This is a genomic window from Mycobacterium persicum (assembly GCF_002086915.1).
Classification (GTDB): domain Bacteria; phylum Actinomycetota; class Actinomycetes; order Mycobacteriales; family Mycobacteriaceae; genus Mycobacterium; species Mycobacterium persicum.
This window is the reverse complement of record NZ_MWQA01000001.1, coordinates 5,368,186-5,414,552: the sequence shown is the minus strand read 5'-3', so window position 1 is coordinate 5,414,552 and position 46,367 is coordinate 5,368,186. Positions and strand designations below refer to the sequence as shown.

Sequence of the window (46,367 nt, the reverse complement as noted above, 5' to 3'; positions counted from 1 at the left end):
CGGCATACTGCCGGGCGAGGCGCCCGGACGCGGTGCCCCAGGTCGCGGCGCCCCGGGGCGCGGAGCCGGCGGACGCGGGATGGGCCGTTCGGCCGGTTGCGCCGAGGAGAACGGGTTGTTGCCGACACGCGGGGCCCGGACGCCGGGCTTGGGAGCCGGTCCGGGACGCGCGCCGGGAGCCATGCCGGGGTGGGGCGCCGGGGAGCTGGGCTGTCCCGGCGGCGGCGTCACCGGTTGTCCGGGTTGCGGCGCCTTCGGAGGCGCGGGAGTCGCGGTGGCAGCCGGCGGGCGGGGCGTGGCTCGGGTGGGCGAAGTTGCTGTGTTGCCCGAGTCGGCGGCCCTATCGGGTGTGACGGCCGTCGGCGCGCCGTTGCCGGCCGCCTTGGCAATCGCCTTGTCGAGGGCTTGGTCAAGGGACTGGTCTGCGGCTTTGCCACCATCTGTGCCCGGTCCGGCCACGGGGGCCTTGGCGACAGCCCGATCGGGGCCTTTCTCCGGGCCCTTGGCGGGGGCCTTTTCGGGGGCCGGCTTGGCGCCACCGAACGATTCACGCAGCCGGCGGGCGACCGGCGCTTCTACTGTCGACGATGCGGATTTGACGAATTCGCCCTGTTCACTCAGTCGGGCGAGCACTTCCTTGCTGGTAACACCGAGTTCCTTGGCCAACTCGTGTACGCGGGCCTTACCTGCCACTACATCTCCTGTCTATGAGGCGACGACAGTTGTAGGCCGCGCCTCGGGTTTAGCTATGACACATTGTCATCGGGACTTCACGGTGTGCTCATGTTCGTTGCTGCCTGTTCTGTTGCTCAGTGGGAAATCCACTGATGTGTTCGACCACCGCTGAGATATCCGGCGCACCGGTGATGCGCAGCGCTCTGGTGAAAGCCCTCCGCCGAATTGCTTGTTGTAGGCACTGCGGTTCGGGATGCAGCCATGCACCCCGCCCCGGCAGCCTTCTGCTTAGGTCAACGATCACGGCGTAGTTGCCGTTCCCCGTTGACTCAGCCACCACTCGAAGCAGTTCGACGGCCAACTCTCGCTTCCGGCACCCGACGCACGTCCGCACCGGTCCGCTGGGACGGTCGGAACATCTGTGCGCCGCCACCGAAGGCTCGCGCTGGATCACGGCTAAGTCTAGCGTCACCGAACCGGCCGCCAGAACCACCCGGGGATGGCGTTATGGTTCCGACGCCGACGCTAGCGATCGTGTGCCATTCCGCGGCTGGCGCCCTGCTCAGGGTGACCCGCCGGGTGTCCCGGTGAATCGCCGCGGATGTCGATGCGCCATCCGGTGAGCCGAGCGGCCAGCCGCGCGTTCTGCCCCTCCTTACCGATTGCCAGCGACAACTGGAAGTCGGGCACCACCACGCGGGCGGCCCGCGCATTCTGGTCGATCACCGACACCGAGACCACCTTCGCGGGCGACAACGCGTTGGCCACGAAGCGCGCGGGATCCTCGTCGTAGTCGATGATGTCGATCTTCTCGCCGGACAGTTCGCTCATCACGTTGCGCACCCGCTGGCCCATGGGGCCGATGCAGGCACCTTTGGCATTGAGACCCGGGACGTTCGAGCGCACCGCGATCTTGGACCGATGGCCGGCCTCGCGAGCCACCGCAACGATCTCCACCGACCCGTCGGCAATCTCGGGAACTTCCAGGGAGAACAGCTTGCGTACCAGGTTGGGGTGGGTGCGCGACAACGTGATCAGCGGCTCGCGGGCACCACGGCTCACGCCGACCACGTAACAACGCAGCCGGTTGCCGTGCTCGTAACTCTCGCCGGGGACCTGTTCGGCGGCGGGGATCACGCCCTCGGAGGCCTTGGTCTCGCTTCCCATCCGGACGATTACCAGACCGCGGGCGTTGGCCCTGCTGTCGCGCTGAATCACACCCGCGACAATCTCACCCTCCCGGGTCGAGAACTCGCCGTATGTGCGCTCGTTCTCGGCGTCGCGGAATCGCTGCAACATCACCTGACGAGCTGTCGTCGCCGCGATGCGGCCGAAACCCTCCGGGGTGTCATCCCATTCGCTGATGAGGTTTCCCTCGTCGTCCAGCTCACGGGCGATCACCCGGACGACGCCGCTCTTACGGTCGATCTCGATGCGAGCGTCGGTCTGGTGACCCTGGGTGTGCCGGTAGGCGCTGAGCAGCGCGGATTTGATGGTTTCGAGCAATTCGTTGACCGAGATACCCCGGTCGACCTCAATCGCGTGCAGCGCGGCCATGTCGATGTTCATGATTCGGCCTCCGTACCAGCGGCCCCGCCCGCCGTCGCCAATTCGAGCTCGGCTCGGGCCGGCGGTGAAAACTCCACTTGGACAACAGCTTTCAGGACCTGCGCCAGTGGAATCTGGCGCACCGCCCAGTCCCGGCCCTGCCGGACCACCAGCGCCACGGTGTCACCGGTCAGTTCGCCGACCCGGCCGGTCAGCCGGGATCCGTCGGACAATTCGAGTTCGACCTTGCGACCGCGGGCGCGGCGGAAGTGTTTTTCGCTGGTCAGCGGTCGTTCGACACCGGGCGAGCTGACTTCGAGAACGTACCTGTCGCGGATGGTGTCCAGGCCGTCCAGCAAAGCCGACGCGGAGCGCGACAGGGCGGCGATGGTGTCCAGGTCGAGTGCGGCGTCGCCATCGGCGACCACCGTGATCCGCGGTGGGTGGGCGCGGGTGTCGATGACCACGTCCTCGATCTCGTAGCCGGCGCACGCAAATGCCCCACCGAGTAGCTCGATCACCTGCGTCTGCGAAGGTAGCCCGGTGGTCACGGCGAGCTCCTCATCTTGAGTTGTCCGGTCATCTGGCGGATTTCGCTGCCAGGGCGGTTCCCCCGGCCCGCCGGCGCCCAATCGTCGGCGATCCACAGGGAACCAGCTATCCACGATACGCCAGGAACCGCCGATGCCGTCGTGATCAGGTCGTGGAGGTTTCACCTCCCCGGATCGTGGTCCTCCCTTGTCGTGCGCAGCTCGTTGGTGATGGCAGGATGTTGCTGTGCCAAGAGCAGTACCTGTCGTCAACAGGCGGGGCGTGCTCGCCGGCGGTGCCGCTCTCGCGGCACTCGGGGTGGTCGTGTCCGCCTGCGGCGAGTCCGCCCCCAAACCGCCCGCGGTCGATGAGCTCCTGGCGCCCTTGGAGCAGGCCCGACGCGACAGCGCGCTGGCGTCGGCCGCCGCGGCCGCAATCGGCAATCCACCGCAGGTCGCCGCTGCGCTGACGGTGGTGGCCAGCCAACGCGGCGCGCATGCCCGGGCCCTGGCCACCGAGATCGCCCGAGCCGCGGGCAAGCTGGTGTCCGCCACCAGCGAAACGAGTAGCTCGAGCGCCAGCCCCAGCCCCACGGGCACCGAACCCCCGCCACCGCCACCGCCGGTGTCCGACGTGGTGGATTCGCTGCGCAAGTCGGCCGAGGACGCCAGTCGCCTGGTTGCCACCTCATCGGGCTACCGCGCGGGTCTGCTCGCCTCCATCGCCGCTTCCTGTACGGCGTCCTACACGGTGGCCCTGATGCCCGGGGGACCCTCCATATGACCTCGTCCGAACCGAGCTTCGGGGCCAGCCCCAAACGGTCGCCCGCCGGCAAAGATGCCGACACCGCGGCGCTGAGCGACGCCCTCGCCGTCGAGCACGCGACCATCTACGGGTATGGCATTGTGTCGGCGCTCTCGCCGCCCAGCGTCAACGACTTGGTGGTAGAAGCGTTGAACCAACATCGCCAACGCCGTGACGACGTCATCGCGATGCTGGCCGCCCGCAAGGTCGCCGCGCCGGTGGCCGCGGCGGGTTACCAGTTGCCCAATGACGTGGGCAGCCCAGCCGATGCGGCTCGGCTGGCCGCGCGCATGGAGAACGACGGCGCGACCGCGTGGCGTGCCGTCGTCGAGCATGCCGAGACAGCCGATGACCGGGCGTTCGCGTCGACGGCTTTGACCCAGAGCGCGGTGATGGCCGCCCGGTGGAACAAGGTCCTGGGAGCCTGGCCGATCACGGCTTCGTTCCCGGGCGGCAACGAATAGCTAACCGCTGATGGCTGCCGCGATATCGGTTGCCAGCGAGGCGCCAGCGGCCAGCGCGCGGGTCTGACCGGTGAACCGGTCGCGCAGCTCGACCACGCCATCCGCCCAGCCGCGCCCCACCACGACTATCTTGGGCATTCCCAGCAGTTCGGCGTCCTTGAACTTGACACCGGGCGAGGCCTGACGGTCGTCGAGCAGCACCCCGACCCCCAGTTGATCCAGTTCGGCGGCCAGTGCGACGGCTCCGGTGCGCGCCTCCGCGTCCTTGTTGGCGATCACCAGGTGAACATCGAACGGCGCGATCGCCGGCGGCCAGCGCAAGCCCAGCTCGTCGTGGTGTTGTTCGGCGACGACGGCGACCAGCCGCGATACCCCAATGCCATAGGAGCCCATGGTCAGCCGTACCGGCTTGCCGTCTTCGCCGAGCACGTCGGCGCTGAAAGCGTCGGTGTATTTCTGGCCGAGCTGGAAGATGTGTCCGATCTCGATGCCGCGCGCCATGACGAGCGAGCCAGCACCGTCCGGAGAGGGATCGCCTTCGCGCACCTCGGCAGCCTCGATGGTGCCGTCAGCGGTGAAATCACGACCCGCAATCAGGCCGACGACATGCCGGCCTGGTTCGTCCGCCCCGGTGATCCAGCTGCTGCCATCTACCACCCGCGGGTCGACCAGATAGCGAATATTGTTGTCGCGCAATGCCTTAGGTCCGATGTAGCCCTTGACCAGGAACGGGTATCTGGCAAAGTCGTCGTCGTCGAGCAAGGCGTATTCGGCCGGTTCCAGGGCCGCGCTCAACCTCTTGTCGTCGACCTCGCGGTCGCCGGGCACTCCGATGGCCAGCAGCTCCCAGTCCTTGCCGGGTTGGCGGACTTTGACCAGGACGTTCTTCAGGGTGTCCGCGGCGGTCACCGTACGGCCCAGGTCGGCCTGGTTGGCCCAGGCGACCAGTGTGGCGATGGTCGGGGTGTCGCCGGTGTCGTGGACCACCGCTTCGGGTTGTCCATCGATCGGTCGGGTCTCCGGGCGCGCGGTGATGACGGCTTCGACGTTGGCGGCATAACCCGACTCCGGACACCGGACGAAGGTGTCCTCTCCGACCGGGCTTTCGGCCAGGAACTCTTCGGAGGCGCTGCCGCCCATGGCGCCCGAGACCGCCGAGACGATGACGTAGCGCACTTGCAGCCGCTCGAAGATGCGCTGGTAGGCCTCACGGTGTGCGTGGTAGGCGGCCTTCAGGCCGGCGCTGTCGATGTCGAAGGAGTACGAGTCCTTCATCACGAATTCGCGGACCCGCAGGATGCCGGCGCGCGGGCGGGCTTCGTCGCGGTATTTGTTCTGAATTTGATACAGGACCAGCGGAAAATCTTTGTAGGAGTTGTATTCGCCCTTCACGGTCAGGGTGAACAGCTCCTCGTGTGTCGGCCCGAGCAAGTAGTCATTGCCGCGGCGGTCCTGCAGCCGGAAAACACTGTCGCCGTATTCGGTCCACCGGTTGGTGGTCTGGTAGGGCGCTCGTGGCAACAGCGCGGGAAACAAGATCTCCTGCCCGCCGATGGCGTTCATCTCTTCGCGGACGACCCGCTCGATGTTGCGCAGTACCCGCAGCCCCAGCGGCAGCCAGCTGTAGAGTCCCGGCGCGACGGGCCGGACATATCCGGCTCTGATCAGCAGTTTGTGGCTGGGCACTTCGGCGTCGGCGGGGTCGTCACGCAGGGTGCGCAGGAACAGCTGGGACATCCGGGTGATCACAGGCGGCAAGCCTAGTGACCGCTATGGCGGCCGGACCCGCGCGGTTGCCGTATAGGTGCGTTGGCTTCTCCCGGTTTTGCAGCGCAATGTCTGCCGCGCTGCGTCACATCGGCATTCGCATTGCGCCATGGCCAGTGGAGCGTCCGGCTGTCCCGCGCACAGTCCGTTTTGCGGGCGCAACGGCGAAGCCAATTCCTTGGACGGGGCGGGTCAGCCGTCTGGGCCGGATTGTCCGGCGGCGCCCGCGATACCGTCTGAGCCGGCGCCACCGCTTGAGCCACCACCCAGCCCTTGGCCACCCTGACCCCCGGTGCCGGCCGCGCCACCCGCCCCGCCTGTCCCGCCTGGACCGCCGGCACCAGCAGAGCCGTCGGCGCCGGGTAGGCCCAGCAAGAACCCGGCGCGGCCGCCCACTCCGCCCTGTGTCCCGCCGGTGCCACCCGCTCCGCCATCACCGCCACCGCCGCCATCGCCGCCGGCACCGCCGCCACCGCCGCTGCCGAAACCGAGGAAGCTATTGCGAGCTTCTGTACTGCCGCCGACCCCGCCGTTGCCGCCGGCACCCCCGGCGCCACCGGCACCCCCGGCGCCGCCAACACCGGCGTTCCCGCCGGCACCGCCGTTGCCGATTAGCGGCGAGGCGGCGCCGCCGTTACCGCCCATACCCCCGGTGCCACCGAGGCCGCCGACACCAAGCGCGTTGGCGCCGTCACCACCGTCGCCGCCGACTCCGCCTGCGAGGGTGAATGGATCATCGCGTTGGAAAGCCAACGCAGTGGCCGAGTCACCGCCGGTGCCGCCGGCCCCGCCCGCAGCGCCCGCGCCGCCGGTGCCACCCACACCTCCGGCGCCACCGGCACCGCCGTTGCCGTACAGCAGACCGCCGGAGCCGCCGGCGCCGCCGGTCCCGCCGGTGCTCCCGGCACCGCCGGATAACGCGCTGCTTGCCCCGTCGCCGCCGTTACCGCCGGCGCCGCTGCCGGCAAAACCATTCGGGAGTTTGCCGCCGACCAGGGTGGCCGCTCCGCCGTTGCCACCGTTACCGCCGGCGCTGCCGGGCGCGACGCCGTTGCTGCCGGCACCACCCAGGCCGCCCGCGGCGAAGACGTTGCCGTCGCCGCCTTGGATCGTCGCGTTGCCGCCGTTGCCGCCGTTGCCACCAGCCCCGCCGGCAGCCGCGATACCCGCGTCTCCGCCGGCGCCGCCGAAGGCCCTCCCGACAAAGTCAGAGTTGCTTGTGGCGCTGGCGCCGTTGCCGCCGGAACCGCCGGTGGGCGTGGCTGCCGTGCCCGGGAAGCCGGTGCCACCGGCCTGCCCGGTTTGAGTGCCAGGGCCGAATACATTGGCTGGCGTCACCCCTGCCGTGGCCGCGGGTCCGGGCGTGGGGTTGACCGCGTCGAGCCCGGCCGCGCCGACGCCACCCTGGCCGCCCGCCCCACCATCGCCGACCAGACCGGCGTTGCCACCGATACCGCCGGTTCCCCCCATGCCGCCGTTAAGGCCCGCCACACCAACGCCACCCTGCCCACCCACACCGCCATTGCCCACCAGCATCGCCCGCCCGCCGTCACCTCCGGCAGCGCCAGATCCACCGATGCCGCCGGCCCCGCCGTTGCCGTACAACCACCCGCCGGACCCGCCCGCTCCGCCGGCCGCGCCGCTACCGCCGGCGCCGCCAACTCCACCACTGCCCCATAACCCCGCGTCCCCGCCGCGGCCGCCGGCCTGGCCCGCCACACCGGCCCCACCGGCACCGCCATTGCCCCACAACAAACCGCCAGCTCCACCCGGCTGACCCAGCGCCCCAGCGGTGCCCTCGCCAATCAACGGCCGCCCCAACAACGTCTGGGTGGGCGCATTGACCACAGTGAGCAAAGCTTGCTGAGCGTTGGCGGCCTCGGCGGCGACATAAGAGAGCCCGCCAGCGCTCAAAGCCTGCACAAATTGGTCATGAAAATTTGTCGCCTGGGCGCTCAGCGCCTGATATTGCTGGGCATACGCCCCGAACAGGGCCGCAACGGCCGCCGACACCTCGTCGGCGCCGGCCGCCAGTATTCCCAGGGTCTGGCCAGCCGCCGCCGCGTTGGCGGCATTGATCGCCCCACTGATACCCGACAAGTCCGAAGCCGCCGCAGCTAGCATCTCTGGAGTCGCAATCAAAAACGACATCGCAGGCCACCTCTGCATCCCGGTCATCCGGCGCCCAGACCCGTCGCCACGCGCACTGTCAGACCAGCAATTGTATTGAGATCCAGATCACACTGGAAGGTTTCCTCCCGAACCGATCGCCGACTTTGTCCGCGGGGCAAACCCCGGCGCGGTCGAGACGGCCGTTCCGCTGACTGAAAGATTCAGTTATTCCTCAGCTGCAAGAGATACTTTGTCGCGCATGAACGCGGCGCTGACCAGGACTGAGCCCGAGTATCGGGACGGGCCGGTGGTGGCGGCACTGGGAATGCTGTACTCCGCCGAACTAATCGGGCTCGTTGGCGCCGCAGCCTTCGTCGCCAAATTCGGGCATGAGCACCTTGACCGCGGTACGACGGTGCTTGCGGTAGTTCTCGTGGCGGCGGCGGCCGTGGCTGGCTGGCACGCGATCCGCCTGCTGCAGGGTGCGCGCGTGCTGACGGTGACCGGCATGGCGCTTCAGTCGGCGATTCTGATCACCGCGATAGCGGTCGCCACCGTACGACCGATCCTGGGAGTGCCCGCTGTCATCGTGTCGGCCGGCGTCCTGGTTGGGTGGGGCAGGCTGGCCAGGATTGGATGGCCAGTAGCCGTGGCCGACCGCCCGGCCATCGTCGCGAGCGCCGCTAATTCCGCGTCGGTCCCCCCCGCTGAGGATCGTGGATCAGACGGAGTTAGTCCCGGCGGCATTGCTTTGATGCTGGTCACCTCGACGCTGGTGCTGGTCGCATTGAGCGTGCGCAGTGAAATGGCGGTCAAGCTGGCAATCCTGGCGATTATCTTCATCCCGCTCGAGCGGCTGTTCGCACTTCGCCCGCTCCACGTGCTGCGCCGGGGATGGCGCACCGATGTGGTGCACTATCTGGTCAATGGGGCCGCGCGCAAGGTTGGCCTCGTCGGCGCGGTCGCGGTGGTCGGCACCGTCCTGCAGGCCCTGGTACCGGCAGCCTTTCGCGGCAACGTTGCCGCGGCTCCGGGTTGGGTACAAATCGTTGCGGCCCTGGGGATTACCGCCGTTGGCGGCTACGCGGGGCATCGCGCCATGCACGAGGTTCCGGTGCTGTGGCGATTCCACCGCGTCCACCACAGCGTCCGTGAGATGGACTGGCTTGCCGCCGGTCACCTGCACCCCCTCGACCAGATAGCCATCCGTTCGGCCGCGGTGGTGCCGCTGTACCCGTTCGGGTTCGGTCGGGTCAGCCTCGGCGCGATCGTCATCCTGCTGACGTTTCAAGACATCTTCATCCACGCCAACCTGCGAATGACGTGCGGCCCACTGCGATGGCTTATTGCCACCCCACAGTTCCACCACTGGCACCACGCACGCCAGCCCCAGGCTTACAACACCAACTATGCCGCGGAATTCCCGATCATCGACGCGCTGTTCGGCACTCTGTACCTACCAACGGGCCGTTGGCCCGCCGAGTACGGCATCGACGATGACCAACCTGACGGCTATCTGCGCCAGCTCGTGTGGCCGCTGCGCTGACGTTGGCAGAGTCAGAGCTCTCCGGCGTCGATGGCTTCCTTGACCTCTTGAGCGTGGGCGACCTGCGCCGGGGTGTAGCCGATCAACACCGCAGCCCCGCCGACGATGACGGCCGCTCCGGCGATCCACAGCAGGCCATAGGTGTAGCCATGGTCGAGCGCAGCCAGCTGAGCGTCGTTCATGAACTTCACCGGGCCGGTGGTACCGCCCAGGTACAGCGTGCGCGACGTGATCACGGCCTGGACGACGGCCAGCACCAGCGGCCCGCCCAAGCTCTGCAGCATCAGAGTCATCGCCGATACCGGGCCGATCTGGTCGAAACCCACGCCGGCGATCGCCGACAGGGTCAGCGGGACGACCGCCATGCCGATGCCGACCCCACCCACGACGATGGGCACTACCAGGTTGGGGAAGTACGCCACGCCACGGTGCATGAACAACCAGCCGTACAGCATGGCCAGAACTAGCAGGTATCCCCCGGCGATCGTCAGCACCCGGGGCGAAAACCGCGACACCAATTGCGAGGAAATGCCCAGGCCGATACCCATCGCGATGACGAACGGGATGAAGCCGACCCCGGCGCGCAGCGCGCTGTAGCCCAGGATGTCCTGCACGTACAGGCCAATGCACACCGTCAGCGTGAACATGACACCGCCGGCCAGGAAGATCGCGATGAAGGTGACCAACCGGTTGCGGTCGCGGAACAGGTGAAACGGCACGACGGGGTTCTCGGCGGTGCGTTCCACCACGATGAACGCGAGTGCGGCAGCCAGAGCCACCGCGCCCGAACCGATGGTGGTCACCGAGATCCAGCCCTTCTCCGGCCCCATCGAGAAGGCGAAGACCGCAGCGGTGCATGCCAGCGTCGCCAGCATCGCGCCGGCCGCGTCGAGCTTCATCCGCTCACGGTTGGTTTCCCGCAGTGCGGTGCGGGCCAGGTAGATCATCACCAGGCCGATCGGCACATTCACCAGAAACGCCAGCCGCCACGAAACCTCGGTCAGCGCTCCGCCGACCACCAGGCCCATCACCGAACCGATCGCCGTCATCGCCGCGAACACCGCCGTGGCGGCGTTACGCGCCGGTCCCTTCGGGAACGTGGTCGCCACCAGCGCCAGACCGGTCGGTGAGGCGATGGCCGACCCCACGCCCTGAGACAGTCGAGCGATGACCATCGTGGCCTCGTCCCAGGCGACCGCGCACAGCACCGAGGAGATGGTGAACAGCGCGACGCCGACGATGAAGGTCCGCTTGCGCCCGATGGTGTCGCCGAGGCGCCCGCCGAGCAGCATCAACCCGCCGAAGGTCAGCACGTAAGCGGTGATCACCCAGCTACGGCCGGCGTCGGACAGGCTGAGTTCGTTCTGGATCTTAGGAAGCGCGACGATGGCGACGGTGCTGTCCATGGTCGCCAAGAGCTGCATCCCGCCGATGGCGATGACAGCGGCAATGAAGCGACGGGAGGGCAGCCAGGTTGGGTAATACCTGGTGATGCGCTGCGAGGCGGTCTCCGCCGAGCGCGCCGGGCGAGCCGACGCCGGACGCTCCTGCCGTCCGGACGTCCAATTGTGGGCAGCCCGCTCTGTGTCGTTGAGAGCCGTCATAACGGGTTACCTTACAGTAATCTTAAGAATTGTTTAAACCCCGAACGCTGCTACAGCCCCGATGACGACGATCGCGGGAGGTCGGATCCCCTCCGCGCGGACCATTTCCGGCGTGTCGGCGAGGGTCGCCCGCAACGTGTGCTGAGCCGGCGTCGTTCCGTGCTGAACCACCAGCACCGGCGTTTCCGCAGGTCGGCCGCCTTTCAATAGCGCGTCGACGAAAAGCTCGATGCGTTCCACCGCCATCAGCAAAACAATGGTGCCGGACAATGCTGCCAAAGCATTCCAATTCACTAACGATTCGGGGTGACCGGGCGGGAGATGGCCGCTGACCACGACAAACTCGTGGTTTGTGGCCCGATGCGTGACCGGAACACCCGCGGAAGCAGGCACTGCTATGGCGCTCGTCACACCTGGTACCACAGTCACCGGAATGCCGGCATCGGCGCATGCCAGTACTTCCTCATAGCCCCGGGCGAACACGAACGGGTCGCCGCCCTTGAGGCGGACGACAAAGCTGCCCGACTTGGCCCGTTCGATCATGGTGGCGTGGATTGCGTCTTGGGCCATGGCCCGGCCGTAGGGGATCTTGGCGGCGTCGATGACTTCCACATGCGGGGGAAGCTCGGCGAGCAGCTCCGGTGGCGCCAGGCGGTCGGCGATCACGACATCTGCCTGGGCAAGCAGCCGACGACCCCGGACGGTGATCAATTCGGGGTCGCCGGGTCCGCCACCGACCAGCGCTACCCCGCCGCGGACGACGTCGGAGCTGACGGGGCTTTCCACGGTGATGACGCCGCGTTGCAACGCCTCGCGGATCGCAGACCGGATAGCAGCCGAACGGCGGTGTTCGCCGCCGGCCAGCACGCCCACCGACAGGCCCGCATAGCTGAATGTCGCCGGGGTGACTGCACTTCCTTCGACGGCGATGTCGGCACGGACGCAGAAGATCTGCCGACGATCGGCCTCGGCGACGACGCTCGCATTCACCTCCGGGTCGTCGGTGGCCGCTATCGCGTACCAGGCCTCTTCGAGGTCGCCGTCGCGGTATTCGCGCAGCGCCAACGTGATGCCTTCCATCGCCTCGACGGCGCGGGTGAAGCTACGGGAAATCACGTGCACGTCCGCGCCGCTCGCGATGAGAAGGGGTAGACGGCGTTGGGCGACACTGCCCCCGCCGACCACGACCACCTTCTTGCCGGCCAGTCGCAATCCGACGAGGTAAGGGCTCTCGGTCACCCGCCAAGCTTAGTGGTGATCGCCAGCCCGGCGGAGCCGGGCACAGCGGATCACCACCCGTCGAACACCGTGGTGATCGCCAGCCCGGCGGAGCCGGGCACAGCGGATCACCACCCGTCGAACACCGTGGTGATCGCCAGCCCGGCGGAGCCGGGCACAGCGGATCTTGCCGGGCGTCTACGATCGGGCGGCGGCATGTGCGACGAAGCGCGCTACTGCTTCCGGCGTCGCAGCCGGATGCGTGTGCAGGTAGGACGCGTGCACACCGCCATGCACGACGCCGTCTCGCACGGGGTGATCGTCAAGCCCGGAGCCCCGATAGACCCACGCCGGCTGGTAGCTGTCGGCGAACGTGACGGTGGTGCGGTGGAATTCGTGTCCGGCTACCCGCCGGCCTACCGAGTACAGCGGCGAATCGGCGACCGCGACGGCGTCGCGGTATCCCAGGGTGAGGCGCTGGGTAAAGCGTGCCGAACCGGCCAGCACGCCGCACATCGGGTATCCATCCAGTTCGGATACCAGATAAATCAGTCCGGCGCATTCGGCGTGTACCGGGGCGCCCGCGGCCGCCAGGTGTTGGAGCTGGCCGCGGACCAGCTCGTTGGCGGAGAGCTCTGCCGCGAATTGCTCCGGGAATCCACCCGGCAGCAGCACGGCGTTCGTTCCTTCCGGCAGTGCCTGATTGAGCGGGTCGAACTCGACGACATCGGCCCCGACGGCCCGCAACAGCTCGGCATGTTCGGCGTAGGCGAAGCTGAAGGCCTTGCCCGCCGCCATCGCAACGGTCGGGCGCCCATCCACTGGCCCGCCGACGGCCGACACCGGGTCCCACGGCGGTGCGACGACGCGGCTTGCGGCGGCCGCGACCATTGCGCTCAGATCGATGTGCCGAGCGACCAATGCCGTCATCGCCTCGACTGCCAGCCGGGCCTGGCGACCATACTCAACGGCGGTCACGAGACCCAGATACCTTGTCGGAAGCTCCAATTCAGCGATGCGGGGGATGGCGCCCAGCACGGGGACACCGGCCTGCTCGCACGCCTGTCGCAGCACACGCTCATGCCTGGCCGTCCCGACCCGGTTGAGGATGACGCCGGCAATCCGGGTCGCTGAGTCGAAGGTGGTGAAGCCGTGCACCAGCGCGGCAATGCTGTGGCTCTGGCCGCGCGCGTCGACCACCAGGACCACCGGCGCCGCCAGCAAGCCTGCGACGTGTGCGGTGGAGCCCGCCGCCGGGCCGCTCACCGCTTCACCGGTGCGCCCGTCGAACAGGCCCATCACACCTTCGACCACCGCGATGTCGGCGCCGACGGTGCCGTGCGCGTAGAGCGGGCCGATGAGCTGCTCCCCCACCAATACCGGGTCCAGGTTGCGGCCGACCCGCCCTGAGGCGAGGGTGTGGTAACCGGGATCGATGAAGTCGGGACCGACCTTGAAGGGCGCGACCCGGTGACCGCCTTGGCGTAGGGCCCCCATCAAACCCGTTGCGATGGTAGTCTTTCCGCTGCCCGAGGCGGGTGCGGCGATCACCAGGGCCGGTGTCGGGGTCACGGTTTCACCACTCGATGCCCTGCTGACCCTTACGGCCAACATCCATCGGGTGTTTGACCTTTGTCATCTCGGTCACCAAATCGGCCGCCTCGATCAATCGAGGTGGTGCGTCGCGACCGGTGATCACGACATGTTGGTGGCCGGGCCGTGCCAGCAACACCTCCACCACATCGACGACGTCAAGCCAACCCCACTTCAACGGGTAGGTGAACTCATCCAGCACATAGAAGTTGTGGCGTTGCTCCGCGAGCCGGCGTGCGATTTCGGCCCAACCGTCCGCCGCCGCGGCGGCGTGATCAACGTCGCTGCCGGCCATGCGCGATTTGCGCGTCCACGACCAGCCCGCTCCCATCTTGTGCCATTCGACGGCTCCGCCGATCCCTTGTTCGTCGTGGAGCCGACCGAGCTGATGGAACGCCGCTTCTTCGCCCACTTTCCATTTGGCGCTCTTGACGAACTGGAATACCGCGACGTCGAGCCCGACGTTCCACGCGCGCAGCGCCATTCCGAAGGCTGCCGTTGATTTTCCCTTGCCGTCACCGGTATGTACCGCCAGCACCGGCAGATTGCGCCGGGCCCTGGTGGTCAGACCGTCATCGGGGACAAAAGTCGGATTTCCCTGCGGCATAAGCGGTTACCTTTCCAGCCTCAAGTCCCGGCTTCAAGCCACGTTACGGACGGCCCGCGTCAAGTTTTCGGCGTGCAGCTGCTCGAGCCGAATCGCCGGCGCTCCCAGCTGACGGGCCAGCTGCCCGGCCAATCCGAGCCGTACGTAGGATGTTTCACAGTCGACGACCACGGCGGCCACGCCCTCAGCGGCCAGTCGAGCCGCGGCAATTCGACTGCGGCCCAACGGGTCCAGCCCGGATGTAGCCCGTCCGTCGGTGAGCACCACCACCAGGGCGCGGCGAGCGAGGTCACGGGCCTTCTCCCGGACGACGAGCTCGCGCGCGGCCAACAGACCTTCCGCGAGCGGGGTTTTGCCGCCGGTGTCGAACCGGGCCAGCCGCCGGCCGGCGATGTGCGCCGACGACGTTGGCGGCAGCAACAACCCGGCCGCGTGCTGGCGAAACGTGATCACGGCGACCTTGTCACGCCGCTGATAGGCGTCGCGCAGCAGCGACATGGTGGCGCCGCTGACCGCGGCCATGCGATCGCGGGCGGCCATCGATCCCGAAGCGTCGACGACGAAGATCACCAGGTTGCCCTCGCGTCCCTCGCGGACCGCGCGGCGCACGTCGTCCGGCTGCAGCCGCAATGGCCCCGCGCTCGACGCATGCTCTGCGGCCGACAACACGGTGGCAAACAGATGCAATCCATGGCCGCCGGCGTGGCTGCCATCGGCGGCTGCGACCACACTGCCAGATGCGTTGCGGGCCCGCGATCGTCGTCCGGGTGCGCCCTCGCCGACACCCGGAACAGTCAGCGCGCGAGTACGGAAAATTTTCGACGGTGGTGCGCTGGGCTTTGGCGGCTTTGGCGCTGCGTTCGAATTCGGTTGGGACGCGGAGTTGTTGGTGGACTGACCACCACCGGGCGGGTCAGGCTCGGGTTCGGGATCGACACCGGCTTCCCCGCTCGCGGGTGGCGCCCCCAGCGCCAGCGCCTCATCGAGCTGGTCGCGGTCGAGACCGTGATCGTCGAAGGGGTCTCGACGGCGTCGATGCGGCAATGCCAGTTCGGCGGCCACCCGGATGTCCTGTTCCGCGACAGTGCCTGCACCGCGCCAGGCCGCGTGCGCGACTGCCGTGCGAGCCACCACCAGATCGGCGCGCATGCCGTCGACGTCGAAGGCAGCACACAATGCCGCGATGCGCCGTAACTCGTTGTCCGGCAACATAACCTTGTCGACGAGAGCGCGCGCCGCAGCGATCTGGCGGGCTAGTTCGGCGTCGGCTTCGACGTAGCGTTCGGCGAACGCGTCGGGATCGGCCTCGTATGCCATCCGCTGCCGGATCACCTCCACGCGCACGTCGACGTCTCGCGACGCCTGCACGTCAACGGTGAGACCGAACCGGTCCAGCAGCTGCGGACGAAGTTCGCCCTCTTCGGGGTTCATGGTGCCGATCAGGACGAAGCGGGACTCATGCGAATGCGATATGCCGTCGCGTTCGACATGTACCCGTCCCATCGCGGCGGCGTCGAGCAAAATGTCGACCAAATGGTCATGCAGCAGATTGACCTCGTCGACGTAGAGCACGCCGCCATGGGCACGGGCCAGCAGGCCCGGTGAAAACGCGTGCTCACCGTCACGCAGGACCCGCTGCAAGTCCAGTGAACCCACCACGCGGTCCTCGGTGGCGCCCAACGGCATCTCGACGAGCCCGGCGCCGGCGCCCCCGGTCGCCGCCGAAAGCAGCGCCGCAAGCCCGCGCACGGCCGTCGATTTCGCGGTGCCCTTCTCCCCACGGATAAGAACCCCGCCGATCTCCGGGCGAACGGCGCACAACAGCAACGCACGACGCATGTGGTCATGTCCGACGATCGCGCTGAACGGATACGGCTTCACGAGTGCGCCGCCGGACCGGATGCGGGCCGCAGCATCGGCACATGCGGGATACCGTCGTCGATGAAATCATCACCGTCGCGGACAAATCCGTGCTGCGCGTACATATCTGCCAGATAGACCTGGGCGTCGATCCGACACGGGTAGTCACCAACCTCGGCCAAAGCGGCACGCAGCAGCCGGGTGGTATGCCCCTGACCGCGCGCGTCACGTCTGGTACATAGCCGGCCGATCCGGAACGTCTTCTCGCCTCCGGCGTGCTCCTCCATCAGCCGTAAGGTGCAGATCACCTCGCCGTCAGGGATTTCCAGCCAGAAGTGCCGGGTCTCGGCGAGCAGATCGCGGCCGTCCAGCTCGGGATATGGACAGGCCTGCTCGACCACGAAAACCTCCACCCGCAGCTTGAGCAGCTCGTAAAGGGTTCGTGCATCAAGGTCTTTGGCCCAGGCTCGGCGCAGCGCCTCGCTCATAAGCGTTGCCCTACCCCGCCGGCGTGGATCATGCGGCGTCCAGCTGCAGCGCCTTGGTGGTCCAGGACCACACTTCGTCATACAGCGCGGGCTCTTGGGAGAGCTTGGCTCCCAGTGACGGCACCATCTCTTTGAGGGTGGGCAGCCACGATTGATACCGGTGGCCAAAGCAGCGCTGCAGAACCTCGAACATGATGGGCACTGCCGTCGAGGCACCCGGCGAACCTCCCAGCAGCCCGGCGATGCTCCCGTCGGCGGCGCAGACCAGTGTGGTGTTGAACTCGACCACCCCACCTTTGCGCTTGTCGCGCCGGATCACCTGCACCCGCTGACCGGCTACCGTCAGCTCCCATTCGGAATCCGCTGCGCTGGGGGCGAATTCACGTAGCGCGTCGATGCGGTCCGGTGCCGAGAGCAGCAGCTGACCGAGCAGATAGTTCAGCAAGGTCAGTTCGGTCACGCCGACGCCGAGCAGCGACAGCAGATTGTCGCGCCGGATCGACCGGAGTAGATCGCTGAAGCGGCCGTGTTTCAAGAACTTTGGCGACCAGCCCGGGTACGGCCCGAACACCAGCCAGGGCGTACCGTTGACGAACCTCAGGTCGAGGTGCAGCGCTCCCAGAGGCGGCGCGCCCGGCGACGGAAACCCATAGACTTTGGCCCGGTGCGCGGCGGTGAGCGCTGGATTGTCGCTGCGCAGGAAGCGGCCTCCGATGGGAAAACCAGCGAAGCCCTTGATCTCCGTGATGCCCGACCTCTGTAACAACAACAGCGCGTCCCCGCCGGCCCCGACGAAGACGAATCTGGCGTTCAACAAGTGCTTTTGGCCGCTACGGCGGTTGCTGACTGTCAATGTCCAGCTGCCGTCGTGCTGGCGGTGAAGGTCACGGACCTCGTGGCCGAACAGCGCGGCGGTGCCGTTGCGTACGCAATAGGCGATGAGCTGGCGAGACAGTGCACCAAAGTCGACGTCAGTGCCGTCCCGAGCCCAGTTGAGCGCGACCGGCTCGGAGAAGTCACGTTGTGCGGCCATGAAGGGCAGCCGGCCGGCGAACTCGTCTGGGTCCTCGATCAGTTCGGCGCCGGAGAATAACGGGTTACCGGCAAGCGCATCGTGGCGGCGCCGCAGGTAATCCACGCCGTCGGCGCCATGCACGAAACTCACGTGCGGGACGGGATTGAGAAAGCCGCGTACGTCGGTCAACACGCCGTTATCCGCGGCGTAGGCCCAGAACTGTCGGGTGACCTGGAATTGCTCGTTGATCAGGACCGCTTTGCTGACGTCGATGGCGCCGCCAGGACCGACCGGGGTGTAGTTCATTTCGCACAGTCCCGCATGGCCGGTGCCGGCATTGTTCCACGGACTGCTGCTCTCGGCACCAACGGCGTCGAGCCGTTCGATCACGGTGATCGACCAATCGGGTTCCAGTCGTTTGAGCAACGCCCCCAGCGTCGCGCTCATGATGCCCGCGCCCACCAGCACGACATCAGTAGCCCTGGCCAGCTTTGCCACCGGATTGTCGGTCCTTCCCTCGGGTGTGCTGGTCCCAAGGTTATCCCGACGGCCGGGCTCACCGACGTCCCCTCCGTCCGGCGACGGGAGCCACCTGGCATCGTGGCCGGAAACGCACTCATCGCCGCGCACGACGTTCGCCGGAATGCCGTGCGCCGGTCCGGCTAGCCGGGTTGGTCAGTCTTTCGTCACGTTGCGTGCGTGCAGAGCCGGGGATTCGCTATCCAGTCCCCACACCAGGATCCGCCGGGGATGAACGCGAATCATTGCACCGCCGGCTCCCTCCTGCGCGCCGTCCACCGACAGCGCCTCGGCCCGCCCGCGAATCTCGATCCCTCGAGGGCGCCACGGATCGATGGAGGCGAGGTCATCGATGACGAAGGACACCCTGGGATCGTTCTCGACGTTGCGAAGCTTGCGGCTGCCGGCCATCGCGCGTCCGCCGATGTCGATGGTGTCCAGCTCCGCGTTGTACTGGAAGCGGACCGGCCGCACCTGGGGTGATCCTTTGGGGGCAAGCGTCGCAAGCCTGCCGAGCCGCTGGCTGGCCAGATAGTCGATCTCGACGTCGGTGAACACAGTCACAAGCGGTGATCCTCACCTCGCGCGGTTGGACGGTTATCCCAAAGACAAGCGGACCGGACGCCAGTGTAGAACAGCAAGAGGCGATCAACCCGCTAATCAAGTTAGATATTGTTCGTCGCTTACCTTCTCGAGCCAGTCGACGAAGCGCCCATCGACTTCCTCTTGAATGGCCCCATCAAAGAGATGTGGGTCATCTCAACGCTTGGGGTAGCTCCATGCCAGTGTTTGACTCCCGGCGGCGTCCAGATCACATCGCCGGGATCGATGTGTTGCCTAACGCCGCCCTGTTGCTGCACCCAGCCGGTGATGGAGGTGACAATCAGTGTCTGCCCGGCCGGATGAGTGCGCCATATACGGCGGGCACCCGCGGCGAAGGTGAGCTGGTGGCCACCGCGGCGGGTGCCGCCGGTGCCAGTGGGCAGGTGTTCAGCCAGAATGGTATCCGGGGTCTGCTGTAGCCGGTTGCTTACCGCCAGATAGCGATTGGGTGGCGAGCAGCAACTCGTTCGCGAACTACATCAGCCCAGATAATGCTCGTCACTCACCTGCTCCATGCAGTCGATGAAGCGCCCGTCGACCATGTCTTGGATGGCGATGTGGGTCATCTCGCCGCTGGTGGTGGCTCCATGCCAGTGCTTGACGCCCGGCGGGGTCCACACCACATCACCCGCATGGATCTCCTGTTTGGCGCCACCCCATTCCTGCACCCAACCGGTGCCGGAGGTGACGATCAGCGTTTGTCCGGCGGGATGAGTGTGCCAGAGGGTCCGGGCACAGGCGGTGAAGGTCATCTGTCCACCCAACGTGTTCGAGGAGCCCACCGGCCCGAACAACTGCTTCATGATGACGTCGCCGGTGAAGTATTTCTGCGGTCCGGGACCAGCCGGGCGATCACTATTGCGGGAGATTCGCATGCCGCCCTCGGTCCCGGCAGGACTGGCCTTGAAAACGGCAAGCCGGGAGTATGCGGCAACAAACGCCGGGAGAAGCCAGATGCCTCGCATGTCACGCCTTTCACCGGATCGGTAAGCGGATCGTAGCTAAGCTGCGAATGATGATCAATGCGGTGACGACGTGGCCCGTGCCGCCAAGCCGTGGTGCGACCTCGATCGCGTGAAAGCCATTGCGCTGCAAGAATTTTGGAGGACATACCGTTACCCGGCGTCCCGGTCTGCGCAGGGATCGAAAGATCTACCACGAGGTTGCCGGCATACCGGGATTTGCCCGCACTCCGGGCCAGCTCCCCGCATAACCCACCAACGAACAGGCGGCGCGGTAGCACCGCAACTCCGCCAGATGAGCCAAAACACTTGACCTCCAATACTTTTGGAAAGGGCATCGCTTGTACCACGCGGTTGAGCTGGCCGTAACCGTCGGTCCGACGGCCGCGGCGGAAGTGATTGTCACGCCGCTGCAAGAGACGTCGCCAGTATCGGGTCGGTGATCACCGCCGCCAACGCCGAGGAGGCGGCCCGAACGACGGAGCTGGTCACGGCCGGCGCTGACGAAGTTCGGCCGCCATCGCGCCGCCGTGTGACGCACCCGGCCAGGGCCGATCAGGCGACGACGTTCGACAACCAGCCCATGCAAACCTGGCCGCCGGTGCAGGCGCCTATGCCAGCGCTGAAAGCACGAGCCCCTCGCCGTTGCCGCTTCGTCAGCAGCAGCTGCTCGGCGCGGTCAACGCACCCACCGGGCGCTGATTGGGGCGGCCGTTGAAGGGTAAGGGCGCCGACGAAACCGCCAGGCGGCGGGCCTATCCAGGCCACCGGCGCGGGCGGCCGCGCGGGGTTGATCGGCAACCGCGGGGGAAAATCAGCGCGGCCGGCGGCACCGGCGGCTCCGGCGGGCGCTCGATGGCATCGGGCGAAGCCGGCGGCACGGCGGGGCCGCGGTGACCCGACGTCAACAGTGGCAGCGCCGGGAGCGGGGAACTGACAACGCCCGGTGGTTCGGTTCCGGCGGAATCGCCGGCAGCGGCGGCCAAGCCGAGGTCACCACCGGTTCGGCAAAGCCTCCGCAGGTCCCGGCCGGAACGGGAGTGCCGCGGATGCCGGGAACGGCCGGCGATGGTGGGGCGGGCGGCAGCGGCGGTATCGGCGGCTGGTGCGTGCGGAGCGGCCGGGACCGGAGCAACCTGCGAGGGCAACTCCGGCGCGCCGTCCCGTCCAGCGCCACACGACATCTCGGCCGACCACGCTCTAAGCTGACCCCGTGACTGGCTGGATGCCCGACGTCCTGCCCGGCTATTGGCAGCACCCGATCCCGCTCGGACCGGACCCCGACGGTGAAGGCGACGTCGTCGCGACCCTGATCCGCCGCGGAGATCCCGTCCAGACCGATCACGCTGTCCTGGCCGTGCACGGCTACACCGACTACTTCTTCCACACCGAACTGGCCGATCACTTCGCGCGCCGCGGCTTCGCCTTTTATGCGCTGGACCTCCGCAAGTGCGGCCGCTCCCGCCAGGGCGGCCAGACCCCGCACTTCACCACCGATCTGGCTCACTATGACGCCGAACTCGAGCACGCCCTGCGGATCATCGGCGAGCAAACGCGGACCGCCCGGATTCTGGTGTACGCACATTCCGCCGGCGGGCTGATCGTCTCGCTGTGGCTGGACCGGTTGCGCCGGGGCAGCACGACAGCGCACGCGGCGGTCGGTGGCCTGGTACTCAACAGCCCCTTCCTCGACCTGCACGGGCCGGCGATCCTGCGTTCGGGCCTCACCGCGGCTGCGGTCGCCGCCGTCTCGCGGATGCGGCCCAAGAGGGTGATCCGGCTACCGCGTGAGAGCGGATACGGCACCACCCTGCACCGCGACTATGACGGTGAGTTCGACTACAACCTGCAGTGGAAGCCCGTGGGCGGCTTCCCGATCACCTTTGGCTGGGTCCATGCCACCCGTCGCGGCCAGGCACGGCTACATCGCGGGCTCGACGTCGGTGTGCCCAACCTGATCCTTCGTTCCGATCACACCGTGCGCGAAAACGCCGATCCGGCAGCCCTGCAACGCGGCGACGCGGTGCTCGACGTCACCCATATCGCACGCTGGGCGGGTTGTATCGGCAACCGCAGCACCATCATTCCAGTGCCGGACGCCAAACACGACGTGTTCTTGTCGCTGCCGGAGCCGCGCCGGCTAGCCTATCGCCACCTGGACAACTGGTTGGACCACTACCTCAGCACACTGGATGACGCCGGCGCCTCGGCATCGTCGGGGAAAGGGTGAGCGCCTCAATGGAAACCTACGACCTGGCGATCATCGGAACCGGTTCGGGCAACAGCATTCTCGACGACCGTTATGCGCACAAACGGGTGGCGATCTGCGAGCAGGGCACCTTCGGCGGCACCTGCCTCAACGTCGGGTGCCTACCGACCAAGATGTTCGTCTACGCCGCAGACGTGGCCAAGACCATCCGCGGTGCCAGCCGGTACGGCGTCGACGCGCACATCGACGGGGTGCGCTGGGACGATATCGTCTCCCGGGTATTCGGGCGCATCGATCCGATCGCGATGGGCGGCGAGCAGTATCGGCGCTCGGCGCGCAACATCGACGTGTACCCCGCCCATACCCGGTTCGGCGGTGTCCAGGCCGACGGGCGCTATCTGTTGCGCACCGACGGTGGTGACGAGTTCACCGCCGATCAGGTGGTGGTCGCGGCCGGCTCGCGGCCGGTGATTCCGCCGGCGATCCTGGCCTGCGGCGTCAGGTACCACACCAGCGACACCGTCATGCGCATCACCGAGTTGCCGAAGCATCTGGTGATCGTCGGAAGTGGTTTTGTGGCAGCAGAATTCGCGCATGTCTTCTCGGCGTTCGGGGTTCGCGTCACCTTGGTGATCCGGGGCGGCTGCATGCTGCGGCATTGCGACGACACGCTGTGCGAACGGTTTACCCGCATCGCGTCGACGAAATGGGAACTGCGCACCCATCGCAATGTGGTGGCCGGGGAAAATGGCGCAACCGGCCTGTCGCTCACGCTCGACGACGGGTCCACCATCGACGCGGATCTGCTGCTGGTGGCGACCGGCCGGAGGTCCAACGCCGACCTGTTGGACGCCGACCGGGCCGGCGTCGACGTGGCCGACGACCGGGTGGTGGTCGACGAATACCAAAGGACTTCCGCTCGTAATGTCTTCGCGCTCGGTGATGTCTCGTCGCCCTATCAGCTCAAGCACGTCGCCAACCACGAAGCCCGCGTCGTGCAACATAACCTGCTGTGCGACTGGGACGATACCGCGTCGATGGTCGTTACCGACCATCGCTACGTACCGGCGGCGGTGTTCACCGATCCCCAGCTGGCTGCTGTGGGATTGACCGAAAACGAAGCCGTGGCAAGAGGTTTCGACATTTGCGTCGCAATACAGGACTACGGCGACGTCGGTTATGGCTGGGCGATGGAAGACACCACCGGGTTCCTCAAGCTGATCGCCGAACGCGGCAGCGGGCGCCTGCTGGGGGCTCACATCATGGGCCACCAAGCATCGTCGATCATCCAGCCGCTGATCCAGGCGATGAGCTTCGGACTCACCGCAGCCCAAATGGCTCGCGGCCAGTACTGGATTCACCCGGCGCTGCCCGAGGTCGTCGAAAACGCATTGCTGAACCTGCGCTGACGTCAGCGCCGGCGCTGCGCAGGATCGCGCCGCCGGGGAGGGCGCGGATCGGTGGCGTCGCCGAGATCCTGCACGATGTCCTGACACGCCGGGCACAGACCGCGCAACGTCAGACCGGCCCGCTCCGACAGCGCGAACGAGCTGCCCGCCATCGCGTGCTCCAGCGCCGAGCTCAGCTGCCGCGCGGGCACTTCGATGATCGCCTCACACTGGGTGCACACCGCATGGTGGTGTGGCGCCGTGGCCAGCCCGTAGGTGGTTACTCCGCCATCGAGGGTCAACGCGTGCAACACTCCCTGGTCGACCAGGGTGGTCACGGTGCGGTAGACGGTGGCCAGGTCGGGCGGCTGGGTCTCGGCGGGCAGGCAGGCGATCAGCCGTTGATGAATCTCGGCCACCGACAGGTGGCCGTTGACCGGTTCGAGGACGGCCAACACCTGAATCCGCGAGGGCATCCGCCGCAGGCCGTGGGCACGCAGGAGCCGACCGATCCGTTCAGTGACGGCCGGGTCCAGGCCCGACGGCTTTGACGTCACCCGTTCAGTGTCGCGCCGCAAGGCCGGGTTCGCCAGTATCCGGTCCGGCTCGGGGTGGCGAGGAGTCAGCTGATCGCGACACCGCCCGCGCGTCGGGCGGAACCGCCACCACGGCCCCGGCTTGGCCCGATGCCGACACCGACTGCCGGGGGCCGGCGATCTCGCGGGGCCGCGCACCCGGGCCCGCGGGGCAGATCCGACGCGAGGCAAGGACGATGGTCACAGCCACAAGGGATTTGAAGCCTCTCCGGTGGTGACAATGGGCCCTAGGCGCTACCTGCGGCCCTTTCATAGTGTCGCGACAACGCCTGTTCGACACCGCTCTATCCCCGCACCAGCGGGACGTGCATGACAGGGGTTGAGTCGTCGGCGAATCTGGCGCGGACGCGCACTTGGTCGCGGGCACAACAGGCCGTTCGAAAAGTTCATCTGTTGACGCCGGTCGCAAGCGTTGGGGGAATCTCGTGCCAAAAATCCGGAGCGACGCCGCCCAAACCGGCGCCATTACTGCAGTTCACCGCCTTCCCTGCGGCTCGGACGCCGACGCCCGGGCCGCGTGGGTGTCCAAAGCCCGGTGCCGCGACATCGACCCGGAGGAATTGTTCGTGCGCGGCGCCGCCCAGCGGGAAGCGGCGACGATCTGCCGGAACTGCCCGGTGATTCTCGAGTGCGCGGCCGATGCTCTCGACAACCGCGTCGAATACGGGATCTGGGGCGGCATGACAGAACGCCAGCGACGTGCCCTCCTCAAGCAGCACCCCGAGGTGAAGTCCTGGGCGGCGTTCATCGCCGCCCGGCGCAACCACCGCGCCGCGGCATCTGGGACCGGCGCAGCCAGCGCGTAGCACGCACCGCGCTTTTCACCGGCAACCACCCCGGTGCTTCTGCAAGTGACTTGCAATAAGGCGGGGCGACACCTACAGTCGTGCCTGTTGCGTTCCGCCCGCCGTTGCAAGGACCAACATGGCCCGTAGCGAACTCGACCGGGGCCCGTCACATCCCTCACAGTTGACAGGTTTTTCCCGGGTGCTCGGCGTACTGGCGCCAGCGGAGTGGTGGCGCCTGGGATCGATGTTGGCCGTCATCGTCGCACTGCACCTGGTTGGTTGGATCACCCTCGTCGCCTTGGTGGAGCCCGCACAACTTGCCTTGGGCGGCAAGGCATTTGGCATTGGCATCGGCTTGACTGCATACATGCTCGGCATGCGGCACGCTTTCGATGCCGACCACATCGCCGCCATCGACAACACCACCCGCAAGCTGATGAACGACGGGCAGCGGCCGCTGGCCGCGGGGTTCTTCTTCTCGCTGGGCCACTCCACCGTCGTCTTCGCTCTGGCGGTATTACTGGCGACCGGAGTCAAGACCATCGTCGGACCGGTTCGGCAAGATTCGTCGTCGTTGCACCACTACACCGGCCTGATCGGCACCGGCGTGTCCGGAGTGTTCCTGTATCTGATCGCCGTGCTCAACGTCATTGTCCTGGCCGGCATCCTGCGGGTGTTCGCCCGGTTGCGTCGTGGCGAGTTCAATGAAGCCGAGCTGGAGCAGCAGCTGGACAGCCGAGGACTGATCAACCGATTCCTCGGGCGGTTCACCAAGGCGATTACCAAGTCCTGGCATATGTATCCGGTGGGGTTGCTGTTCGGGCTGGGCTTCGACACCGCCACCGAAATCGCGCTGCTGGTACTGGCGAGCACCAGCGCGGCAGCCGGGTTGCCCTGGTACGCCATCCTGTGCCTGCCGGTGTTGTTCACCGCGGGCATGTGCCTGCTGGACACCATCGACGGTTCGTTCATGAACTTCGCCTACGGCTGGGCATTCTCCAATCCGGTGCGCAAGATCTACTACAACATCACCATCACCGCACTGTCGGTAGCGGTCGCGTTGCTGATCGGCAGCGTCGAACTGCTCGGCCTCGTCGCCGACGAATTCGGCTGGCGGGGCCCGTTCTGGAGGTGGATCGCCGGATTGGACCTGAACGTGGTGGGCTTCGCGGTCGTCGCCATGTTCGTGGTCACCTGGGCCGTCGCTCTGCTGGTATGGCGCCTCGGCCGCATCGAAGAAAAGTGGGCGCCGGCGGTCGAGCGCGCGGCCAGCAGCGCAACGTGATTCCGTGCGTAGTGTGGCGCCTCGGCGGCGCCGCGGCCAGTCCGAGTAAACGTCATGCAAACGGCGTCCCGAGTTACGACCCAACGTTGTACGCCTGTCGTAGGACCCTGGGGATTCGGAAACTGACGGCAAGCGCCGTCTTGTCGGTGCAACACCACGTGTCCACTCGTTAAACCCTGCGCCTGGGCCATGGGAAGGTCTGTCCGCCCCGGCGGATGCGCCATCATGCCGCCCGCGGCGGCCCGGCTGGGCCCCGTGCGTCTCGCAGCTCACCCTGCCGTGGTCCTGCTCGCCGGCGTCCCGCATCGGGGAACGCAGATCCACCGCGGAGCCCGCCTAACCCGGGAACTATATGGTAATGATTTTCATGTTCAATAGTAGGCTACGCGAAGTTGATGCGCGAAGATGGAGGGAACGTCGTGACGTTGAGCGTTGTTCCGGAAGGGCTGATCGCCGCGAGCGCGGCCATCGAAGCACTGACCACACGGCTGGCAGCGGCGCATGCAGCCGCGGTTCCGCTGATCACCGTGGTGGCCGCGCCGGCTGCAGATCCGGTGTCGGTGCAAAGCGCAGTCGAGGCCGGTGTTCGTGGCAGCGCACACGCTGCCGTGGCGGCGCAGGGCGTCGAGGATCTCGGCCGCTCAGGTGTCGCGGTAGCCGAGTCCGCTACCACTTACGCAACCGGCGACACGGTGGCGGCCGTCTCCTACCTCAGCGCGGGACTATGACCGCGCCGGTGTGGCTGGCCTCTCCTCCGGAGGTGCATTCAGCGTTGCTGAATAGCGGCCCGGGTCCAGAGCCGTTGCTGACGGCCGCGGCGGGATGGTCCTCACTGAGCGACGAATACGCCTCGGTAGCAGCAGAACTGGGAACGTTGTTGGCCGCGGTGCAGGCCGGGGTGTGGCGGGGGCCCAGTGCCGACGCATTCGTGGCCGCCTACGGTCCCTACCTGGCCTGGTTGACGCAGGCGAGTGCCGACAGCGCGACAGCGGCCGCCCGCCACCAGACCCTGGCCGCGGCATACACGGCCGCATTGGCGGCCATGCCAACTCTGCCTGAATTAGCCGCCAATCATGTCAGCCACGCAGGTTTGGTGGCGACAAATTTCTTCGGGATCAACACCATCCCCATTGCGCTCAATGAGGCCGACTATGTGCGTATGTGGATTCAGGCCGCAACGACTATGGCGACCTATCAAGCAATATCCGGAAGCGCGGTGACATCGATCCCACAGACTGGGCCCGCCCCGCCGATCCTGAAATCGAACACACCGGCCCAGGAGTCCGGGAAGGCCGGCGACTCAGGCCACGCCACCCCGATAGACAACCTCATCGCCGAAATTCTGAAAGTGATCAGCGGCGGCCGCATCATCTGGGACCCCGCCAACGGCACCCTCAACGGGTTGCCCTACGACGCGTACACGAACCCCGGACAACCAATCTGGTGGTTAGCTCGCGCCCTCGAATTCTTTCAGGACGGCGAGGAATTTTGGCGGCTCCTCTTCACCAATCCGGTGGCGGCGGTTGAGTTCCTGTTCAGTATCTTGGTGTTCGATTTGCCAACGCACATCATGCAGATCGTCACCTGGCTAGCCCAGTCCCCGCAGCTGTTGGCGGTTGCCCTCGGCCAAACCATCGCCACCTTGGGGGCGGCAACGGGCTTCGCCGGACTTGCCGGCCTGGCTGCCACCCAGGTTGCCGCGATCCCGGTACCCGGTCCGGAGCCGGTGCTGATGCTACCGATGACATTGCCGGTCGCCGGGATAGCTCCAACGCTTCCGACGGCCACCGCCTCGGCAACGGCTCCGGCCTCGGCGCCAGCGCCACCTGCCGGCATCGCCGCGTCGACCCCTGCGCCGACACCAGCGGCCGGTATCGAAGGGTTTCCCCCCTTCGTCGTCGGCGGCCCGACCATCGGGTCAGATTCGCGACTTTCGACCCGTGCCCAGACGAAGGAGCCAGCTTCCGATTCGGCCGCGGCCGCCGCGGCCGCGCAGGCATCGGATCGGCGGGAGGCTCGCGCTCGTCGGCGCCGACGGACACCGACCAACGAACGGGGACATCGCGACGAGTTCGCCGAGATGGAGCTCGATGGGAACCTGGCCGCTCCCCGACCCGACGAACTGCAGGTTTCGGGTGAGTCGGCGTGGGGTGCGGGGCCGCTGGGATCCCGCGGCACCGCCCGCACCCAGACACTCGTCGAAGCGGCGGGTTTCGCCACGCTTGACGGCAGCGGCCTCGGCGACGGCGCACGGACGCCGATGATCCCCGGGACCTGGAATGCTAAGGCAGACAACGGAACAGACGATCCACACCACAATCAGAAGCAGTGAAGACGAATAATTGGATCGATGGGGTTCGGCGAGACGGCCTCGCAGGTCATTGACCAGGCGCAATCCTTTGCGGTACGTGATGTCGCTCCGGCGTCAGCGTCGATCTGAAAGCCGGTCCTCGCCATTGGCGATAGCTTGATTGACCGTGGACGGTGTAGAACATGCTCATGAGCACCGTGGTGCTTCGGCCCCCCCGTCGACGCTGCGCCGAGCACGGTCATGCATGAACTCGCCCTGTGCGAAGCGATCGCCGGCGTGGTCAAGACGCATTCCGACGGACGCCACGTCGACGTCGTCCGGGTGCGAGTCGGCGCGCTTCGGCAGGTGGTTCCGGAGTCGCTGTCGTTTTGCTGGACGCTGGTCCGCGACTCGGCGGACATGCCGGACGCCGAGCTGGAACTGGAATGTGTCACCGCCGAGGTCCGCTGCGGTGCCTGCGGCCGGCAGTCGGAAATCACCTCGGCCTGGTCGATCTGGTGCCCGCACTGCGACAGTCCCGACGTCGAGGTGGTGCGCGGCAACGAATTTCTGGTGACGTCGCTCGATGTCTCGTGAAAGGTGTTGGAAATGGGTAGATTTCACCGCCACGACGACGGCACTGTGCACATCCACGAGCATGACCACGGCGACCATGACCATGACCATGACCACGGGGACCACACCGGATACCAGACCGGCGCTGCACGCATCGACGTCCTCGAAGACATCTTCGCCGAGAACGACGCGCGCGCCACTATCAACCGGGTGGCATTCGACAGCAACGGCATCCGCGCGCTCAACCTCATGAGCTCCCCCGGGTCGGGAAAGACCACCGTGCTGCAGGCCACGCTCGACGAGCTCGCCGGCGAGTTCGCAATCGGGATCATCGAGGGCGACATCGCCACCGACCTGGATGCCGCCAAACTCAGCGGCCGCGGCGCCCAGGTGTCACTGCTCAACACCAGCAACGGTTTTGGCGGCGAATGCCATCTGGACGCACCCATGGTCAACCGCGCCCTGCCGGGTCTGGACCTGCCCGGCCTGGACCTGGTGATCATCGAAAACGTCGGCAACCTGGTCTGCCCTGCCGAATTCGACGTCGGCGAGCACGCGAAGGCCATGGTCTACTCCGTCACCGAAGGCGAGGACAAACCGCTGAAGTATCCGGTGATGTTTCGCTCGGTGGATGTGGTGCTGCTCAACAAGATTGACCTGGTGCCCTACCTGGACGCCGATGTGGAGGCCTATATCGCCCATGTTCGCCAAGTGAATACCACCGCGGCGATCTTGCCGGTCAGTGCGCGCACGGGTGCGGGGATGGCCGCCTGGTTCGGTTGGCTACGCCGGTTCGCCCGCGGCGCGCCCCCTGGAGAGGATGGCCTAACGCGTTGACGAATCGTCAACTGCAAACTATTCGCAACGATCAAGCGCCTAGCCGAATTGCGAATTCCGTTCTGGCACTGACGGTAAAGAACAAAGACAGGCTATGCAACAGCCGTCGACCAAATGCCGAATCGGTTGCCACCTGCGAACCATTGACAAGGCACAACGACACGGAGTAGACCCAGAAATAGCGCTGCGCAAGTGGGCCGACGGTCGACTCCGGCAGCGTCAGGGGCTTCAGCTCACCCCGGAAAGCTGCACTATGCCTACAGAAGCAGCAGTCAACGCAGAAGAAACGTTGATTCACGTTCTGTGGATCAACGCAGGTCTCAGCTGTGACGGCGATTCGGTGGCGTTGACTGCCGCCACCCAGCCCAGCGTCGAGGAAATCGCCCTGGGAGCGCTTCCCGGCCTCCCCAAGGTCGCCGTCCACTGGCCGCTGATCGATTTCGAATGCGGACCGACCGGCGGGGCCGACGACTTCCTCGCCTGGTTCTTCAAAGCCGATCGCGGCGAGTTGGAGCCCTTTGTGCTCGTTGTCGAAGGGTCGATACCCAACGAAAAGATCAAGGACGAGGGCTATTGGTGCGGGTTCGGCAATGATCCGGCCACCGGCCAGCCGATGACCACCAGCGAGTGGCTCGACCGGCTGGCACCCAAGGCCACCGCGGTCGTCGCCGTCGGGACCTGCGCCACCTATGGCGGCATCCACGCGATGGCCGGCAACCCCACCGGCGCGATGGGTGTTCCCGACTACCTCGGCTGGGACTGGAAGAGCAAGGCCGGTATCCCGATCGTGTGCGTGCCCGGCTGTCCGATCCATCCCGACAACCTCTCCGAGACGCTGACCTACCTGCTCTACATGGCCACCGGCCAGGCGCCGATGATTCCGCTCGACGACGCGCTGCGGCCCAAGTGGTTGTTCGGCCAAACCGTGCACGAGGGCTGCGACCGAGCCGGCTACTACGAGCAGGGTGACTTCGCCACCGAATACGGTTCGCCGAAATGCATTGTGAAGCTTGGGTGTTGGGGTCCCGTTGTGAAATGCAACGTGCCCAAGCGCGGCTGGATCAACGGTGTCGGTGGGTGCCCGAACGTCGGCGGCATCTGCATCGGCTGCACGATGCCGGGCTTCCCGGACAAGTTTATGCCGTTCATGGACGAGCCGCCGGGCGGCAAGGTGTCCACCACCGCGTCGGGTCTGTACGGAACCGTGATTCGCAACCTGAGGGGTATCACGGCGCGCACCGTCGACAAGGAACCACGCTGGCGCCACAAGGGCACCCAACTCACCACTGGAGCCCGGAGAACCTGGTAGGCGCGGCGCCGCAACTCAACTCAGCATCTCGGACGGAGAGATTTCGATGACCACTATCGTCCCCGAGCCGACCACCGCCAAGCGCGAACCCGGCCAGCTCGTCGAAATGTCCTGGGATCCGATCACCCGGATCGTGGGCAGCCTCGGCATCTACACCAAGATCGACTTCGAGAACAAAGAAGTCGTCGAGTGCCACAGCACCTCGTCGATCTTCCGCGGCTACTCGATATTTATGAAGGGCAAAGATCCCCGCGACGCCCACTTCATCACCAGCCGCATCTGCGGCATCTGCGGCGACAACCACGCCACCTGCTCCTGCTACACCCAGAACATGGCCTACGGGGTCAAGCCGCCGCACCTCGGTGAATGGCTGATCAACCTCGGCGAGGCCGCCGAATACATGTTCGACCACAACATCTTCCAGGAGAACCTGGTCGGCGTGGACTTCTGCGAGAAGATGGTCGCCGAAACCAATCCAGGGGTGCTGGCCAAGGCGGAGAAAACCGCGGCGCCGCACGCTGACGCGCACGGCTACCAGACCATCGCCGAGATCATGCGCTCGCTCAACCCGTTCAGCGGCGAGTTCTACCGGGAGGCCCTGCAAGTCAGCCGCTGGACCCGCGAAATGTTCTGCCTCATGGAGGGTCGCCACGTACACCCGTCGACGCTGTACCCGGGTGGCATCGGAACCACCGCCACGGTCCAGCTGATGACCGACTACATGACCCGGCTGATGCGCTACGTCGAGTTCATGAAGAAGGTCGTACCGATGCACGACGACCTGTTCGACTTCTTCTACGACGCCCTGCCCGGCTACGAGAAGGTCGGCCTGCGCCGCACGCTGCTGGGCTGCTGGGGCTCGTTCCAGGATCCCGAGGTGTGCAACTTCGCGTACAAGGACATGGAGCGTTGGGGTAACGCCATGTTCGTCACCCCGGGCGTGGTGGTCGACGGCAAACTGGTCACCCACTCGCTGGTGGACATCAACCTGGGCATCCGAATCCTGTTGGGCAGTTCGTATTACGACGACTGGACCGACCAGGAGATGTTCGTCAGGACCGACCCGCTGGGCAACGCTGTGGACCGACGCCACCCGTGGAACCAGCACACCAACCCCCATCCGCAGAAGCGGGATATGGACGGCGGCAAGTACAGCTGGGTGATGTCGCCGCGCTGGTTCGACGGCAAGGACCATCTGGCTCTGGACACCGGCGGCGGCCCGCTGGCCCGGCTGTGGGCCACGGCGCTGGCCGGCCTGGTCGACATCGGCTACGTCAAGGCGACCGGCAACAGCGTCAAGATCAACCTGCCCAAGACCGCCCTGAAGGGTCCGGTCGAATTCGAGTGGAAGGTGCCCAGGCACGGCAGCAACACCATCGAACGTGACCGGGCGCGCACCTACTTCCAGGCCTACGCCGCCGCGTGCGCGTTGCACTTCGCCGAGAAGGCGTTGGCGGAAATCCGCGCCGGACGCACCAAGACCTGGGAGCGCTTCGAGGTGCCCGACGAGGCCATCGGCTGCGGCTTCACCGAAGCGGTGCGCGGCGTGCTCAGCCACCACATGGTGATCCGCGACGGCAAGATCGCCAACTATCACCCGTATCCGCCCACCCCGTGGAACGCCAACCCGCGCGACAGCTACGGCACACCGGGCCCCTACGAAGACGCGGTGCAGGGTCAGCCGATCTTCGAGGAGAACAGCCGGGAGAACTTCAAGGGCATCGACGTGATGCGCACGGTGCGCAGTTTCGATCCGTGCCTGCCCTGCGGCGTGCACATGTACCTGGGCAAGGGCAAGACGCTGGAGAAACTGCACACGCCGACGCAGTCACCCATCGAGGCGCGATGATCGATAGCGCGGCGAAGCCGGGCGCTGGGGGCACCTCCGGCTTGCGGGGGCCGGGTCATCACCATCAAAAGGAGTGACGCATGGCCGATCGCCCGGATACCCCCGACAACGACACACATTGGCGCACCGCGGGCGATCGAATCCAGACCTTGCTGGATTCGTGCGCGGCGGGCGGGACGGCCGCGCACGAACGCGCCCAACAGCTGGTCCGCGAGGTGGTCGGGCTTTACGGAGCCGGGCTGGAGCGGATCATGCACGTGCTGGACGACCCCGGTTCGGCCGAGCGGCTGGCCACCGACGACCTGGTGGCCAGCCTGCTCCTGGTACACGGCCTGCACCCGCATGACGTGCACCGGCGGGTGACCGACGCGCTGGAGCGGGTGCGACCCTACCTGGGTTCCCACGGTGGCGACGTCGACCTGCTCGAGGTCACCGATACCGTCGTCCGGTTGGCGTTCACCGGGAGCTGCAAGAGTTGCCCGTCGTCTGCGGTGACGCTCGAGTTGGCAGTGCAGGACGCTATCCGGACGGCCGCCCCGGAGATCTGCTCGATCGAGGTGGTCGCCAGCACCAAGCCCGGCACCGTCATTGCGGCCGAAACCCTCTTGGCGCGAGTGCATTCCAACGGCCATGACGCCACCTCCTGGCACCCGGTGCCGGAGCTGGACGACCTGGCGCCCGGCGAGGCCGGCGGTTTCCTGGTCGACGGAACCACGTTGCTGGCGTGCCGGGTCGGCGACCAAACCTTCGCCTATCGCGACCACTGTCCGGTGTGTGACGACACGCTGGCCGGCGCGGAACTGTGCGACGCACTGCTGCGCTGCCCACGCTGCGACACCGGATTCGACGTGGTGCGCGCGGGTGCCGGTGCGAACGGGGCCCACCTCGACCCGGTGCCGCTGCTGCCCCGCGACGGCGTGCTCTCGGTGGCACTACCCTGCGCGGTGACCGAAGCCATGGGAGCTCCGGCATGACGAGTCCCTATGACGTCCTGGCCCGGATCAGGACCAATCAGCGGGCCCCCGAGCCGGCCGACGAACGATGCGAGATGTGTTCGGAGCCGATACCCGACGAGCATCAGCATGTGGTGAATGTGGCTGGGCGACAACTGATGTGCGTCTGCCGCGGCTGCTATCTGCTGTTCACCGACTCCGAAGCCGAGCTGCGCTACCGCGCCGTGCCCGACCGGTATCTGGCGTTCCCCGATTTCGCGCTGGGCCGGCGCACCTGGGAGGCCCTGCAGATTCCGGTCGGGGTGGCCTTCTTCTTCACCAACTCCGCCCTCGGCCGCACCGTCGCCTTCTACCCGGGTCCGGCCGGCGCCACCGAATCGGAATTGGACCTCGACGCCTGGAACGCCCTCGGCGGGGCCGACCCCCGGCTCAGCCTAGTGACCGACGATGTGGAGGCGCTCTTGGTGCGGGTCCCCGAATCCGGCCCCCCGCAAAGCTTTCTGGTGCCGATCGACGCCTGCTATGAATTCGTCGGCCGGTTGCGGTTGCTGTGGCGCGGCTTCGACGGCGGCCAGCAGGCGCGGGAATTCATCGACGGCTTCTTCGAGCGGGTCGCCGCGCAAGCACGGGAGACGCCGCGGTGACCCAGCCGATGGACCTGATGTTCGCCGTACTCGACGTGGCGCCGGAGCCGTACACCGTCAGCCCGGTGCTCACCGCCCGCATCGACGTCGCCGCCGGCTACGACGACCCGGTGCACGCCATCGCGCTGCGCTGCCAGGTCCGCATCGAACCGCTGCGGCGTTCCTACTGCGACGACGAAGCCGCCGGACTGCTCGACTTGTTCGGACCCCGGGAACGCTGGGCACACACCCAACGCACCTTCCTGTGGCAGCATTGCACCGCCATGGTTCCGGGTTTCACCGGCCACACCACCGCGGCGCTGCCCTTGGATTGCACCTACGACTTCGAGGTGGCCGCGGCCAAGTACCTGCACGCGCTGCGCGGCGGCGCCATCCCCCTCCAATTCCTGTTCAGTGGAACGGTTTTCGTCAAATCTGAGCGCGGCTTCTCGGTGCAGCACGTGTCCTGGGACTGCGAGGACCGCTACGACATGCCGGTCGCGGTCTGGCGCGAGCTGATGGCCCAGCACTACCCGAACACCGGGTGGCTGCGGCTCAGCCATGACACCATCAGCGCGCTGGCCCACTACAAGTCGGAGCGCGGCCTGCTCGACCTCGACCACGCTCTCACCGCGCTATTGGCCGAGGCATCGCAACGGGAGGCGAGCCCGTGACCTCCAGCTGGGACCGCGCCCGCGCCGTCGCCGACGCAGTGCTCTACGAAGGCTACCTGCTCTACCCGTACCGCGGGACGTCGAGCAAAAACCAATCCCGTTGGCAGTTCGGCGTTCTGGGACCACCCGGGGCGGCCGGCGCCGGGCTGGGCGAAGACGACACGATGGCGGCGCAGTTCCTGGTCGACAGCGCCCGGGCGATCACCCTGGTGGTGAGATTCCTGCAGCTGCAGCACCGCCGCGCCGAGCGGGCAGGTGCCGGCGGCGGCTTCGAACCCGTGGCCGAACTGACCACGGCGTCGGGATCGTGGCTGTCCTGGGACGAAGCCGTCGAATGTGAAAGGTCTTTCGGCCCGCTGGCATTCGAGGACCAGCCGTGGACGCTGCCGGTGCTGGCGCAGCAGGCGACCGACGTCGAATCCGTCGACGGCGGCCGTCTGGTTCGCCACCGCCGGGCGGTGCGTGGCGAGCTCAGCGTCTGCAGCGAACCCGACGGTGAGCTACGCCGGGTCTCGGTACATATCGCCAACGTCGGTCCCAGCCCTTGCGACAAGAACGATGCGATGGCGCGGTCGCTGATCGGTACTCATATTATCGTCGAAGTCGTTGGCGGCCAGTTTGTTTCGTTGCTCGAACCACCGCCGGCCGCATCCGGGGCGGTGTCGCGGTGCACCCAGCACCGATGCTTCCCGGTGCTGGCCGGGCCACCGGGCAGCCACGACCTGTTGCTGATTTCGCCGATCATCCTCTACGACCACCCCGAAGTCGCCGAACAGAGCAGCACCGAGCTGTATGACTGCACCGAGATCGACGAGATCCTGACGCTGCGCGTGATGACCATGACCGACGAAGAAAAGGCTCAGGCGCGGGCCACCGATCCGCGGGCCGCCCGGATCATCGACCGGTGCGAGGCCATGTCGGCGCAGGACATGGCCCGGTTGCACGGCGTGCTGCGGGATCCGCACGGGGTTGCCGGGCTGGTCCCGGAGGTGCCCGTGGGGCTCGACTGGTGGGATCCGCTGGCCGACGACGCGGTGCGTCCCGAGATCGACGCGGTGCTGGTCAACGGAGTCCGGATCGCCCGGGGCAGCCGGGTCCGGTTACGGCCGAGGCGCAACGCCGACGCGCAGGACATCTTCGTCGCCGGCAAGGCCGCCCGCGTCGCGTCGGTGCACCAGGACGTCGACGGCAACACGCACGTCGCCGTGGTCGTCGACGACGATCCGGCGGCCGAACTGCACGAGTGGTACGGCCGCTACCTGTACTTCTCCCCCGACGAGGTGGAACCGCTGCACACTCACAACATGTGAAAGGAGTTCGCCATGGACGTCTTAGGTTGGGTGTTCATTGCCCTCATCGCGCTGGTGGTGGCCGTCGCGGTGGCGTTGGGTGTGACATCACTACCAGATGCCCGCCGCTACTTGAAGCTGCGGCGGATGTAGCCGGCCCGGTCAACCCATGACAGCGCGCATCCTGGTCGCCGGAATCGGCAACATCTTCCTGGGGGACGACGGTTTCGGCTCCGAGGTGCTGCGCCACGCCGAGATTCCGCAGCACGGTTCGCAGGTGCGTGTTGTCGACTACGGCATCCGCGGCATGCATCTGGCCTACGACCTGCTCGAGGGCTGGGACACCCTGGTGCTGGTCGACGCGGTGCCCAGCCGCGGCAATCCGGGCGCCCTGCACGTCTTCCAGGCCGATCATGACTGGTGGTCCGACCCGACGAGCCTGGACGCGCACAACATGGACCCGGCCACCGTCTTCGCCAACCTGCGGGCGCTGGGGGGCACGCCGCCCTACACCGTCGTCGTCGGGTGCGAGGCGGGTAGCGTCGAAGAAGGCATGGGGCTCAGCGAACCCGTCGCCAAGGCCGTCCCCCGCGCCGCCCGCGCGGTCGAGGAGATTGTCGCGGCGTTGCGAACGACCTCGGCCCCGGAAGCGATCCGAGAGGAGTGCTGATCATGTGTCTGGGCATACCCGGTCAGGTGATCAGGATGCTCGACGGGTATGAAGGGCAGCTGGCACTGATCGATGTCGCCGGCGAGCAGCGCAAAGTCAACGTGGGCATGCTTCCGGAGGAGACGTTCGCACCCGGTGACTGGGTGATCATTCACATGGGCTTCGTGGTCGAGAAGACCGACCGGGCCGGAGCCGAGCAGGCGATGGCCGGCCTGGAGCTGATGGGGCGGGGCCGCGATCCCGATGGCGATTGACATGACCGACACGCCCTTGTTGCAGCGCTCCGACGACCTTCGGCGGCGCATCACCGTCACCGGTGTGGTCCAAGGGGTCGGTTTTCGTCCGTTCGTCCACGTGCTGGCCACCGAGCTCGGCCTGGCCGGGTTCGTCGGCAACGATTCCGGCGCGGTCTTCGTGGAGGTGCAGGGTGGGCGCGCCCAGCTCGACGAGTTCGCCCGCCGGTTGGGTGCGCAGGCGCCGCCGCTGGCTCGGATCAGCTCGGTCTCGGTGACCGAGATCGCAACCGAGACAAGCGCATCCGGATTTCGGATCGTGGCCAGCCGGACGGTCGGCGGTGCCACGACACCGATTCCGCCCGATGTCGCGGTGTGCGACGACTGCATCGCCGAATTGTTCGACCCGCACGACCGCCGCTACCGGCACCCGTTCATCACCTGCACCAACTGCGGGCCACGGTTCACCGTCATCCGCACGCTGCCCTATGACCGCCCGGGTACCACCATGGCGGGGTTCGCCATGTGCGAGCGCTGCGCCGCCGAATATCACGACCCCTCCGATCGCCGGTTCCACGCACAGCCGATCGCCTGCCCGGACTGCGGGCCGTCGCTGTGGTTCCGGTCAGCGGCCGGGCGGGTCACCGGCTCCGACGCGGCGCTGGCGGCCACCCAAGAGGCGCTGGCAGCTGGAGCGGTGGTCGCCATCAAGGGGATCGGCGGCTACCACCTGGCCTGCGCGGTCGACGACGACGCGGTGGTGCGCTCGCTGCGGTCACGAAAGGCGCGGGGCGCCAAGCCGTTTGCCATGCTGGTGCGCGATCTGGAGGTGGCCCGCCGCTACGCCTACGTCGACGACACCGAGGCGGCGGTGTTGTCCGGCCCGGCCCGGCCCATCGTGTTGCTGCGCCGGCGTGACACCGCCGCGGTCGCCGATTCCGTTGCGCCCGGCAGTCCGCTGCTGGGGCTGATGTTGCCCTACTCCCCCATCCATCACCTGCTGCTGGCGCCGGTGCCCGGTGGCGGCGGCCCGGTGCCCACCGCGCTGGTGCTGACCAGCGCCAACCGCTCCGACGAGCCCATCTGTTTCACCGACACCGATGCGGCACAGCGACTTTCGCCGCTCTGCGATGCGGTGCTCGACCATGACCGTCCCATCCAGGTGCCCTGTGACGACTCGGTGGTGCGGGTGGTCAGCGAGGGAGGGTCCGGGCGCGAGCTGCCGATCCGCCGCTCCCGCGGCTACGCGCCGCTGCCGGTCGAGCTCCGCTGCGACGGCCCGGCCGTCCTGGCGGTGGGCGGGGAACTGAAGAACACGTTCTGCCTCACCGATGGCCGGCGCGCGTACCTGTCCGCTCACATCGGCGACATGGGCACCTGGGAGACGCTGTGCGCGTTCGAGCGCGCGGTGCGCCAGCTCAGCGAAATACGTGGTGCGCCAAGGCGTTTGGCCGCCGATCTGCATCCTGGGTATCACACCCGGGGTTGGGCGGAGCGGCACGCCGGCGATCGGCCGCTCGATCTGATCCAGCACCACCATGCGCACGTGGTGTCGCTGCTGGCCGACCACCGGCGCCTCGGCGAACCCGTCGTCGGAGTCTCCTTCGACGGCACCGGTTACGGCTGCGATGCCACCATCTGGGGCGGGGAGATCCTGGTCCTCGGCCGCGACAGCCACCGCTTCGTCCGGGCCGGGCACCTGTTGCCGGCGCCGCTGCCCGGAGGCGACGCCGCGGTGCGCAATCCCTGGCGGATGGCGCTGTCGCAGCTGTGGCTGGCCGACCTCGACTGGACCCCGGATCTGGCGCCGGTCGCCGCCGCGACACCCGACGAATTGCGGCTCATCCGTTCGCAATTGGAGAGCGGCACCGGCTGTGTGCCGTGTTCGAGCATGGGCCGGTTGTTCGACGCCGTCGCGTCGATACTCGGGGTGCGTCACCGGATCGACTACGAAGGCCAGGCCGCCATCGAACTGGAAGCGCTGGCCGAGACGGCCGGTGACCGGCCCGGGCCCTCGCTGCCCTTGACGGTACGGGCCGACGGGGTCATCGATCCGGCCACCATGGTGCAAACCCTGGTGTCGGCCCTGCGTGCCGGCACCCAACCGGCGCTGCTGGCCGCATGTTTCCACCAGGCGGTCGCCGACGCCGTCGCCACGGTGGTCGCCCAAGTGGCCGGCGGCGTTCGCCTGGTCGGCCTGACCGGTGGGGTGTTCCAGAACGTCCTGCTGCTGCGTGCGTGCCGGGAACGGTTGCAGCGCAAGGGTTTCGAGGTGCTGACCCACCACACAGTGCCGCCGAACGACGGTGGGTTGGCGCTCGGTCAGGCCGTGATTTCGATGCTGATAGGAGCGGAGGCGGCCGAGCAATGACCATTCCCACCGGCATCGATCGTGGACTCACTGCCGAGTTGGCCGCCGACCTGGCAGCCGCCGCGTTCACGCTGGCCAAGCGGTTCGCCGCGGGAGCCACCCTGTGGTCGATCGCGCCGTCGTGGGAACCGCATGCCCTGCACATCGCGGTCGAGTTCGTCCATCCGGTGATCATGGGCAAACGCGCCCTGCCCGCGGTGGCCCTGACCGGACCCGACCTGGTGGATCTGGTGCGGGTATCGGTGCGGCCCGGCGACATCGTCGTCGGGGTCGCCGGCGCCGACCAGCCCGACGTACTCTCGATCATGCGACGCAGTCCGGCCTGGGGTGCCACCACGCTGTGGATCGGTAGCGGTGAGCGCCCGAAAGCCGGTGCGGCCGATCACGTGTTGTGGCTTGACGACCCCGACCCGCGGGTGCCCGCAACCGGTGGCTTCGTGCTCTTCTACCACGTGTTGTGGGAACTGACCCATGTATGTTTCGAGCATCCAGGGCTACTCAAACCTGAATGCGCAGAAGAGGTTTGCGTCACCTGTAGCGACGAGGGACGCCTGGGCGAGGTGGTGACCGCTTCGGCTGAGGGGCTGGCCGCCGTGCGCACCGCCCGCGGCGTTGAGCATGTGGTGACCACGCTGGTCGGCCCGGTCGCGGCCGGCGATCTGGTGCTGGTGCACGCCGGCACGGCCCTCAGCCGGCTCGAGGAGCACATCTGATGAGCGACGAGCCGACCAACTTCCTGTATCCGTTCATCGACGCACAGGAGGAAAACCCCGAATCGCTGCTGGCCGACCTGGCCGCGTCGGCGCGGGCGAAGGCCGCCGAAAGCCTGGCCCTGCGCCGCGCCACCCTGGACGCCAACGCCGACCTGCTGACGGCGGCCGCCACCGAAATGGCGCGCCGATTCGCGGCGGGCGGGCGACTGTTCACCTTCGGAAACGGCGGCAGCTGCACCGATTCCACCACCCTGGCGCGGCTGTTCGCCCGGCCGCCAATCGGCACCCCGCTACCGGCCTGGTCGTTGACCGCCGACCAGGCGATCCTGACCGCCCTGGGCAACGACGTCGGATTCGACCTGGTGTTCGCCCGCCAGCTGATCGCCCGCGCGAAGGCCGGCGACATCGCGATCGCCATGTCGACCAGCGGCAATTCGCCCAACCTGCTGGCCGCGCTCGCCGAGGCGCGCCAACGGGGCCTATACACCATCGGCTTCGCCGGATATGACGGCGGCGCCTTCGCCGACAACCCCAATGTGGATACCTGCTTCATCGTTCGGTCCCAAAGCGTGCACCGGATCCAGGAATCGCAGGCGCTGCTGGGCTATCAACTGTGGGTGGCGGTCCACGAACGGGGCGGCCGGGATCGAGGGGCCGCATGAGCACGTCAGCAAGCGAATACCGTTCGTCGGGGCCGCGTTTCGCCGAGGGCGAGGTCATCGAGCGCATCGAGTCGTTCCGCCGGCGACGGCCCCGGCTGCTCGACGAGCACATCACCCTGGCCCACGGAGCCGGAGGCAAGGCCTCGGCGGCGCTGGTCGATGCGGTGTTCGTGGAGGCGTTCCGCAACCCGGCACTGGAGTCGCTGGGCGACGCCGCGGTGCTCCCGCTGCCCAGCGGCGAACGGGTTGCCATGTCCACCGATTCATTCGTGGTGGCGCCCAGGCGTTTTCCCGGTGGCTCGGTCGGCGCGCTGGCCGTGCACGGAACCTGCAACGACCTGGCGATGGCCGGTGCCGTGCCGTCCTGGATCTCGGTGGCCTTCGTGCTCGAAGAGGGCTTCCCTATTGCCGAGCTCAAAGAAATCGTCGCCGACATGGCGGCCGCCGCCGCAAAGGCCGGGGTGCAGATCGTCACCGGCGACACCAAGGTGGTGCCCAGGGGCGCCGCCGACGGCCTGTTCGTCACCACCACCGGAGCCGGGATCATTCCCGCCGGGCGGCGGCTGTCCGCGGACGCGGTGCGCGCCGGCGACAAGGTGTTGCTGTCGGGGTCGATGGGCGATCACGGCATGGCCGTCATGCTGGCCCGCGGCGATCTGGCGATCGAGGCCGACATCCGTTCCGACACCGCCTCGCTCAGCCCGTTGGTGGAATTGCTGCTGGCGGCCGCGCCGTCGACCCGCTGGCTGCGCGATGCCACCCGCGGCGGAGTGGGCACCGTCTGCAATGAACTGGCCCAGGGCTGCGGGCTGGGGGTGCTGCTGGAAGAACAACGGATTCCGGTGGCGCCGATGGTCAACGGCGCGTGCGAGCTGCTCGGCATTGACCCGCTCTACGTCGCCAACGAAGGCAAGTTCGTCGCCGTCGTCGCACCGGCGGAAGCCGAAGCCGCGCTGGCCGCGGTGCGCTCGCATCCGCTGGGCGCCGATGCGGCCGAAGTAGGCGAAATCGTCGCCGAACCGGCCGAAACCGTAGTACTGCGTACCGGATTCGGCGGTACCCGGATTGTCGACATGCTGGTCGGCGATCCGTTGCCGCGAATCTGCTGACCTGAAGGAGCCGATATGTGCTTGGGCATTCCGGGGCGGATCGTCGAGATCACCGACCCGGCAAACTATCTGGCGAAAGTCGACGTCAGCGGAGTGCAGCGGACGATCAGCGTGCGACTACTCGACGACGACCTGCCCGAACCCGACGACTGGGTGCTCATCCACGTCGGTTTCGCGATGGCCAAGATCGACGAGACCGAGGCGCTGCTCACCCTGGACGCGATCCAGAAGCTGGGCGACGCCTACACCACCGAAATGGAAGCCTTCGATTCGTCGGCGATCATCTGAACAGGGGTGCCACACCATGAAATTCGTTGACGAATTCCGCGACCCGGCCGCGGCGCGCAAACTGCTGACGGTGATCGAGCATCTGGCCGGCTCCGGCCCCGAACACTTCAAGTTCATGGAGGTGTGCGGCGGGCACACCCACACCATCTACCGGCACGGGATCGAACATCTGCTGCCCGACAACGTCGAACTGGTGCACGGCCCCGGCTGCCCGGTGTGCGTGATCCCGATGGGCCGTATCGACGACGCCATGTGGCTGGCCGGCCAGCCCGACGTCGTCTTCACCTGCTTCGGCGACATGATGCGAGTGCCCGGCTCGGCCGGCAGCTTGCTGGACGCCAAGGCTCGTGGCGCCGACGTGCGTTTCGTCTATTCGCCGTTGGACGCGCTCAAGATCGCGGTCGACAACCCGGACAAGCAGGTGGTGTTCTTCGCGATCGGCTTCGAGACCACGGCGCCGTCGACGGCGGTCACCCTGGTGCGGGCCCGCGACCTCGGGTTGCCCAACTTCACTGTGTTCTGCAACCATGTGACAATCGTGCCGCCGATCAAGGCCATCCTGGAATCACCGGACCTGCGACTGTCGGGTTTCATTGGCCCCGGCCATGTTTCGACCGTCGTCGGCAACCGACCATACCGGTTTGTGCCGCAGGTGTACGGAAAGCCGTTGGTGGTCTCCGGGTTTGAGCCGTTGGACATCCTGGCGTCGGTCGCGATGCTGCTGCGCCAGATCCGTGAGGGCCGTTGTGAGGTGGAAAACCAGTACAAGCGGGTGGTGCCTGAGCAGGGCAACCCGGCCGCACTGGCGCTGATGGGCAAGGTGTTCGCATTGCGTCCGCACTTCGAATGGCGCGGGCTGGGTTTCATCTCCCAAAGCGCGCTGCGGCTGCACGACGATTTCGCCGACTTCGACGCCGAGCTGCGGTTCGCGATGCCCGGGGTGCGGGTGGCCGACCCGAAGGCGTGCCAGTGCGGTGAGGTGCTCAAGGGTGTGCTCAAACCTTGGGAATGCAAGGTTTTCGGCACCGCGTGCACCCCGGAGACACCGATCGGCACCTGCATGGTGTCCCCGGAGGGAGCATGTGCGGCCTACTACAACTTCGGTCGCATGCACCGTGACGCCGTCAAGCTGGTGGGGTCGTCGGGGCGGGGGTGACGGTGGCCGACGCGATCAGCCGCGATCTCGAGTCGGGCACCGAGATGTTCGCCCGGTACGCCTATGCCCCCAACGCACTGGGCTATTGCGGTCCCCCTCTGGGAGCCACCCTGCGAGACGGCTCGGCCGACGACGTGCGCGTTGCGGCGACGAAGTTCTCCGGGGCTTGGCCGTACCTGCGGGTGCTGTCACGTCTGACCGGCATCACCGACCCGCTGGACTACCGGCTGGTTGAATCGTATTGGCTCGGCGGCGGCGTCGGCGCGGAACTCGATCCCGCCCGGTTCTTCGCGGAACTGCTGGCCATCATCGGGCCGCAGGCGGGACGCTACTGGTCGCACCTCACACCGCAGCTGGCCGACGAGGCCGCCGCCAATCACTGCTTTCATGTGTTCGGCGTCTATCCGTGGACCCGGTTTCTGGGCCGGGGCATGGACGAGCACCCGGTGAGTGTCTTGGACAACTGCCGGATCACCTGGGGCACAGTCCTTTCCCACACCGGCGATGCCGTCGAAATCCACTGCCGAAAGCTGGTTTGGGACGGCGCGACGCTGGGTTTGTCCGAACCCTCGCCACGGGTGCTGGACGTCTGGGCGGACGGGTACAGCGCGGTGCCCGACGTCGCCGCCGGTGACGACGTCGCCGTGCACTGGGGTCGGCTGTGCGGGCGACTGCGGCCGCACCAGGTGCGCGCGCTGGCCGACAGCACCGACCGACAACTGCGGGTGACCAGCCGGCGCCTGGCGCCGGTGTAGCGTGGCGACCGGTTCGATCTGCGACGTGCTGCCCGCCGCGGGCACGCTGCTCGGGATCCCCGGGGCGATCGACGAGCTGGGGTTGGTGGACCGCGCCGGCCGTGTCGATCGCGTCCTGGTGATCCTCGTCGACGGGTTGGGCTGGCACCTGCTGCCCGAATTGGCCGGCGACGCACCACTTCTGGCCGCCGTCCTGGCCGGTTCCGCCGGGCGGCTCCACCGGCTCGACTGCGCGTTCCCGTCCACCACACCCACCAACCTGGTCTCTTTGACCACCGGAGCCCAGCCCGGCGAACATGGCATCCTGGGCTTCACGCTCAACATCCCGGGCACCGGCACGGTGCTCAATCACATCCGGTGGCGCGACGATCCGCCGCACACCCAATGGCAACCGCTGCCGACCTGGTTCGAGCGACTCACCGGGGCCGGCGTCGAGGTGCGCGCCGTGTTGCCGCAGTGGTTTGTCGGCAGCGGGCTGACCGCCGCGGCGTATCGGGGGGCGCAACTTCGCGCCGCGCATCAGGACCACGACTACGTCGAGCAGGTTGTCGGTGAGTTGGCCGCGGCGCCCGGGCTGGTCTACGGCTACACCGCCGAACTCGATACCGCGGCGCACCTATTCGGCATCGGTTCGACGCAATGGCACGCCGCGGCGAGCAACGTCGACAAGCTGCTGACCCGCCTGGTCGAGGCGCTGCCCACGGATGCGGCGCTGCTGGTGACCGCCGACCATGGCGGGCTCAACGTGCCCGCGGGTGCGCGGCTCGACCTCGATGCCGACCCGCGGCTGACGGCGGGAATCCGGGTGGTGGCCGGCGAACCGCGGGTGCGCTACCTGCACACCCAACCCGGCGCCACCGCCGATGTGCTGGCCACCTGGAGAGAATTACTAGCCGGCCTGGCGGACGTGCACAGCCGCCAGGAGGCGGTGGCGACGGGACTGTTCGGCCCGGTGACCCCGCGGCACCTGCCGCGGATCGGCGACATCGTGGTCATCTGCCGCGGCGAAACGGCCGTGCTGGCAACCGCCCACGAGCCTCCGGAAACGGCTCGGCTCATCGGTTTTCACGGTGCGGCGACAGACGCGGAGACGGCCATCCCGCTGATCGCCTTCGGGGTCTGACCGCCTGGCGACAACCATTGGCAAATTTGTCCTGCGAACCGATTGCATCTGGACGGCGACTGTAGTTATGTATTTTCTAAGAGCATGCTTCCGACACTTGAGGTGAAGCCATGGCCGGTGCTCCGTTTCGCCGGCGCCCGCCGCGCCCATGCCGATGCTTGAGCGGGCCGACGGGTAAGCCACCGCGCCGGTTGGTCCCGACGCCCCGGCTGAGCGGTGTCGACCAAACGGCTTGGGTCTGCCTCAAGCCGCGATCACCACCGCGCTGTCGCCGGTTTGACGACAGGTTGGCCTGGCAACCGTTGCACACCAGGGACTTTCAGGCAGAAACCCGCTGAACGGACACGTCGCCCCGCCGCGGGATGAATTGGCCTCAACTGCCTGCTGAGCTGAAAAATCTTTCAGTGCGTCATGTTTCACGCGCGTCGACCTGTCATCGTCGTGCGTACAGCCGTGCGCTCCAGCCGTCCGCACAGACGCCGGCACCCTAAGAACCGGAACCACATTCGAAGGAAGCAACCCATGCCATTCGCCCACATGATACCCGAAACACCGCCCGCAGCAACGCAATCACTCGGGGTTACCGCGGCCGCCGCCGCATGAGGAGGTGTCGCAATGGATTACGCAGCGCTGCCACCGGAAGTCAACTCGGCACGCATGTACACCGGTCCGGGCGGCGGCCCGATGCTGGCCGCGGTAACCCCG

At 67.2% G+C, this 46,367-nt stretch carries 47 protein-coding genes; 31 read left to right on the top strand and 16 right to left on the bottom strand.

The window, feature by feature from the left end; all coding sequences use genetic code 11:
• The 4 genes from B4U45_RS29605 to rimP form a co-directional block, all read right to left on the bottom strand.
• Positions 1 to 693 (bottom strand): translation initiation factor IF-2 N-terminal domain-containing protein (locus tag B4U45_RS29605; protein ID WP_244899389.1); only part of this gene is annotated, 693 nt, incomplete at its 3' end.
• Between the two features lie 88 nt (positions 694 to 781).
• Positions 782 to 1,012 carry a YlxR family protein gene (locus tag B4U45_RS30585; protein WP_371687060.1) on the bottom strand — a complete coding sequence of 77 codons (231 nt, stop codon included), beginning with the start codon at positions 1,010 to 1,012 and terminating at the stop codon, positions 782 to 784.
• 188 nt (positions 1,013 to 1,200) lie between these two features.
• The gene (nusA, locus tag B4U45_RS24540; protein ID WP_075549879.1) at positions 1,201 to 2,244 is read right to left on the bottom strand and encodes a transcription termination factor NusA; all 1,044 of its coding nucleotides are present in this window, start codon (positions 2,242 to 2,244) and stop codon (positions 1,201 to 1,203) included.
• The gene (rimP, locus tag B4U45_RS24535; protein ID WP_075549880.1) at positions 2,241 to 2,774 is read right to left on the bottom strand and encodes a ribosome maturation factor RimP; all 534 of its coding nucleotides are present in this window, start codon (positions 2,772 to 2,774) and stop codon (positions 2,241 to 2,243) included. The genes nusA and rimP overlap by 4 nt, the downstream gene beginning before the upstream one ends.
• Before the next feature lie 226 nt (positions 2,775 to 3,000).
• Between rimP and B4U45_RS24530 the strand changes: the two genes are divergently transcribed.
• Positions 3,001 to 3,537, top strand: coding sequence for a hypothetical protein (locus B4U45_RS24530; RefSeq protein ID WP_075549881.1), 537 nt, complete (start codon positions 3,001 to 3,003; stop codon positions 3,535 to 3,537).
• Positions 3,534 to 4,022, top strand: coding sequence for a ferritin-like domain-containing protein (locus B4U45_RS24525; RefSeq protein WP_075549882.1), 489 nt, complete (start codon positions 3,534 to 3,536; stop codon positions 4,020 to 4,022). The genes B4U45_RS24530 and B4U45_RS24525 overlap by 4 nt, the downstream gene beginning before the upstream one ends.
• Here the strand turns inward: B4U45_RS24525 and B4U45_RS24520 are convergent, their stop codons facing one another.
• Together B4U45_RS24520 and B4U45_RS24515 are read right to left on the bottom strand one after the other, a co-directional pair.
• On the bottom strand, positions 4,023 to 5,771 hold the full coding sequence (locus B4U45_RS24520; RefSeq protein WP_075549883.1) for a proline--tRNA ligase: 1,749 nt from the start codon (positions 5,769 to 5,771) through the stop codon (positions 4,023 to 4,025).
• Positions 5,772 to 5,981: 210 nt separating this feature from the next.
• On the bottom strand, positions 5,982 to 7,940 hold the full coding sequence (locus tag B4U45_RS24515) for a PE family protein (protein WP_219859530.1): 1,959 nt from the start codon (positions 7,938 to 7,940) through the stop codon (positions 5,982 to 5,984).
• 220 nt (positions 7,941 to 8,160) lie between these two features.
• Between B4U45_RS24515 and B4U45_RS24510 the strand changes: the two genes are divergently transcribed.
• Positions 8,161 to 9,447: a sterol desaturase family protein gene (locus tag B4U45_RS24510; RefSeq protein ID WP_083154602.1), complete on the top strand. Its 1,287-nt coding sequence runs from the start codon at positions 8,161 to 8,163 to the stop codon at positions 9,445 to 9,447.
• A gap of 11 nt (positions 9,448 to 9,458) precedes the next feature.
• On the opposite strand, the gene B4U45_RS24505 is transcribed toward B4U45_RS24510, so the two are convergent.
• The 8 genes from B4U45_RS24505 to B4U45_RS24470 form a co-directional block, all read right to left on the bottom strand.
• Complete coding sequence (locus B4U45_RS24505) at positions 9,459 to 11,051, bottom strand: MFS transporter (RefSeq protein WP_075548562.1); 1,593 nt, start codon at positions 11,049 to 11,051, stop codon at positions 9,459 to 9,461.
• A gap of 33 nt (positions 11,052 to 11,084) precedes the next feature.
• Positions 11,085 to 12,290, bottom strand: a complete 1,206-nt coding sequence (gene cobA / locus B4U45_RS24500; RefSeq protein WP_075548561.1) for a uroporphyrinogen-III C-methyltransferase — start codon at positions 12,288 to 12,290, stop codon at positions 11,085 to 11,087.
• A gap of 177 nt (positions 12,291 to 12,467) precedes the next feature.
• Entirely contained in the window at positions 12,468 to 13,841 is a 1,374-nt protein-coding gene (locus B4U45_RS24495) for a cobyrinic acid a,c-diamide synthase CobB (protein WP_240316615.1), read from the bottom strand.
• 4 nt (positions 13,842 to 13,845) lie between these two features.
• Positions 13,846 to 14,469: a cob(I)yrinic acid a,c-diamide adenosyltransferase gene (cobO, locus tag B4U45_RS24490; protein WP_075548559.1), complete on the bottom strand. Its 624-nt coding sequence runs from the start codon at positions 14,467 to 14,469 to the stop codon at positions 13,846 to 13,848.
• A gap of 33 nt (positions 14,470 to 14,502) precedes the next feature.
• Complete coding sequence (locus tag B4U45_RS24485) at positions 14,503 to 16,350, bottom strand: magnesium chelatase subunit D family protein (RefSeq protein ID WP_075548558.1); 1,848 nt, start codon at positions 16,348 to 16,350, stop codon at positions 14,503 to 14,505.
• Entirely contained in the window at positions 16,347 to 16,817 is a 471-nt protein-coding gene (locus B4U45_RS24480; protein WP_075548557.1) for a GNAT family N-acetyltransferase, read from the bottom strand. The genes B4U45_RS24485 and B4U45_RS24480 overlap by 4 nt, the downstream gene beginning before the upstream one ends.
• Positions 16,818 to 16,845: 28 nt before the next feature.
• Positions 16,846 to 18,330 carry a malate dehydrogenase (quinone) gene (gene mqo, locus B4U45_RS24475; protein ID WP_075548556.1) on the bottom strand — a complete coding sequence of 495 codons (1,485 nt, stop codon included), beginning with the start codon at positions 18,328 to 18,330 and terminating at the stop codon, positions 16,846 to 16,848.
• A gap of 177 nt (positions 18,331 to 18,507) precedes the next feature.
• Positions 18,508 to 18,915, bottom strand: coding sequence for a PPOX class F420-dependent oxidoreductase (locus B4U45_RS24470; RefSeq protein ID WP_075548555.1), 408 nt, complete (start codon positions 18,913 to 18,915; stop codon positions 18,508 to 18,510).
• A 215-nt stretch (positions 18,916 to 19,130) separates the two neighbouring features.
• On the opposite strand from B4U45_RS24470, the gene B4U45_RS24465 reads away from it, so the two are divergent.
• Positions 19,131 to 19,373: a hypothetical protein gene (locus B4U45_RS24465; RefSeq protein ID WP_131808338.1), complete on the top strand. Its 243-nt coding sequence runs from the start codon at positions 19,131 to 19,133 to the stop codon at positions 19,371 to 19,373.
• 60 nt (positions 19,374 to 19,433) lie between these two features.
• Here the strand turns inward: B4U45_RS24465 and B4U45_RS24460 are convergent, their stop codons facing one another.
• On the bottom strand, positions 19,434 to 19,919 hold the full coding sequence (locus B4U45_RS24460) for a (R)-mandelonitrile lyase (protein WP_198929542.1): 486 nt from the start codon (positions 19,917 to 19,919) through the stop codon (positions 19,434 to 19,436).
• A gap of 436 nt (positions 19,920 to 20,355) precedes the next feature.
• On the opposite strand from B4U45_RS24460, the gene B4U45_RS30580 reads away from it, so the two are divergent.
• The 3 genes from B4U45_RS30580 (at position 20,356) to mtr (ending at position 23,534) form a co-directional block, all read left to right on the top strand.
• Positions 20,356 to 20,634: a hypothetical protein gene (locus B4U45_RS30580; RefSeq protein ID WP_158006372.1), complete on the top strand. Its 279-nt coding sequence runs from the start codon at positions 20,356 to 20,358 to the stop codon at positions 20,632 to 20,634.
• Positions 20,635 to 21,129: 495 nt separating this feature from the next.
• Positions 21,130 to 22,146 carry an alpha/beta hydrolase gene (locus tag B4U45_RS24450; RefSeq protein WP_089025159.1) on the top strand — a complete coding sequence of 339 codons (1,017 nt, stop codon included), beginning with the start codon at positions 21,130 to 21,132 and terminating at the stop codon, positions 22,144 to 22,146.
• An 8-nt stretch (positions 22,147 to 22,154) separates the two neighbouring features.
• Positions 22,155 to 23,534, top strand: a complete 1,380-nt coding sequence (mtr, locus tag B4U45_RS24445; protein WP_075548551.1) for a mycothione reductase — start codon at positions 22,155 to 22,157, stop codon at positions 23,532 to 23,534.
• Between the two features lie 2 nt (positions 23,535 to 23,536).
• Here the strand turns inward: mtr and B4U45_RS24440 are convergent, their stop codons facing one another.
• On the bottom strand, positions 23,537 to 24,070 hold the full coding sequence (locus tag B4U45_RS24440; protein ID WP_075548550.1) for a Fur family transcriptional regulator: 534 nt from the start codon (positions 24,068 to 24,070) through the stop codon (positions 23,537 to 23,539).
• 503 nt (positions 24,071 to 24,573) lie between these two features.
• Between B4U45_RS24440 and B4U45_RS24435 the strand changes: the two genes are divergently transcribed.
• The 24 genes from B4U45_RS24435 to B4U45_RS24325 form a co-directional block, all read left to right on the top strand.
• Positions 24,574 to 24,915, top strand: a complete 342-nt coding sequence (locus B4U45_RS24435; protein ID WP_075548567.1) for a WhiB family transcriptional regulator — start codon at positions 24,574 to 24,576, stop codon at positions 24,913 to 24,915.
• 118 nt (positions 24,916 to 25,033) lie between these two features.
• Positions 25,034 to 26,182, top strand: a complete 1,149-nt coding sequence (gene nicT / locus B4U45_RS24430) for a Nickel transporter NicT (RefSeq protein WP_075548549.1) — start codon at positions 25,034 to 25,036, stop codon at positions 26,180 to 26,182.
• Positions 26,183 to 26,601: 419 nt separating this feature from the next.
• Positions 26,602 to 26,910, top strand: a complete 309-nt coding sequence (locus tag B4U45_RS24425; protein ID WP_075548548.1) for a PE family protein — start codon at positions 26,602 to 26,604, stop codon at positions 26,908 to 26,910.
• Entirely contained in the window at positions 26,907 to 28,514 is a 1,608-nt protein-coding gene (locus B4U45_RS24420) for a PPE family protein (RefSeq protein ID WP_083154596.1), read from the top strand. The genes B4U45_RS24425 and B4U45_RS24420 overlap by 4 nt, the downstream gene beginning before the upstream one ends.
• A gap of 219 nt (positions 28,515 to 28,733) precedes the next feature.
• Positions 28,734 to 29,069, top strand: a complete 336-nt coding sequence (locus B4U45_RS24415; RefSeq protein WP_075548546.1) for a hydrogenase maturation nickel metallochaperone HypA — start codon at positions 28,734 to 28,736, stop codon at positions 29,067 to 29,069.
• Positions 29,070 to 29,081: 12 nt separating this feature from the next.
• Complete coding sequence (hypB, locus tag B4U45_RS24410; protein ID WP_075548545.1) at positions 29,082 to 29,885, top strand: hydrogenase nickel incorporation protein HypB; 804 nt, start codon at positions 29,082 to 29,084, stop codon at positions 29,883 to 29,885.
• 253 nt (positions 29,886 to 30,138) lie between these two features.
• A complete protein-coding gene (locus tag B4U45_RS24405; protein WP_075548544.1) occupies positions 30,139 to 31,194 on the top strand; it encodes an NADH-quinone oxidoreductase subunit B family protein in 1,056 nt (351 codons plus the stop codon).
• A 46-nt stretch (positions 31,195 to 31,240) separates the two neighbouring features.
• The gene (locus B4U45_RS24400) at positions 31,241 to 33,043 is read left to right on the top strand and encodes a nickel-dependent hydrogenase large subunit (RefSeq protein WP_075548543.1); all 1,803 of its coding nucleotides are present in this window, start codon (positions 31,241 to 31,243) and stop codon (positions 33,041 to 33,043) included.
• Between the two features lie 80 nt (positions 33,044 to 33,123).
• Positions 33,124 to 34,017 carry a NifU family protein gene (locus B4U45_RS24395; protein ID WP_075548542.1) on the top strand — a complete coding sequence of 298 codons (894 nt, stop codon included), beginning with the start codon at positions 33,124 to 33,126 and terminating at the stop codon, positions 34,015 to 34,017.
• Positions 34,014 to 34,640, top strand: coding sequence for a DUF5947 family protein (locus B4U45_RS24390; RefSeq protein WP_075548541.1), 627 nt, complete (start codon positions 34,014 to 34,016; stop codon positions 34,638 to 34,640). The genes B4U45_RS24395 and B4U45_RS24390 overlap by 4 nt, the downstream gene beginning before the upstream one ends.
• Positions 34,641 to 34,648: 8 nt before the next feature.
• Complete coding sequence (locus B4U45_RS24385) at positions 34,649 to 35,293, top strand: DUF6084 family protein (protein WP_075548566.1); 645 nt, start codon at positions 34,649 to 34,651, stop codon at positions 35,291 to 35,293.
• Positions 35,290 to 36,603, top strand: a complete 1,314-nt coding sequence (locus B4U45_RS24380; RefSeq protein WP_075548540.1) for a hypothetical protein — start codon at positions 35,290 to 35,292, stop codon at positions 36,601 to 36,603. Before B4U45_RS24385 ends, B4U45_RS24380 begins: the two co-directional genes overlap by 4 nt.
• A gap of 12 nt (positions 36,604 to 36,615) precedes the next feature.
• Positions 36,616 to 36,735, top strand: coding sequence for a DUF6893 family small protein (locus tag B4U45_RS30575; protein ID WP_089025157.1), 120 nt, complete (start codon positions 36,616 to 36,618; stop codon positions 36,733 to 36,735).
• Between the two features lie 16 nt (positions 36,736 to 36,751).
• Positions 36,752 to 37,252, top strand: a complete 501-nt coding sequence (locus B4U45_RS24375) for a hydrogenase maturation protease (RefSeq protein WP_075548539.1) — start codon at positions 36,752 to 36,754, stop codon at positions 37,250 to 37,252.
• A 2-nt stretch (positions 37,253 to 37,254) separates the two neighbouring features.
• Positions 37,255 to 37,506 (top strand): HypC/HybG/HupF family hydrogenase formation chaperone, encoded by a 252-nt coding sequence (locus B4U45_RS24370; RefSeq protein WP_083154604.1) that lies wholly within the window; start codon positions 37,255 to 37,257, stop codon positions 37,504 to 37,506.
• Position 37,507: 1 nt separating this feature from the next.
• On the top strand, positions 37,508 to 39,856 hold the full coding sequence (hypF, locus tag B4U45_RS24365) for a carbamoyltransferase HypF (RefSeq protein ID WP_075548538.1): 2,349 nt from the start codon (positions 37,508 to 37,510) through the stop codon (positions 39,854 to 39,856).
• Positions 39,853 to 40,569 (top strand): HypC/HybG/HupF family hydrogenase formation chaperone, encoded by a 717-nt coding sequence (locus tag B4U45_RS24360; RefSeq protein WP_075548537.1) that lies wholly within the window; start codon positions 39,853 to 39,855, stop codon positions 40,567 to 40,569. The genes hypF and B4U45_RS24360 overlap by 4 nt, the downstream gene beginning before the upstream one ends.
• Entirely contained in the window at positions 40,569 to 41,231 is a 663-nt protein-coding gene (locus B4U45_RS24355; RefSeq protein WP_075548536.1) for a D-sedoheptulose-7-phosphate isomerase, read from the top strand. Before B4U45_RS24360 ends, B4U45_RS24355 begins: the two co-directional genes overlap by 1 nt.
• Positions 41,228 to 42,340, top strand: coding sequence for a hydrogenase expression/formation protein HypE (gene hypE / locus B4U45_RS24350; protein ID WP_082275552.1), 1,113 nt, complete (start codon positions 41,228 to 41,230; stop codon positions 42,338 to 42,340). Before B4U45_RS24355 ends, hypE begins: the two co-directional genes overlap by 4 nt.
• 15 nt (positions 42,341 to 42,355) lie before the next feature.
• On the top strand, positions 42,356 to 42,628 hold the full coding sequence (locus B4U45_RS24345; RefSeq protein ID WP_075548535.1) for a HypC/HybG/HupF family hydrogenase formation chaperone: 273 nt from the start codon (positions 42,356 to 42,358) through the stop codon (positions 42,626 to 42,628).
• A 16-nt stretch (positions 42,629 to 42,644) separates the two neighbouring features.
• Entirely contained in the window at positions 42,645 to 43,784 is a 1,140-nt protein-coding gene (hypD, locus tag B4U45_RS24340; protein ID WP_075548534.1) for a hydrogenase formation protein HypD, read from the top strand.
• Positions 43,781 to 44,539, top strand: coding sequence for a DUF6390 family protein (locus B4U45_RS24335; RefSeq protein ID WP_082275551.1), 759 nt, complete (start codon positions 43,781 to 43,783; stop codon positions 44,537 to 44,539). The genes hypD and B4U45_RS24335 overlap by 4 nt, the downstream gene beginning before the upstream one ends.
• Before the next feature lies 1 nt (position 44,540).
• Positions 44,541 to 45,662 (top strand): alkaline phosphatase family protein, encoded by a 1,122-nt coding sequence (locus B4U45_RS24330; protein WP_083154590.1) that lies wholly within the window; start codon positions 44,541 to 44,543, stop codon positions 45,660 to 45,662.
• A gap of 615 nt (positions 45,663 to 46,277) precedes the next feature.
• On the top strand, positions 46,278 to 46,367 hold a 90-nt coding region (locus B4U45_RS24325; RefSeq protein WP_219859579.1), incomplete at its 3' end, for a PPE domain-containing protein.

Bases quoted from the DNA above. Each gene is read 5' to 3' on its own strand.
- nusA (WP_075549879.1), bottom strand. From the start codon at position 2,244: ATGAACATCGACATGGCCGCGCTGCACGCGATTGAGGTCGACCGGGGT.
- B4U45_RS24525 (WP_075549882.1), top strand. From the start codon at position 3,534: ATGACCTCGTCCGAACCGAGCTTCGGGGCCAGCCCCAAACGGTCGCCC.
- B4U45_RS24515 (WP_219859530.1), bottom strand. From the start codon at position 7,940: ATGTCGTTTTTGATTGCGACTCCAGAGATGCTAGCTGCGGCGGCTTCG.
- B4U45_RS24510 (WP_083154602.1), top strand. From the start codon at position 8,161: ATGAACGCGGCGCTGACCAGGACTGAGCCCGAGTATCGGGACGGGCCG.
- B4U45_RS24505 (WP_075548562.1), bottom strand. From the start codon at position 11,051: ATGACGGCTCTCAACGACACAGAGCGGGCTGCCCACAATTGGACGTCC.
- cobO (WP_075548559.1), bottom strand. From the start codon at position 14,469: ATGCCGCAGGGAAATCCGACTTTTGTCCCCGATGACGGTCTGACCACC.
- B4U45_RS24480 (WP_075548557.1), bottom strand. From the start codon at position 16,817: ATGAGCGAGGCGCTGCGCCGAGCCTGGGCCAAAGACCTTGATGCACGA.
- B4U45_RS24465 (WP_131808338.1), top strand. From the start codon at position 19,131: ATGCCAGTGTTTGACTCCCGGCGGCGTCCAGATCACATCGCCGGGATC.
- B4U45_RS24460 (WP_198929542.1), bottom strand. From the start codon at position 19,919: ATGCGAGGCATCTGGCTTCTCCCGGCGTTTGTTGCCGCATACTCCCGG.
- mtr (WP_075548551.1), top strand. From the start codon at position 22,155: ATGGAAACCTACGACCTGGCGATCATCGGAACCGGTTCGGGCAACAGC.
- nicT (WP_075548549.1), top strand. From the start codon at position 25,034: ATGGCCCGTAGCGAACTCGACCGGGGCCCGTCACATCCCTCACAGTTG.
- B4U45_RS24420 (WP_083154596.1), top strand. From the start codon at position 26,907: ATGACCGCGCCGGTGTGGCTGGCCTCTCCTCCGGAGGTGCATTCAGCG.
- B4U45_RS24415 (WP_075548546.1), top strand. From the start codon at position 28,734: ATGCATGAACTCGCCCTGTGCGAAGCGATCGCCGGCGTGGTCAAGACG.
- hypB (WP_075548545.1), top strand. From the start codon at position 29,082: ATGGGTAGATTTCACCGCCACGACGACGGCACTGTGCACATCCACGAG.
- B4U45_RS24405 (WP_075548544.1), top strand. From the start codon at position 30,139: ATGCCTACAGAAGCAGCAGTCAACGCAGAAGAAACGTTGATTCACGTT.
- B4U45_RS24400 (WP_075548543.1), top strand. From the start codon at position 31,241: ATGACCACTATCGTCCCCGAGCCGACCACCGCCAAGCGCGAACCCGGC.
- B4U45_RS24395 (WP_075548542.1), top strand. From the start codon at position 33,124: ATGGCCGATCGCCCGGATACCCCCGACAACGACACACATTGGCGCACC.
- B4U45_RS24390 (WP_075548541.1), top strand. From the start codon at position 34,014: ATGACGAGTCCCTATGACGTCCTGGCCCGGATCAGGACCAATCAGCGG.
- B4U45_RS24385 (WP_075548566.1), top strand. From the start codon at position 34,649: ATGGACCTGATGTTCGCCGTACTCGACGTGGCGCCGGAGCCGTACACC.
- B4U45_RS30575 (WP_089025157.1), top strand. From the start codon at position 36,616: ATGGACGTCTTAGGTTGGGTGTTCATTGCCCTCATCGCGCTGGTGGTG.
- B4U45_RS24375 (WP_075548539.1), top strand. From the start codon at position 36,752: ATGACAGCGCGCATCCTGGTCGCCGGAATCGGCAACATCTTCCTGGGG.
- B4U45_RS24370 (WP_083154604.1), top strand. From the start codon at position 37,255: ATGTGTCTGGGCATACCCGGTCAGGTGATCAGGATGCTCGACGGGTAT.
- hypF (WP_075548538.1), top strand. From the start codon at position 37,508: ATGACCGACACGCCCTTGTTGCAGCGCTCCGACGACCTTCGGCGGCGC.
- B4U45_RS24360 (WP_075548537.1), top strand. From the start codon at position 39,853: ATGACCATTCCCACCGGCATCGATCGTGGACTCACTGCCGAGTTGGCC.
- B4U45_RS24355 (WP_075548536.1), top strand. From the start codon at position 40,569: ATGAGCGACGAGCCGACCAACTTCCTGTATCCGTTCATCGACGCACAG.
- hypE (WP_082275552.1), top strand. From the start codon at position 41,228: ATGAGCACGTCAGCAAGCGAATACCGTTCGTCGGGGCCGCGTTTCGCC.
- B4U45_RS24345 (WP_075548535.1), top strand. From the start codon at position 42,356: ATGTGCTTGGGCATTCCGGGGCGGATCGTCGAGATCACCGACCCGGCA.
- hypD (WP_075548534.1), top strand. From the start codon at position 42,645: ATGAAATTCGTTGACGAATTCCGCGACCCGGCCGCGGCGCGCAAACTG.